This is a genomic window from Kitasatospora sp. NPDC058444, assembly GCF_042721415.1.
Taxonomy (GTDB): domain Bacteria; phylum Actinomycetota; class Actinomycetes; order Streptomycetales; family Streptomycetaceae; genus Kitasatospora.
This window is the reverse complement of record NZ_JBHXLL010000017.1, coordinates 110,782-157,109: the sequence shown is the minus strand read 5'-3', so window position 1 is coordinate 157,109 and position 46,328 is coordinate 110,782. Positions and strand designations below refer to the sequence as shown.

The following is a 46,328-nucleotide window of genomic DNA, read 5'->3' as shown; positions in this document are numbered from 1 at the left end:
GCCTTGGCGGCGGCGTCCTGGCCGAGCAGCTCGACCTTCGCCTTGCCCGCCGAGCCGGCGGAGGAGAGCGCGACCGGCAGCGCGCCGGCCTTGACGGCCTTGCCCTTCTCGCCGGGCACGTCGACGGTGGCGCTGCCCGCGCCGGGCAGGGCGCCGTGCTTGCCGTCCGTCCTGCTGACGGTGGTGTCGGCCTTGCGGCCCTTGGCCTTGGCGTCCGAGCCCTTGACCGGCTTCTCGGGCGAGACCGCCGAGGGCTTGCTGTACGGTTCCGCGGCCGCCGCGACGGCGGCCAGCGGCAGTGCCGGCAGCAGCGACCCGACCAGCGTTCCCGCGATGACCGCGGACACCCTGGTGCGGGCCGACAGCCGCGGCACCGACCTCTTCCTGCTCATGGGGTGGAACAACTCCTCGGAATTCAAGGGGATATGGCAAACCGTGGGCCGGGCGGCAGGAAGCCGCCGCTCGGCCCACGGTTTGGAGGGGGGATCGGACTCCGATGGAGGTGCCCGGATATCTCAGTCGACACCGCGCTCCCCCCGGGGCCATCGATCTTCGCGTAATCGACGCGGATCTTTCTCGTTCCCGCGCATAAGTGTCAAGTAAAGATGGCGAACTGATAAGGCAGAACCCAGGGTCTATGTGGACCAACCATCACGGACCGGTCATAGCGGATGCCTTCAGGAATGGTGTCGGCAAATCAACCTAGGCGCCGCGTACGCGGGCCGGGGGGAATTCGCGAAACCCGGAGAACATCGGCCGCGTTATCGAGGACTTCCGCCGAGGATCGGGGCGGCGGCGCAAGGTGGCCGCCCGGCCTGCCCGTCTCGCCCGACGGGACGACACGGGCCCCGCCGAACCGCTGTCGTGACGCCGTGGATCCGACCCGGCCCTGGCGGCTACCGTCGGGGCCATGGGAAAACTCGTCCGCCTGGCGTGGCCACTGCCACTGGCGGGAACGGCACTCGCGCTGCTGGTGCTCGGCCTGAGCCTGTCCGGCCTGCTCGCGCAGCATCGGGCGGCAGACCGCATCGACGCCTCGACGCTGCGCGTGGACGCCACCATCAGCGCCGAGAGGCAGCGGGCGAAGGGCGGAGTCGAATACACCGTCACGTACCGGGCCGGTGAGCGCGAGTACAGCACGACCTCGCTGAACTTCAGGCACCTCGTCAAAGACCCGGGCCCCGGCGTGACCGTCCCCCTGGAGGTGGCCGCGGACCACCCGGCGTCGGCCCGCGTGGCGGGCACCCACTATCCCGACGACGACCTGCCCGACACACAGCTGCTCATCGCGGTGTTCTCCACCATGGCCCTGCTGACCTGCCTCTGGTTCCTCGTCACCCGCGTGCGCCGCTCCCGTGCGCACCCGCCCGTTCCCGGGAGCGCGCCGCTCGTACGCTCCTGAAAGGCCGGCCTGCGCCGCCGCGGAAACGGGGTGCGAATACGGGCGCGGGCGCGGGTACGGGTACGGGTACGAATGCGGACGCGGGCGCGGAACCCTACCGGGACCCGCGCGGGCTGCCGATCCGCAGCAGGTTGCCGCTGCGGTCGACCATGGCGAACTCCCGTGTCCGGTAGGCGGTGTCGGCGGGCGGGGTCAGGCGGCTGCCGGTGGCCGGGTCGGCGGGCACGCCGGTCCGGCCCAGTCGCGGTGCAGTGCGTCCGCGTCCCGGACGTGCAGGTAGCAGCTGCCGGCCGTGGCCAGCGGGTCCACGCCGGGGTCGCGGCGGAAGTGCAGTTCGACGGTGCCCCGGGCGAGGATCAGGTAGCCGTCCTCGCCGTCCTCGCCGTCCCAGCGACCGCGCGGTTCGAAGCCCAGTCGGGCGTAGAACTCCAGGGTCTCGTCCAGGTCCCGGCTCGGCAGGATCGGCACCGCGTACTCGTCCATGACGCCACCGTAGGCCACGCCACCGACGATCGCCCCGTGTTTCCGCTTCGGCCCGGGGCCGTGGCGGAGGCGCTCGGCAACTGGTCGGACACGGAGGGGAGTTGAGTACGGGAGTGGATTGCGGGCCGGGGGGCGGACGGGACAGGGTGTGCTCGCAGACGCGCGTGCGACCCGAGAGGACCCCTGTTGGTGAAGACTTTCCTGGAGAAGCTGGCGACGAACCTGGTCCTTCTCATCGGCATGCTTCTGAATCCGCTCCTCAACGGTGTGCAGGAGCAGTGGGCGCTGCGCTGGCCCACCGAGCGGCGCAAGCTGAAGCTGATCGGCTCGCCGACGGCGCGGGCGGCCCGGGCGGCCGAGCGGGAGCGGATCCGGGCGGTGGTCGAGGCGCTGGGGGCGGTGGAGGGGGTCGAGCACGTGCTGACCCAGGTCCTGGACCAGTCCACCCGGCCGACCTTCCATGGCCGGGACCACCCCCGGGACACCCTGCTGGTCTGCCGGATCTACGCCCGCGCCTACTTCGTCGTCCGGGAGGACATCGTCGACGTCCTGCCCCGGATCGCGGCGGCGGGCGTGGCCGAGTGGCAGGCCAAGGGCCAGGGGCCGGACCCGCACGGGAGCCTCGACCACGCGCTGCGCTGGTACCGCGACGGCGGCGTCGACGCCGACGGCTGGCGGATGGATCTCCCGTGCCTGTCCAGTCCCGGTGCGAAGCTGACCTGGGACCGGGACGGCATCCCGCACCGGGACCCGATCCCGGCCGGCCCGTACATCAACCGGCTCTTCGTGTGGGAGCAGACCCCGGCGGACGCGGACGCGGCGCGGCTGCTGGGCGAGGCCCGCGCGGACGGGCGGGGCGTGGTCCTGGAGCTGGACTTCGGCGCGGACTGGGTCGGCTACTGCCAGTACCACAAGGTGGCGCGCGGCGGCTTCCTGGGGCGCGGGCGGCTCTGAGCCGGCCTCTGGGGAGGGGGACTGTTTTCGGGGCCCGGGGCTTCATCGGGTAGCGCCCGGAGCGGCCGGGAGGGCCGTCCGGGCGCCCTCACCCGTTCACCCGTTCACCCGCGGCTCAGCACTGGGGGCGGCGGCCGTGGTTGGCCCCGCGCCTGGCCCTGGCCTTCTTCTTGCGGCGGCGCTTCGACGACATGGCCACTCCTCTCGCAACCGGGACACCCCCGGGCTACCACCGTTCCACACCCGGGCGGACCCGGCCCGTCGAGCGGCCGGCGGGGCAGGTTCGGGCGGCCGGCGGGCCGGGTTCGGGCGCCCGGCGGGCTCAGGCGCCGTCGCCCGCCAGCGCCGCCCGCCAGGCCGGGCTGTCCACGTAGTGGTTGTCGAAGCGCTCCGCCGAGGCGGCGATCGCGCCCGGGTCGCTCTCGCCGCGCATGACGCTGCCCAGCAGGCGCAGGTAGTCGAAGCGGTCCATGCCGGGGGTGAACACGCACAGCACGTCGGCCTCGGCGCCGGGGGCGGCGGCGAAGGCGTGCGGGGTGTGCGGGGGCACGGCGAGGAAGTCGCCCGCGCCCAGCACGGTGACCTCCTCGCCGACGAGCACCCGCAGCGAGCCGCCGATCACGAAGAAGAGCTCCCAGGCCCGGGTGTGGAAGTGGGCGGGCGCTCCGGGGGCGCCGGCGGCGAAGGCGGAGCGGTAGACGGTGAAGCCGCCCTCCGTCGGGGCCGAGTCGGCCAGCAGCGTCATGGTGGAGCTCGGGTCGGTGCAGGTCTCGGCCTCGGCGCAGCGGGTCAGGACGGGGGCGGTGGTGTTCTTCGTCGTCGTCATGTGACCAACCTACGGCCGGAAAGACCGCTGTTCAGGTGGCAATCGGTGACCGTTTCCATGGGTCAATTCGCTCCCGCTCCTGCTCCGCGCCGGGGGGCGGTCAGTCGGGGAGGTTGCCGTTGCCGCCCAGGTTGGCCACCATGCGGCGCAGCACGTTGACGGTGGTCACGAAGTCGTCGGTGTCGATGCCCTGGTGGGCGCGTTCGTTGATCGTCAGGTTGCGTTCGCGGGCGCGCAGGCGGCCGGCCTCGCCCTCCTCGGTGAGGGTGAGGGCGCCGTCGGCGTCCTCGGTCAGCCAGCCGCGGGCGATCAGGTCGTCGTAGACGGTGTCGAAGGCGGTGTTCTGGTTGTCGTAGGGGGTGAGGCGCTCGGTCAGGGTGGTGCGGGTCCATCCGCCGGGTCGGCCGGCGGCGTGGTTGAGCGTCCACCAGTGGGGCTGGGTGAGGTTCTCGACCGCCAGTTGTCCGCGCAGGCCGTCGACCACCAGGCGGCGGTAGAGCTCGCCCGTCCACGCGCCGATGGGCTGGGCGGCGATGATCTGCGGCTCGTAGTTCTTGATCGTCATGTCGGGTGCTCGTTCCTCGTGCTGATCTTCTGGACGCGACCGACCGTAGGACCTCAAGTCGGCTTGAGGTCAAGGCGGTTCCGGGGCCCGGTCCCGGGGCGGTGGTCAACTCCCTTCTAGGCTGGCCGATATGAAGACCGCACCGGCGCTCGCCACCGCCCTCGCCCTGTCCGCGGCCACCGTGCTCACCGCAGCCACCCCCGCCTCCTCCGCGGCCACCGCGGCCTCTGGACCCTCCGCTGGACCCTCCGCGTCCTCCGCTTCCCCTGCTTCCTCGGCGGACTCGGCCGACGCCGACCGGCTGGAGCGCTTCCACCGTCAGCCGCTCGCCTGGTCTCCGTGCCAGGAGCCGCAGTTGGCGGCCGCCGGCGCCGAGTGCGCGGCCCTGACCGTCCCGCTGGACTACCGCGATCCGCGGGGCCGCACCCTCTCCCTGGCCGTCTCCCGGATCAGGGCCGCCGATCCGGCCAAGCGCCGGGGCGTCCTGCAGACCAACCCCGGCGGCCCCGGCGACCGCGGGCTGGACATGCCGCTCGCGCTGCGGGAGCAGCTGGCGCCCGGCACGGCGGCGGTCTACGACATCATCGGCATGGACCCGCGCGGGGTCGGCGCCAGCGAGGGCCTGAACTGCGGTCTGACACGCGGCACCTGGCTTCGCTCGGTCGGCAGCGGCAACAGCACCGGCACTGGCACCGGCACCGGTCGGGGCGGCTTCGAGCAGGCCTGGCGCCTGGCCAAGGCCGACGCGGACGCCTGCTGGAACAAGTACCCCGATCTGCTCCCCCACCTGACCACCCGCAACACCGCCCGGGACATCGACGTGCTGCGCGCGGCGCTGGGCGAGCAGCGGACGTCCTTCTTCGGGCAGTCCTACGGCGCGCTGCTGGGCGCGGTGTACGCGCAGTTGTTCCCGCAGCGCGTGGACCGGCTGGTGCTGGACAGCGCCCTCGACCCGGCGCGCTACGGCGTCGGGGCGTTCCAGGACATGGCCGGCGCCAACGAGCGTGCCCTGGACGACTTCGCGGCCTGGGCCGCGCCGCAGGACGCCGTCTACCGTCTGGGCGCCACGCCGGCGGCGGTGCGGGCCACCGTCGAGGGCCTGGTGCGCCGGGCCGAGGCCGCGCCGATCGCCGTCGACGGCTTCCGGCTCGACGGCGCCCTGCTGCCGGTCCTGCTCGCGGTCTGCCTGAGCGACGACCGCGACAGCGCCCTGTGCGCGGACGTGCTGCGGCAGTTGCTGGACGCCGCCGACGGCAAGCCGGTCCAGGCGGGCCCGGCCCTGCACCAGCTGCTGACCCTGCTCCTCTCCCCCGGCCCGGACGCCGGCGCCGGCCTCGCCTCCACGCTGGCCGTCCTGTGCGACGACGTGGCGATGCCGCGCTCGGCCGGGTGGTACCGCGACGCCGTCGAGCGCTCCCGCGCCACCGAGCCGGTCTTCGGCCCGGTCTACAACGGCCCCACCCCGTGCGCCTCCTGGCGCAGCGCCCCGCTGGAGCCGACCGTCGAGGTCCGCACCGCCGTCCCCGCCCTCCAGCTCCACGCCACCGGCGACACCCACGCCCTCTACCCGGGCGCCCTGGCCCTGCACTCCCGCCTGTCCGGATCCCGCCTGGTCACCGTCCCCGGCCGCGTCCACACCCTCTACCTCAACGCCTACAACGCGTGCGCCGACGGGGCCGTCGACACCTACCTGTCCACGGGCGCCCTGCCGGCCGCGGACACCGTCTGCTGAGGGAGCGGGCCGCCCGAGGGCCCGCGGCCGGGTGATCGCGGGCCCTCGGGTGAACGGGGCCCGGCGGTGGGAGTCGGCACCGCCGGCGACGCCGACGGTGGCGGCCCTCCGGTCGGCGCCGTGGCCGCCGTCCTCGCCCCACAGCGTCAGCGGGGCGCCTCCCGCTCGCGCAGGAGGGCTTCGAAGGCCTCGGCCGCCGGCGGCGTCCGCCGGCCGCGGCGGGTCACGGTGTGGACCTGGCGGACCGGGGTGTCGTCCGGGTGGAGGGGGACGAGGGCGATGCCGGGTCGGGTGACGCGAGCGGCGAGGGAGGGGATGAGGGTGGCGCCCAACCCGGCGGCGACCAGGCCGAGTTTGGCGGTCCAGGCGGCGACGGTGTACTCGATGCGGGGCTGGAAGCCGCTGCGGACGCAGGCGGCGAGGAGGGTGGATTCGGCGTGGCGGCGGGCGGCGATCCAGGGCTCGTCGGCGAGTTCGGCCAGCCGCAGGCGGCGGCGTCTGGCGAGGCGGTGTCCGCGCGGGAGGGCGACCAGCACCGGGTCCTCCATCAGCGGGCGGTAGTCGAACCGGTCGCTGTCGTCGGCGGGTTCGGTGTACGAGGCGACGAGGGCGAGGTCGATGGACCCCTGGTCGAGCAGGTCCAGCAGGCGCTCCGCCAGCCCCTCGGTGAGGCTGATCGCCACGTCCGGGTGGGCGGCGCGGAAGGCGGCGAGGGCGTCGGGGACGAGGGCGGCGTTGGCGCTGTCGAAGGCGCCCACCCGCAGTTGTCCGGCGGTGAGTTCGGTGAGGGCGGTCAGGTCGCGCCGGGTGGTGTCGAGCCGTTCCAGCATCGCCTCGGCGTGCGGCAGCAGGGCGCGGCCGTGCTCGGTCAGCCGCACTCCGCGCGCCAGCCGGTCGAACAGAGGGGTTCCCAACTCCCCTTCCAGGGTGGCGATCTGGCGGGAGATCGCGGACTGGGTGTAGCCCAGCCGATCGCCGGCGGCGGTGAAGGAGCCCAGGTGTGCGACGGTGCGGAAGACGTCCAGCCAAGCCATGTCCATGATGCATGGCTACCATGCGGGACATTCGTTTGTCGCCTGGCTGGCGGCTGCCTAACGTGAGGGCCATGGAGAAGATCGCATTTCTGGGGCTGGGCCGGATGGGCCTGCCGATGGCCCGCCGACTCGCCGCCGCCGGCCACCCGTTGACCGTCTGGAACCGCTCCCCCGGCCGTGCCGACGGCCTCACCGAGAACCGCACCGAGGACCGATCCGAGGACCGTCCCGGCGGCGTCACCGTGGCCGCCACCCCGGCCGAGGCCGTGCGCGGCGCGGACGTCGTCGTGACCATGCTGTCCGACCCGGCAGCCGTCGCGGAGGTCGCCGGGCGGTGCGCGGCACAGCTGGCGCCGAGCGCGCTGTGGATCGACATGTCCTCGATCGGCCCGCGGGCCACCGCCGAGCTGCGCGACCGGCTGCCGGACGGCGTCGCCCTGGTGGACGCGCCGGTGATCGGCAGTGTGGGCCCGGCGGCCACCGGGGACCTGGTGGTCTTCGCGGGCGGCGAGGACGCGGACGTGGACCGGGCGCAGCCGGTCCTGGAGCGGCTGGGCCGGGTGCGGCGCTGCGGCGGCCCGGGTTCGGGCGCGGCGCTGAAGGTGGTGGTGATCGGCGCGATCGTCGCCTCTGTCACCGCCCTGGGTGAAGTCGTGGCGGTGGCCGATGAGTTGGGTGTGCCGCGGGAGCAGGTGCGGGAGGTGCTGTCGGTCGGGCCGCTCGCGGGGGTGGTGGCCCGGGCGTTCAGCACGGAGTCGGACTTCCCGGTCCGTCTGGCCGCCAAGGACCTGGCCCTGGCGGGCGGCGGTCCGGTGCTGAGGGCGGCCCGCGAGGTGCTGCTGGCGGATCCGTCGATCGCCGAGCGGGACCTGTCGGCCGTGGTGCCGGCGCCGCGGGCCGCGGCCGTCTGAGACCCAGGGCCCTGCCGCGCACGCCACGCCACGCCCGGGCCGCTGACGCCGTACGCCCCTGCCCCCGGTGGACCGCCGGGGGCAGGGGCGTAGGCGTCGGGCCGGCCGTCAGCCGTGCGAGAAGGTGATCCGCGGCAGCACCCGGTCCAGCCGGCGGGGGGTGTGCCAGGCCGCGTGCCCGGTCAGGCGCAGCAGGACGGGGAGCAGGACGAGGCGCACCAGGGCCGCGTCGAGGAGGACGGCGGTGCCGAGCACGATGCCCATCTCCTTGGGCGGCAGCGGGCCGGACAGGGCGAAGGTGAAGAACACCGCGACCATGACGCCGGCGGCGGCGAAGACGACCCGGCCGGAGTGGGCCAGGGCGCCGGTCATGGCGGCGCGGGGGTCGCCGGTGCGTTCGTAGTGCTCCTTGGCGGAGGCGAGGAGGAAGACGGTGTAGTCCATCGCGATGGCGAAGATCATCGCGAAGAAGAACACCGGCGCCCAGCCGTCGAGGAAGCCCTGGGGGGTGAAGCCCAGCAGGCCGGCTCCGTGGCCGTCCTGGAAGACCAGGCGGGCGACGCCGAAGGCGGCTCCGGTGGACAGCAGGCTGGCGGCGGTGCCGAGGGCGGCGATGAGCGGGGCGCGCAGGGCGGCGAGCAGCAGCAGGAAGCCGAGGGCCATGACGACGCCGATGACCAGCGGGGTCTTCTCGGTGAGCAGGTGCTGCAGGTCGAGGTTCTCGACGGCGGCGCCGCCGACCATGGCGTCGGCGGGCAGTTCGGCGCGCAGGGTGTGGACGGTGTGGGCGAGGTCGGGGCTGGAGGGGTCGACGGTGGGCACGGCCTGGATCATCGACCAGCCGGAGCCGTCGGCGGCCGGCTGGGCGGGCATGGCGGCGGCGATGCCGGGGGTGGCGGCGACCCGGTCGGCGACGTCGGCGGCCCGGTCGGCGGGGGTGAGGATCTGCAGGGTGCCGGGGGCGCCGGGGCCGAAGGCCTGCTGGACGGCGGTGTAGCCGGCGCGGGCGCTGGCGTCCTCGGGCAGGACGGCGATGGACGGCATGGCGGTGCGCAGGCCGATGACGGGGGCGGCGAGGGCGATCAGTGCGGCGAGGGCGAGGGCGCCGTAGCGCAGCGGGTGCTTCCACAGGCGTTCGCCCCAGGCGGCGAAGCGCGGGGAGGCGGGGGCGGCGGACTTGGACCAGGGCAGGGCGAGGGCGTCGATGCGGTGGCCGAGCTTGCCGAGGACGGCGGGCAGCAGGGTGAGGGTGGCGGCGAGGACGAAGAGGACGGCGAGCATGATGCCGCCGGCCATCGAGCGGAACGCCGGGGAGGGGACGAGCATCACGGCGGAGAGGCTGACCAGGACGGTGGCGCCGGAGAGCAGGACGGCCTTGCCCGCGGTGTCCATGGTCTCGGCGACGGCGCGCACGGCACCCCGGTCGGCGCCCTTGTCGGCGCTGTCGCTCCGGTCGGCCCGCTCGGCGCCCTTGTCGCCCCGGTCGGCGCCCCGGTCGGCCCGGCGGGCGGCGCGGTAGCGCACGACGAGGAAGAGCGCGTAGTCGATGCCCAGGGCGAGGGCGAACATCATGGCGAAGTTCATCGCCCAGACGGAGACCGGGAAGAGGTGGCTGATCAGCACCAGGGAGCCGGCGGAGGCGGCGAGGCCGGCCATGGTGAGCAGCAGGGGCAGGCCGGCGGCGACGAGGGAGCCGAAGGCGAGCACCAGGATGGCGAGGGTGACCGGCCAGGACATGAACTCGGACTTCATCATGGCGTCGTGGTTGGCCTTGTTGAAGTCGCTCCACAGGACGGAGGCGCCGGTGGCGTGGACGCTGACGCCGTCGGTGGCGAGGGCGGCGAGCGGTTCCTTGAGGTCGTCGGCGGCGCGGACCATGTCGTCGGGTGAGGCCTTGGCGCCGGCGAGCAGGACGGCGGTGCGGCCGTCGGGGCTGATGGTGGCGCCGGGCTGGGGGGCGATGACGGTGGAGATCCGGGGGTCGGCGGCGGCGAGGTCGCCGGCCTCGGTGATCACCTGCCGGACGGCCGGGTCGGTGACGGGGCGGTCGGCGGCGACGACGATCTGGATGGCGGAGGAGGCGTTGCCGGCGAAGTGCTGTTCGGCGAGTTCGCGGACCTGGACGGACTGGGAGCCGTTGGCCTGCCAGCCGGCGCCGGACAGCGCGGTGGTGACCTTGGGGGCGAAGGCGCCGAGGCCGATGACGACGATCAGCCAGCCGACCAGGACGGCCTTGAAGTGCCGGGTGGACCAGACGCCGAGGCGGCCGAGCGGCCCGGGCCGGGCGGCTCCCGCGGGGGCGCCGCCGTTCGCGGGGGCGTCGGGGGGCGGTGCGGCGGGCGGCTCTGCGGGCCGTACGGCTTCGGCGGGGCGGTTCACGTGGGGCTCCGTTCTCGGGCGTCCGGGGGTTCCAGGTGCCCGAAAAAATACGGGTGGGGGTATCTCTACCTGCGACAACAGTACCCATCGCGCAGTTCATTCCCCCACCGGCCCGCCGCCGGCCCGCCCGGCGCCCCACTAGCCGATGACGGCGTCCACCTCGACCTCCACCAGCCACCGCTCGTCGATGAAGCGCGACACCTCCACGAAGGTGGTGACCGGGCGGATCTGCGCGAAGCGCTCGCCGTGGGCGCGCGCCGCCTCCCGCCACCGGCTCATGTCGGTGAGCATGATGCGGGTCCGCACGACGTCCGCGAGCGTGGCACCCGTCTCCCGCAGGGCGGCCTCGGCGATGTCCAGGCAACGGACGGTCTGGGCGTGGACGTCGCCCTGGCCGACCGTCGTGCCGTCCTCGCCGATCGGGGCGGTGCCCGCAACCGCGACGTGGTTGCCCTTGCGCACGGCCCGGGAGAAACCGATCCGCGGCTCGAGGGGCGAACCGGAACTGACTGTCTGTCGAGTGCTCTCCATCGCACCATCGTGCCGCACCGGTACACCCGTCGGGCCGTCTGCCTGCGCGAACGCGCCCGCGCGCCGCTGCGCCCGATCCCGGCCGCCCTGCCCGTCCTGGCCGTCCTGGCCGTGACCGTCCTGCTCCTGTGCCCGCTCGCCTGGGCCGGACTGCTGCCCGGACCCGGCGGCGGCTACCGCCGGCGCGGCTGGTTGAAGCGCAGCATGTTGCCCGAGGGGTCGCGGAAGGCGCAGTCGCGCACCCCGTAGGGCTGGTCCATCGGCTCCTGGAGGACCTCGGCGCCGGCCGCCCGGATCCGCTCGAAGGTGGCGTCGCAGTCGTCGGTGCGGAAGATGACGCCGCGCAGCAGGCCCTTGGCGAGGAGTTCGGCGGCGACCTGGCGGTCGGTCTCGGAAGCGTGCGGGTCGGCCAGCGGGGGCTCCAGGACGATCTCCACGCCCGGCTGGTCGGGCGAGCCGACGGTGACCCAGCGCATGCCCTCGAAGGCGACGTCGTTGCGCACCTCGAAGCCGAGGACGTCGCGGTAGAAGGCGAGCGCCCGGTCGTGGTCGTCGACGGCGATGAAGCACTGCGCGAGTTCGATGCTCATGTCCGTCACGCTACGGGAGCACCGGGGCCGCCGTCCTCCTCCCCCAGAGCCCCCTTCGTCTCCTTCGTCTCCGCGCGGCGCACCGGGCGGGTGCGGATCTTGGCGATGCAGGCCGGGATCGCCGCGCCCGGCTCGTGGTCGCCGGCCCGGTAGGCGCTGGGGCTCTGGCCGACCAGCTCGGTGAAGCGGGTACTGAAGGAGCCCAACGAGGTGCAGCCCACCGCCATGCACACCTCGGTCACGCTCAGGTCCCCGCGCCGCAGCAGCGCCTTGGCCCGCTCGATCCGGCGGGTCATGAGGTAGCTGTACGGGGTCTCGCCGTAGGCGGCGCGGAAGCTGCGCGAGAAGTGGCCGGAGGACATCAGCGCGGTACGGGCCAGCGCCGGCACGTCCAGTGGCTGCGCGTACTCGCGGTCCATCCGGTCCCGGGCCCGGCGCAGCCGCACCAGGTCGTCGAGCGGCACCCGGCCCGCGGGGGTCGCGCGGGAGGACGGGGAGGAGGGCGTGGTGGACGGGGAGGACGGGGAGGACACACCGGCCACCGTACCGAGCGCCGCCGACACACGCCGTCCCCCGCCCCGCGTCCCCCGCCCGGCGCAGCCCGCTCGCGTCCGTCCCGCCGCGCCGACCACCCTGGAGGGACGGCCGGACGGCGGAGAGGGCGGCGTGGGTGGACGGCAACGACCAGCAGTCCATCGCCCCGCGCGCGCCCGGCAACCGGGCGGTGGTGCTCGGCGTGCTGGCCGCCACCGCCGCGGTGCTGCTCGTCCAGGCGGCCAGCGGCACCGTCTCCCGCCTGGTGCTGCTGCTGGTGTTCCTGCCGGCGCTGCTGGCGGGTCTGGGCACCGTCGCCCAGACGGTGGCCGTCTCGGTGTGGGTGACCGCGGTGATCGTGGTCCACTCGGTGCTGGTCCCGCCCGGTGACCTGTCGGCCCGGCTGGGCACCCTGGTGGGTGTGATCGCCGCCGAGGGCGCCGTGATCGCCCTGTGCGCGCGGCGGGTGCGGCGCGAGCGGCAGCTGTCCCGGATGCGGCAGGTCGCCGTCGCCCTCCAGCGCCAGCTGCTGCGCCCGCTGCCCGTCACCACGTCGGACGTGCGCCTGGACGGGCTGTACCGGCCGCTGGAGGAGGACGCCATGGTCGGCGGCGACCTGTACGACGTCGCGGAGACCCCGCACGGCACCCGGGTGCTGGTCGGCGATGTCCAGGGCAAGGGCCTGCCCGCGATCGGGACGGGCTTCGCGGTGCTGAGCGCCTTCCGGGAGGCGGCCTTCCGCGAGCCGCGGCTGCCCGCCGTCGCCGATGCCCTGGAGGCGGCGGTGGAGCGGCACAACGCGTACGCGGTGCAGAGCGGCGAGCAGGAACGGTTCGTCACCGCCACCGTGCTGTGCGTCGGCGGCCCGGACGGGAACGGCGAGAGCCCCGACGGGAACAGGGAGAGCCCCGACGCGAACACGAACGGGAACGCGAACGGGAACGGGGCCCGGCCCCGGGACGGCTCCGCCACCGAGGTACGGGCCGTCAACTGCGGCCACCTCTCCCCCTACCTGCTGCACCCCGACGGCCGCGTGGAGCCCGTCCCCCTGGACGCCGGCATCCCGCTCGGCCTCGCCGCCCTGGCCGCGACCGGCGAGCCGCGCCCGGTACGGCGCTTCGCACTGCCCGGGGACGGGGTGCTGGTCCTGCTCACCGACGGCATCACCGAGGCCCAGGACGCCTCCGGCACGTTCTACCCGGTCGAACAGGGCCTGGCCGACCTCGCCGCCACCCCCGCCGACGCCCTGCCCGAGGCCCTCGACCGGCGGGCCCGCCGCTGGAGCGGGGGCCACAGCCGCGACGACGTCACCGTCCTCGCCCTGCGCCCCGCCCCGTAGCCCCGCAGCCCCGCAGCCCTTGAGCCCTTAGGCGCGCCCCGGGGGCGGTACGCACGGGGGCGCATGAGGCCGTACGGAGGTCGCGCGCGGATCGCACGGGGTCGTACGGGCCCGCCCATGGGGCCGTCCGACCCTTGACCCCCGGCTGCGCACTCCACCTGCGGCGATCTAGGGTGCAGGCATGATCCCCACACCGATAACCGCGCCCGAGCCCGGCCCGCTCGACGGCCCGACCGACGACTTCCTCACCGACCCCGCCCAGGCACTGCGGTTGATGATGCAGGGCAACGCCCGGTTCGTCGGGGGCAGCCCCGAGCACCCCAACCAGGACGCCGGGCGCCGCGCGGCGCTCGCCCCGGCGCAGCGGCCCTTCGCGGTGCTGTTCGGCTGTTCGGACTCCCGGCTGGCCGCCGAGATCATCTTCGACCAGGGTCTGGGCGACCTGTTCGTGGTGCGCACCGCCGGGCACGTCACCGGTGCGGAGGCGCTGGGCAGCATCGAGTACGGGGTGAGCGTGCTGGACTGCCCGCTGGTGGTGGTGCTGGGTCACGACTCCTGCGGCGCGGTGGCGGCGGCGCTGGACTCCCTGGAGCAGGGGCAGATGCCGGGCGGTTTCGTCCGGGACGTGGTGGAGCGGGTGACCCCGAGCGTGCTGTCCGCCAAGGCGGCGGGCATCGAGGACCGTGACGGGATCGTGGACGAGCACATCCGCCAGACCGTGGACCTGCTGGTGGAGCGCTCGCAGGCGCTGGCCGCGCGGGTCGCCGAGGGGAAGGTGGCCGTGGTGGGCCTGTCCTACCGGCTGCGCGACGGCCGGGCCCGGCTGGTGGCCGCCCAGGGGCCGGTGGGCTGACGCGGCGCCCGCCGCAGCGGGTCTTGCCGTCCTCGGAACCTGCGGAACCCGCGGGACCTGCCGGACCTGACGGGTCTGCGGGACCCGCCGGACCTGCGGGAACGCGATGTCCGATCACCGCCAGCGCCCCCGGGCGGGCCCGGGCAGAGTCGTTGACCAGCAACGATTCCCCATCCCGAGGACGGCAGTTCCCGTGCACAAGGTCATCGATCTCAAGGTCCTGTACTTCGGCACCCCCGTGGTGCTGATCGGCTCCCGCAACGAGGACGGCAGCGCCAACCTCATGCCGATGTCCTCGGCGTGGTGGCTGGGGCAGTCCTGCATGCTGGGCCTCGGCGACAGCTCCCAGACCGCCGCCAACCTGCGGCGCGAGGGCGAGTGCGTGCTCAACCTGCCCTCCTCCGCGCAGGTGGACGCCGTGGACGCCCTCGCGCTGCTGACCGCCACCCCGCAGATCGCCGAGTACCGGCTGAAGCAGGGCTACCGCCACGAGCGGCGGAAGTTCGCCGCGGCCGGGATGACCGAGCTGCCCGGCGACCTGGTGCGGGCGCCGCGCGCCGCCGAGTGCCCGGTGCAGCTGGAGTGCCGGGTGGAGTCGGCGACGGCGCTGACGGGCGGCGGGCGCACCGCCTTCGAGGTGACGGTGGTGCGCGCCCACGTCGAGGAGAGCCTGCTGGTGCCCGGCAGCGGCCACTACGTCGACCCGGTCGGCTGGGACCCGCTGATCATGAAGTTCTGCGAGTTCTTCGGTGACGGGCGGCGCCTGGCGCCCTCCCGCCTCGCCGAGGGCTGGCAGATGCCCGGGCGGCTGCCCGCCACCGTGTGACGCGACGTCCGCTCAGTCCTCGGCCGGCCGCCGCTGCCGCTACTGCCGCTACTGCCGCTGTTGATGCTGCTGCCGCTGTTGCCGCCACCCGCGGAGACGGCGCCCGGCCACGGTCGCCAGGCCGAGGACGAACAGCAGGAGCAGCAGCGCGGCCAGCAGCGCCTGCGCGGCCGCGGTCACGCCCCCGCTTCCCGGCTCACGGCTCACGGCTCACGGCTCACGGTGCGACGGTCGTCCCGCAGGAGTCGCACACCCGGGTCGCGGGCAGTTCCAGGAAGCAGTTCGGGCAGATCGCCGGCGGGCGCGGCGGGGCGGCGACGGCGGCCTTGCGCTCCACCGTGGCGCGCAGGCGCGGGGCCAGGGCGGGGATGCCGCCGTCGGCGGGAAGGTCGGCGCCGAAGTGCCGGTAGCAGGCCAGGCGGGCGGCGGCCGCGTGCTGTTCGCGGTCCATCTCCGCGGCCACCGGCGGCTGTCCGGCGACCGCCAGCACCTCCTGGTAGCCGGGGCCGACCCTGCCGTCCGTGGCGTGCACGACCAGGGCCGTCAGCGGCGGGTCGCCGCGCCGGTGCGCCTCGCGGATCACCAGGGACAGCACCTTGCCGATCCAGTGCCGCTGGTGGATCCGGGTGCGCACCCCGGAGGCCTCCTGCACCGCCTCGGCCAGGTCCGCGTAGCTGATCACCGCGTGGTAGCGGCGCGCCACCTCCACCAGCGCGGGGTAGGCCGCCCTGGTCCACACGATGTGCGCCTGGGCGGCGCTGACCGCCGCACCGTCCGACGCCCGCCAGTAGCTGTGCTGCTCGGTCATCCGCCCGCCCCTGCCCGTCTTGTCCGTGTCTGTCCTCCGCAGTCCCCCGCCGGAGCGAGGCTACCTGGCCCCGCGGCGCCACCCTCGGGCGGGGCCTCGCCTCGGGTGAGGGGGCCGGGAGGCTTGACTTCAAGTGCTGTTGAAGTCGTGGAATGGGTGCCGACCGCAACCGTACGGGCATCCGCGGTCGATGCCCCGCCCGTACGGAACCCGTACCGGGGCCGGGGCCGCCTTCTTTCCGATCGCGCCGGAGGCGGCCCCGGCTCCCGGGGTCCACCCGACCACCCGACCACCCGACGTTCCCCCGGCCACCTCACCGGTGCGCCACGGCGGGCAGCGAACGGCCCCCGACCGCCTTCCCCGGCCGGGGGCCTCCTTGTCGGGGTCTTCGCGTCGGGGCCTTCGCGTCGGGGCCTCCGCGTCGGGGTCTTCGCGTCGGGTGGGGCACCCCCGGCCCGCACGGGCGAGCGGCGGCTGTGACCTGGAACACGGTTGAGGTTGACCTCGGGGCAGGGTGGAGGCTCCTGCCACCGGGCCCGATGCCGAAGCGGGCCCAGCCGATGCGAGGGGGCAGCATGTCCACCACCCACCACTGCGGCCACGGTCCGGATCGCCCGGGGCTGCGGCGGGCGATCGAGGAGATCGTCGGATCCGGTTTCCTGGGGGTGCAGGTGCGGGTGAACGACGCGCACGGCGAGTGGGTCGCCGGCGCCGGGGCCGGCGAGCTGGGCCGCGACGGCGTGCCACCGGTCGACGGGCACTTCCGCATCGGCAGCGCCACCAAGAGCTTCGTGGCGACCTCGGTGCTCCTGCTGGCGGCCGAGGGCCGGCTGGCCCTGGACGAACCGGCCGGTGACCACCTGCCCGGATTCGGGCTGGACCGGCGGATCACGGTGCGGATGCTGCTCCAGCACACCAGCGGGATCTTCAACCACACCGGCGAGCTGGAGGAGGACGGGACGTTCGTGCCGGGCGTCCCGTGGCGCGGCAAGGAGTGGGTGGACGGCCGCTTCCGCACGTACCGGCCCGAGGAGTTGGCGCGGCTGTCGCTGTCCCGGCCGGCGCGGTTCGCGCCCGGGGCGGGCTGGAGCTACGCCAACACCAACTACGTGCTGGCCCGGCTGGTGGTCGAGCAGGTCGCCGGCCGGCCGTTCGCGGAGGAGCTGCGGCGGCTGGTCCTGGAGCCGCTCGGGCTGACCGGCACCGTGGCGCCGGGTGCCTCGCCGGAGGTCCCCGGGCCGCACGCCCACGGCTACTACCGCTACGAGGACGCCGGACGGCAGCGCACGGTCGACGTCACCCGCCACGACCCCTCCTGGGTCTCCGCCGGCGGCGACATGATCTCGACCACCCGGGACCTGCACACGTACTTCTCCGCGCTGATGGGCGGCAGGCTGCTGCCGCCCGGCCTCCTGGCCGAGATGCGCACGCCGGAGGCGACGGCCGGCTACGGACTGGGGCTGTTCGCCCAGAGCACGGACACCGGCACCGTCTTCCACCACAACGGCGCCACCATCGGCTCGGCGGCGCTGATGTACGGCTCCCCGGACGGCGGCACGACCCTGACCGCCGGGCTGAACTACGCGGACGACCCCGACGTGTCCATCGCGGCGGCGTTCCACAGCGCCCAGCGGCGACTCGTCGACGAGGTGTTCGGCGCCGGGCCCGGTCGCACGGCGGCCCGCCCGCACGGCAGGCTGGAGCGATGACGGACAGGGCGGACGGGGCGGACGGGGTCACGATCGGGCAGGCGGCCGCGTACGTCGGCGTCACGGTGAAGACGGTGCGGCACTACCACCGGCAGGGGCTGGTCGACGAGCCGCAGCGCGACTCCTCCGGCTACCGGCGGTACGGGTCGGGCGAGTTGCTGCGGCTGGTGCAGGTCCGGACGCTGGCCGCCGCCGGGGTGCCGCTGGCGGAGATCGGGCCGCTGCTCGACGCCGACGGCGAGCGCTTCGCCACCGCCCTCGCCGACGTGGAGCGGCGGCTGAACGAGCGGATCGCGGAGCTGACCGCGCGCCGCGACACCCTGCACCGGCTCGCCGACGGCGACCGGGCCCTGCTGCCCGACCGCGCCTGCGCGGTCCTGGAGCGGATGCCCGGGCTCGGCTTCGGCCCCGACTACGTGGCGGCGCAGCGCGAGGCCCTGGTGCTGGCGCGGGCGCTGGTGCCGGAGGGCTTCGACGGCTTCCTGGGCCTGCTCGAACGCCGCCTGGACGACCCGGGGTTCGTCGACCTGGCCAGAAGCGGCCAGGAGGCCGGGGCCTGGGGGCCGGACGATCCGAGGATCGAGGAGCTCGCCGCCGCCATGGCCGACCACTACCTCGCCAACCCCGCCCTGCTGGGCGACCCCGACAGCCTGCGCGCCTGGGCCAGGGCCGCCACCCGGTACCGGCTGATCGACCGCCACCGCGGCGACGAGGCCCCGGCCTCGGCCCGCCTGACCGCCCTCACCGAGGCCGGGCTGCGCTCCGCCGGCATCCCGGCCCCGCCCCGGTAGCGGCCCCGGGCCGCGCGCGGGAAGTCGGCCCCCCCCCCGCCCCACAACCCCCACCCCGACAACACCCCCCCCGGGGCCGCCCGGCCCCCCCCCGCCCGCCCCCCCCCCCCCGGGTCCCGCCCCCGGCCGCGCGGCCCGCCGCCCCCCCCCCCCCCCCCCCCCGCGGCCGGTCCCGGCCGGCGGGCGGCCACCCGCCCTCCGGCCTGCCCGTCCACCGCGCCCGGGCCCGGATCTGAGTACGCGTGCTCAGGTCTGCCGGGCCGCCCGTCCGTAGCCTCGTGATCAAGGCCGGCAGGACGATCGGCGCCGACTCGGGGGGATGTACGTGAAGACCAGCGACCGCACCACGGCCCGCAGGTGGCCGGCCGTTCTGGGCGTCGTGCTCCTCCTTCTGCTGATCGGCACGGCCGCGACCGGGTCGTGGCTCTTCGACCACGGCTACGGCCCGGTCGCCCGGCACGACGATCCCGGCACGGACGCCGCCAAGGCCCGGGACGGCATCCAGAGCGCCCTCGAAGGCGCCGCCGGTGCCATCAGCCCGCAGATCGCCCACTCCGACGGCTGGTACTACGTCATCCGCGACCCGGGCCACTGGGACGGCGAGCCGATGCCGACCTCCACCGTGTACCGGACGTGGTCGCTCCAGACCCGGGTCGACCGGTCGAAGTACGAGCTTCTCGCCGACCAGCTCGCCCGGTTCTGGAAGGCGCACGGCTACGAGGTGGGCCCCTTCCAGAACTTCGTCGGCGCCAACACCCACACCTTCGTGACCGACGAGCGCCAGATCTCCGCCACCTCGCCCGACGGCGTCTTCATCACCCTGGAGATGGACACCCCGGGCGTGAGCCTCCAGGCCTCCGTGAACGGCGTGCACTACGCGGGCACCGAGGTCTACGGCAAGGCCCCCACCCCTCCGGGCGGCCGGCCGACCACCTACGCGTACCCGCTGAGCGTGACGCCCCCGACCGTGGACGACCCGTACTGGTCCCACCAGTGACGGCCCGACCGGACCGGCCGACCGGCTGACCGAGCCCGGAAGCCGCACGGCAGCGGCCCGGCCCCGGGGGGCCGGCGGCGCCTGCGGGACTGGCGGGCGCGGCAGTGGCCGGGTGGCGGGGGCGGCGGGAGGCGGGGCCGGTTTCGGCCAGCTGCGGACAAAATGGTGTAGACCTGTGAACTGCCCTGCGGCACCCTGGAGTTCGTGAGGCCGCCCGCGGGTGGGCCGCTCCACACCCCGGAACGGCCCGCCTTCCGACCGCTACTTCAGCAGGAAGTCGTACACCGCCTGCCGGCCGGCCGGGTTCGCCGCCCGGTTCTGCACCGAGTGCGCCGCGCCCGGCACGATCACGATCTGCTGGTTGTGAGCCAACTTGGCCTGCTCGTAAAGCAGTTCGTACGGCGTGCCCAGATCCCGGTCGCCGCCGAGCAGCAGCACCGGCACGTCGGGCAGCTTGCTCTGCGCCGGCGGGGCCGGGGGCACGCGCTCGCGCGGCCAGTCCAGGCAGACCAGGAGGCTGCCGAGGCCGGTCGCGGTGGCGGGGTCGTAGGGCCAGGTCTGCTCGGCGGTCAGCCGCTGCCGGGTGAGCTCCAGCGCGGCCGCCCGGACCTCGACGGGGGTGTCCGTGGAGCCCCACGGGAAGCGCGCGTCGGCGCAGACGGTGGCGGCGTGCAGGCCCTGGCTGAGGTCCTCGGCCGGGGCGGCGTCGACCTCCCGGTGGACGAGCTCGAAGAACTCCTGGAGCTTGGCGGGCCGCCCGGCGGCGGACTCGTGCAGGATCTCCGGGACCACGCCGTAGTCCGGGTCGATGAACTCGTAGCCGGTGAGCGCGCTCAGGATCTGCGCCCCGTTGCCGTACCGCCGGACGGTGGCGGCGAGGTCGGCGGCCGGGTCGGTGGTGCAGCCGGTGGCCCGGCAGGCGGCCCGCAGGATCCGGGCGGTGGCGGGCAGCGCGGCCAGGTCGAGGGGGTCGAAACCCTGGGGCGGGGCCACCGAGTCGAGCACCAGCCGGGCCACGTGCGCCGGGTGGGCGAGCGCGTACCGCACGGCGACGATGGTGCCGTACGAGACGCCGTCCAGGGTGAGGCGCCGGTCGCCGAGGGCGCGGCGCAGGGCGTCGATGTCGGCGACGGTGTCCGCGGTGCTGTAGAAGCGGGCGTTCGGGCCGAGGGCGGCGGCGCAGTCGGCGATCGACTGCTTGCGCGGCTGCGCGAGGTCGGAGGAGCCCATGTCCTCCTGGAGGCCGGGGCACTGGAGCGCGTGGCCGCCGGTGCCGCGCTGGTCGAACATCACCAGGCGGTAGTCCTTGAGGACGGGCTCCAGCTTCCCGGCGATCTGCCGGATCGCCGGGACGCCGGGCTGGCCGGGACCGCCGGTGAGGAACAGCAGATCTCCCCTGGGCGCCGCGGTGTTGCCGGAGACGGCCACCGCGAGGTCCAGGGTGCCGGGGGTGGTGCCGCCGTGGTCGAGCGGGACGGTGAGGGTCCCGCAGGTGAACTCGGGCGCGTCCGGGCAGGGTGCGCGCCCGGTGATCCCGCTGCCGGGGCGGTCGCCGGCTCCGGATAAGGCTCCGGCTCCGGATGAGGCCAGGGCGCCGGCGGGGGTGGCCAGGGCGGTGCCGGCGACCACCGCGAGAGCGCCCAGCAGGGCGGCGACGCGGCCGCGCGTGCTCGTCATGTTCGTCCTTCCGCTCGCACCGCGTCCGTGCGACGCGGTCACGGAATCAGCCTGCGCCCCGGAACGGGGCCTGACGACCCCGACGACCCCGACGGCCCTGACGCTTCCTCGGGTTCTCAGGCGGCGCGTTCGGCGAGGGTGTGGGCGACGAGGGCGTTGGCGTGGCCGTGGCCGAGGCCGTGCTCGGTCTTGAGCCAGGCGACGAGTTCCATGTGCTTGGTGAGCGGGGAGGTGCGGATGAGGTCCTTCCACTCCTCGATCGGGCGGCCGTACTTCTTCTCGATGGACGGGAAGTAGGAGGCGGGGCCCTTCACGGCGGCGGCGGTCTTCACAGCGGGGGTGGCGGTCATGAGCGGTTCCTCTCGGAAAGGCAAAGCGAAGCGGTGCGGTCACGGGGGTAGACCGTGACCGCACCGCGAACTCATCGCCCCGCGAGGGTGATACGCGTCACACCGCCCGTCACACCCCGGCGGTGCTCCGGCGCCGGCGGCGCCGTCCGGCGGGCGGGGCGGGGTCGGCGTTCCAGGCGGCGACGGGGTTGCCGAGCCAGCGTCCGCCGCCGGGGACGTTCTCGCCGCGCATGACGAGGGAGGCGGGGCCGACGGTGGTGCCGGCGCCGAGGGAGGAGTTGAGCAGCACGATGGAGTGCGGGCCGGTGGTGGAGCCGGCGGCGAGGTGGACGGGGCCCAGGCGCATCACGCGGTCGTGGAAGAGGTGGGTCTGGAGCACGGTGCCGCGGTTGACGCTGGCGCCGGCTTCGACGGTGACCAGGTCGGTCTCGGGCAGCCAGTGGGTCTCGCACCACACGCCGCGGCCGATGCGGGCGCCGAGGCTGCGCAGCCACGCGTTGAGGTAGGGGGTGCCGGTGATGGTGTGGCCGCCGAAGGGCATGGCGAGTTCCTCGACGAAGGTGTCGTAGAGCTCGTTGCGCCATACGAAGGAGGACCACAGGGGGTGTTCGGCGACGCGGAAGCGTCCGACGAGCAGCCATTTGGCGGCGGTGGTGACGGCGCAGGCGGTGACGGCGGCGGCGATCAGGACGAGTCCGGCGGTGCCGAGGGCGATGCCGAGTCCGTAGTCGTCGCGCAGTTCCTGGAGGGCTGCGAGGACGAGGTCGCCGAGCAGGGCGGCGAGGACGATGGGCAGCAGCCGGCAGAGTTCGACGCCGGCGCGCGCCCACATCAGGCGTCGGGGCGGGTCGTAGGTGCGGCCTTCGGTGCCGGTGTCGGCGACGCGGGGCAGGGCGAAGGCGGGGCGGCCGAGCCAGGAGGAGCCTTCGGGGGCGTGGGCGGGGGTGTCGGACAGGACGCCGACGAGGGAGCCCGCGGGCAGGTGGCGGCCGGGGCCGACGATGCCGGAGTTGCCGACGAAGGAGCGCCGTCCGACGTGGGCGGGGCCGAGGTGGATCCAGCCGTCGCGCAGTTCGTAGGGGGCGACGAGGGTGTCGTCGGCGAGGAAGGCGCCGTCGTCGACGCGCATCAGGCCGGGCAGGGCGAGGACGGTGGAGGCTTCGACGCGGCGCCCGACGCGGGCGCCGAGCAGGCGCAGCCACACGGGGGTGAAGAGGCTGGCGTAGAAGGGGAAGAGGGTGCGCCGGGCGGTGTCGCTGAGGCGGCTGACGGCCCAGGCGCAGAAGGCGACGCGGCCGGTGGCGGGGTGGAAGCCGGGGCGCAGCGGGCGGGAGAGGAGGCGGACGAGGAGCGCTATGAGGGTGGCGTAGCAGAGGAGGGTGAGGGCGGCGAGGGGGATGGTGGCGGGCAGGAGTTGGAGGAGGGCGCCGGCCAGGGTGGCGTCGGTGTCGATCATCGGGTAGACGATGGCCAGGGCGGGCAGGGCGGCGATGATCGGGACGAGGCCGAGGACGGCGAAGCCGGCGCCGTAGGCGAGGTTCCAGGCGCGGGGGGCGCGGGGGGCGGGGGCGGTGGTGGTGGGCCAGTCGGCGGGGGCTTCGGTGGCGGGGCGGGCCGGGGAGCCGGTCCAGTGGGCGCCGGGTGGGACGGGGGTGGTGGCGGTGACGCAGGAGCCGGGGGCGATCTCGGCGCGGGCGCCGATGCGGGCGCCGGGCATGAGGGTGGCGCGGTGGCCGATGCGGGCGCCTTCGCCGATGTCGATGCGGCCGAGGTGGAGGGTGTCGCCGTCGAGCCACCAGCCGGCGAGGTCGGCTTCGGGTTCGACGCAGGCGTGGGCGCCGATGCGGGCGAGGCCGGTGACGGGGGGCAGGGTGTGGAGTTGGACGCCGGGGCCGACTCGGCAGCCGAGGGCCCTGGCGTAGCGGGGGGCCCAGGGGGTGCCGGCGAGGGCGGCGGTGCCGAACATGGCGGTGTGGCGTTCGGCGGCCCACAGGCGCAGGTGGACGTGGCCGCCGCGGGGGTGGCTGCCGGGGCGGATGCCGGCGGTGAGCAGGCGGGCGCCGGCGGCGGCGAGCAGGGTGCGGCCGGGGGCGCTGTAGAGGAGGAGCAGGCCGGCGGCGACGGGCCACCAGGAGCTGTGGGGGGCCCAGGCGAGGTGGCTGCCGGTGAGGTTGTCGAGGGCGATGAGCAGGAGGATCCAGCGCAGTCCGGCGAGGGAGAACATGCCGAGGAGCAGGAGGGTCTGCCACAGGCCGGCGCTGCGGGGGGTACGGCGCACGGTGCGGGGGCGTGCGGCGGCGGCGGTGGCGGCGGTGTCCCCGGGCGCGGCGCCGTCGGGGGCGGTGGCGCCCTCGGGGGTGAGGGCGTCGAGGGTGTCGAGGTGGGCGGCGAGGTCGGTGAGGACGGGGTGGGCGTACAGGTCGGCGACGGAGACGCCGTGGTGGCGGGTGCGCAGTTCGGAGACGAGGCGGGCGGCGGTGAGGCTGGAGCCGCCGAGGGCGAAGAAGTCGTCGTCCGGGCCGGGGGTGGTGCCGAGCAGGCGTTCCCAGTGGCGGGCGAGCCGGCCGGCGGTGCCGTCCAGGGCCTGCGCGGCGGGGGCGGTTGCGGTGGTGGGCAGCGGCCAGGGCAGGGCGTTGCGGTCGACCTTGCCGGAGGTGCGGGTGGGCAGGGAGTCGACGAGGGCGAGGACGGGCACCAGCGGGGCGGGCAGGCGTTCGAGCAGCAGGTGCCGGGCGGTGGTGAGGTCGGGGGTGGTGCCGGGGTGGGCGACGAGGTAGCCGACGAGCAGGTCGGTGCCGGCGGGGGTCCTGCGGACGGCCGCGGCGGCGGCGCGGATGTGGGGCAGGGCCTGGAGGGCGGCGTCGATCTCGCCGAGTTCGATGCGGCGGCCGCCGAGTTTGACCTGGTCGTCGGCGCGGCCGAGGAAGACGAGGCCTTCGGGGTCGTTGCGTACGAGGTCGCCGCTGCGGTAGACGCGGGGTGAGGCGAGGGCGGGGTGGGCGCTGAACTTCTCGGCGTCCTTGGCGGGGTCGAGGTAGCGGGCGGTGCCGACGCCGGTGATGAGCAGTTCGCCGCTCTCGTGCCAGGGGACGGGGTTTCCGGCCTGGTCGACGACGGCGATCTCCCAGCCGTCGAGGGGGGCGCCGATGCGGACGGGCCGGCCGGGGAGCATGCGGGCGGCGGTGGCGACGACGGTGGTCTCGGTGGGGCCGTAGGTGTTCCAGAACTCGCGGCCGCCGGTGGCGAGGCGCTCGACGAGTTCGGCGGGGCAGGCCTCGCCGCCGACGATGATCAGGCGTACGGCGTCCAGGCATTCCTGCGGCCACAGGGCGAGCAGGGTGGGGACGGTGGAGACGGCGGTGATGCGCCGGGTCACGAGCCAGGGGCCGAGGTCGGTGCCGGCCTTGACCAGGGCGCGGGGGGCGGGGACGAGGCAGGCGCCGTGGCGCCAGGCGAGCCACATCTCCTCGCAGGAGGCGTCGAAGGCCACGGAGAGGCCGGCCAGGACGCGGTCGCCGGGGCCGAGGGGCTGGTGCGTCAGGAAGAGGCGGGCCTCGGCGTCGACGAAGGCGGCGGCGGAGCGGTGGGTGACGGCGACGCCCTTGGGGCGGCCGGTGGTGCCGGAGGTGAAGATGATCCACGCGTCGTCGGGCGGGGTGGGCCAGGCGGGACGGCCGCCGGGGCGGGCGGCGGCGCCCGCGGTGTGCAGGGCGCGGCCGGGGCCGAGGACGGCGCAGACGGCGGCGTCCTGCCAGATCATCTCGGCGCGCTCGTCGGGGTCGTCGGCGTCGACGGGGACGTAGGCGGCGCCGCAGCGCATGACGGCGAGGACGGAGACGTAGAGGTCGGCGGTGCCGGAGGGGATGCGCACGCCGACCCGGTCGCCGCGGCCGATGCCGTGGGCGGCCAGCTGTCCGGCGAGGGTGTCGACCTCGTGGAGCAGGGCGCGGTAGTCGAGGACGGTGTCGCCGGTGTCGAGCGCGGGCGCGTGGGGGTGCGCGTCGGCGGTGGCGGCGATGATGTCGAGCAGGCTGCGGGGGTCGGCGGCCTGGGCCACCGGCCAGCCGGCCGCGGGGCCGGGGTGGGGGCGGTGCAGCGTGCCCGGGCCGGCCGGGTCGTGGCGTGCGTCCATCGATGGGTTTCCTTGGCTCCGGGTCCTGGGGGCGGGCGCGTACGGGTGTATCGCGGGGTGTCGCGGGCCGGCGTCGGCTGACGCCGGGTGAGGCGGGGTGGTGCTCGGCGACGCGGTGGTCACCTGCGGGAGGAGCGCCCACTCACCATGACTCCGCTGGGAGTCGGCTGGATGCAGCGGAGATTCGATCAAAGGAAATTCTCATCATCGATGCCGCGCGGGGACGGCAACGGTATGAATCGAATGTCATTTCGCGGGTTTTCGCTCGTTTCCGCTGGTGAAGAGTAATCGCCGAATACCGGAACGGCGCGACGGGAGAGGGAAGGGTGATGAACGCCATGGCGACCGGAACGCTACCGGCAGCGCGGGGGACGCTACCGAATCGGGGGGCTGCGGTCGGATCATCGGGGTGTTCACGGTTTTCCCATCTTCGTGTGGGAGCCTTTCGCGCCCCTCACCGCGGCTCCATTCTGTGAGCGGGCCGGGCAGGAGCCCCTCGGGCTGGAATTCCGCTGATGACGGCGGGCCCCGGAACGGCGGCGCCGGCCGGAACGGGAGCGCGCTCGTCTGGTACGTGGCGTACGGCTCCAACCTGCACGCCGCCCGGCTCGCCTGCTACCTGGGCGGCGGGCGCCCGGAGGGCGGAGCGCAGACCCAACCCGGCTGCCGCGATCCGCGCCCCCCGCGCCGAACGGTGGCCACCGCACTGCCGGGCACGCTCTACTTCGCCGGGCACTCGCTCACCTGGGGCGGCGGATCGGCCTTCTACGACCCCGACCTCCTCGGCGAAGTCCCGTGCCGCGCCTACCTGGTGACGGTCGGTCAGTTCAGCGACATCGCCGCCCAGGAGATGCGCCGCTCCCCCGGCACCGACCTCGACCTCGCCCCGGTGCTCGCCACCGGACGCGCCGAACTGGGCCCGGGCCGCTACGAAACCCTGCTGCACGTCGGCGAGTCGGACGGCCACCCGATGCTGACCTTCACCGCCCCCGGGGGCGTGGCCGGCGCCGAGCTCAACGCCCCCACCCCGCCCTACCTGCGCACCCTGGCCGCCGGGCTGGCCGAGTCCCACGGCTGGGGCCCCTGGCGCGCGGCCGGCTACCTCGCCACCCGCCCGGGCGCGGTGGGGCACTGGACGCCCCGGGCGGTGGCGGCGGTGCTGGGCTGAGCCGGGATGGCAGGCGCCTGTGCGGCGCCGACCTCGCCCCACTGGTGGAGCGGTACGGCGTCGACCTCGTCTCCGACGGCACCCTCCTGGACGCCCTGCGCACGGCCCTCGACACCGGGCGCGCCCCCGAGGACCTGATGCCCTTCACGGCCGAACCCGAGGAGGACTGGACGGAGGAACTCGCCGCCATCGAGCACCCCGAACTGCGCGCCCACCTCGGCCACTTCTGCACCGAAGGCGACCTCGGCCTGATGCCCGCCTCCGAGGACAGCACCGTCCACGGCCTGCGCCACGAGGGCTGCGAGACCGTCGCGGGCTGGGAGGACGGGCACGGCCAGATCGAGATCACCGTCATCCGCCTGAGCGACCACGTCGCCGGCCCGCCCCGCTGACCCCGCCCCCGGCCTGGCGGGCCCGCCCGGCGAACTACCGGGCGGGCCAATCGGATGTGCCCTCGCCATCGGTGTGGGCCGACAGGTCATCGGCGTAGATCGGGTACTCCTCGATACCCAGGGTGCGCATCAGTGGTGCGGTCGGCACTCGGTAGCGATACCCGGGGCGCAAGAGGTCACAGGGAAAGGCCCCGCGGGCGGCCAGCCGGTAGGCCGTGCTCATGCTCATGCCGAAGGCTGCGGCGGCGGTGCGAAGGTCGATGGTGACCGGAAGGGCGAAGACCTCGGGGAAGGTCAGCTGGGTGGCGTTCTGCTTGGTCATCGCGCTCCGCCTCGGGGTCGAAGCGCAAGCGTTCCGATGCGGGGTCCCCGTTGTGTCCTGGCCGCCGCGACGACCAGATGGCGCAGGCCGAAGTCGTCGGCCATCGCCTGGAGGAGGTCGCCCTCCAGACGACTCCTGGGCACGGTGACGCGCGGCGGCGCGTACGGGGCACCCTTGTGGGGCAGCGTAGGGACGTGGAGTTCCACTCCTCTGTGAGGTCGCCGCTGAAGCGCTGCGGTGAGTTCCGCGTCCGCCACCACGACCTCGGGCCGGCGGCGGGCCGCGCACCAGGCGCGGTTCCTGGCCGCCTTGACCAGGCTACGGCCGAGGTCAGACTGGTCCGGGTCGATCGCCCGCAGTTCGGCCAGCACGGCCGCCAGTATCTCGGCCTCCACCTCGGTACGCTCCGATCCGAGTCGCCTGGAGACCTGGTGGGCGGTTCGGCGAAGTGCGGGGATGGCCAGCCAGACCGTACGGAGCCGCCAGTCCGCCGCTGGAACGTCGGCCTGGGCTCGGGTGACGGCCGTCCGCCAGATCGATTTCTGCAGGAGTTCGTCGCCAGGGAGCGCATAGAGCGCGTTCCTGGCGGCTTCGAGCCCCAGCCGCAGGGGTTGGTGCTGCCCGGGGACCGGGATCTCCAGATCGTACGCGGGACCGGTCTCGGCGATGTGCGTCTCAATGCAGTCGAACGCACTGGACCACCGCAGTAGTGCCATCGTTCTCTCTCCTCGTCGGTTCTGCTCTGCCCCAAGCCTCGACCTGACCAGGACTCCGGTGTGCCGGCTGACGGCGTATGACGGGTGACGGCCGTCACGTTCCGGTATTCACTCTGACGATCAGCTGACAGAAGACTGGCCGTTCCGGGCAAGAACGGCGAAAAGCCGCCGTGTCCCGCGGCCTCGGTACCGGGCCAGCTCGCGGAACAGGATTTCCGCGGCCTCGTTCTGAGGAGCGGCCGAAGTGGGGTGACACCATCGGGCGAGGTGCCGGCAGGTCAGGTCAAAGACCCCGTCGTGTTCCAGGCTGCGGCGGATCAGCTCGATGACCGGCTGCATCCATTCACCCTCGGCGAGAATCTCGCGGTGGAACCATGACGCCTCTGCCAGGAGATGCGGGAAGAGGCGCAGGACCAGTTCGGCGTCCCCCTCGCTCCGCCGCAGCCGACTTGTCAGGTGCCGCACCACCGTTGACTGGTTTCCCGCGGCGAACAGGCCGACCAGGGAGGGGCGCACGGCGCGTTGGACCACCAGGCTCGTTTCACCGCCCGGTCCTTGGGCCACCCGGAGGAGCAACTCCACGGCAAGATCAGGTCGAACGAGCCCGAAGGATGTGCCGCAGACGTGGGCCAGAGTGACGCGGAGTCGCGGGTCACGACTCCAACTCCATTGTTCCAGAGAAGACTTGACCTTCTCCGTCAAAGCCGGATCAGTGGCCGCGGCGCTCAGGGCATGCGCCGCGATCGCTCGGTCGGCGTCGCGCTCCGACGCGGCGAGTACGCCGATCCGCCGGAGCGCCCGAGGGCCGAGGCTCCATCCTGCGGCCAGACCCAGGGTGCGGCCGGCTGCCGCGGTCAGTTCAGCGGTGTCGGCGACGTGTTCCAGCCATGTGGTCAACGCGGTGGCGAGGCCGCTGTACTCGCGCCAGATGTGCCGCAGAACCGCATTCCCTTGCCGCCGCCGGGTGAACCGCACCGGTTCCGGTGTCTGGGGACGAGGTGGCCCGGTGCGGGGCACCTGTGGCACCCGCTCCGCGCGAACGATGTGCAGCAGGTCTTCCAACGGCCGGCCGAGGGCCAGTCGAGGATCGGCGCGGAGTCGCCGCCTTCCGTCACCGCCGTCCTCGGGCCCGGTCCGCAGAGCTCCGTCGACTATGCCGAGGAGCCGCTCTGCCTGTTCTTGGACGACCCGATGGTCGAGGCCCTCGAAGACGCAGGCGGCCAGCAGGAGCGCCAGGGCATGCGGGTTCCCGCGCGATTCGGCGATGATTCGGGGAGCTTCGCCGTCAGCGAGGACGTCCAGTCGCTCCTGCAGACCGCCATGCGTCAGGGGCTCTCCCTCCGAGGTGGCCACCGCCGTTGCCAACTCGGCCGCTTCGGCGGGCAGTAAATCCGGCACAAGCAGTGAGTCCAGCAGACCGGGCTCCAAGCCGGCGAGCAGCCGACAGCGCTTGTCCGGGTCCGGCACCGCGGCCGAGAGGCGGGCCGCGAACACAGCTTTGGGGGCAGGGGGGCAGTGCCTAAACAGACTGACCCGCAGGTGGTTTGCCAGGCGTCGGATCAGTTCGGGGCTGTCGGACGCGAGGATCACCAGGTACGCGTCGGCGCCGTCCAGCGTTTGTTGAAGACGGTGCATGGTCCCGGGCCTCAAGGCACGCGGGGCCCTCCAGTCGTCCAGCAGGTAGCCGCCGGCCGCTACGCTTTCGGGCCGCCACGAGGACAGGTCCGTATCGCCGTCGACGGCCCACACCGTGCTGCTCGGTCGGCTGCGGCGGAGAAGTAGGTTGAGGGCCGCTGTGCGCCGTCCTGTCCCCGGTTGACCGGTGAGGAAGAGCAGCCGCGTTCCAGGTGACGCCTCGGCGTCGGCGAACCAGTCCGGTTCCGCGAAGCCTGATTGGGCCTCGGCGAGTTCCGCTGGTGGGATCGGGCTGCTGCGCGTGTGTACGCAATGGGCCTCACGGTGAGCCGCGTGTTCGTTGAGGATGTGTTGGTCGCCGTGCACCGAACCGGTGTTGATGTTTCCGTACGGCGCGTAGACGACTGGGCTGGTCCGATCTCCGGCCCTCAGGAGGTCTGTCAGGAACTCGACCGGGGTACCACTGCCGAGCTCCTCAGTGGATGTCTCGTCCGGCTGTCCGTTGCTACTCACCGTTGCTCCAGGTGTTCATCGGCTGCGGCTGCCCGGCCCGTGGAGTGCGCGAGCCGCGGGCCGGGCGAGCTGCCACACCAGGTACGGCGATCACGTCGGAAGCCGCTGCACGGCGAGACGCAGAGCCAGCAGATCCGCGATCGCAATCCGCGTCCGGCCACAGCTGATGCCGGCGTGCTCCATCCCTTTCAGGCGATCCGTCACCGTATCGCGGGATACGCCGAGATAGTCGGCCAACTCGGTCCGCTTCAGTGGAAGCTCGATAGGGCCTCGGGGGCGGCAGCCGGACTCGACGAGGATGTCGGCCACCTGTACCAGAACAGTGGTCAGCCGTTGATCGAGTCCCGCGTCGTCCGGTGCCGACTCACGGAGTCGATCCCGGGCTGACCGGATCAGCGCGGGGGTGAGGTCGTTGCCCTGGATGAACCGGGTGAAAGCGGTCTTGTCCATCACCGCTACGTGACAGGTCGACAACGCGACGACGCTTGCCATTCGGTCACCGCCGCCAAGGACGGCCAGCTCGCCGAGGAGTTCGTTGGGGCCACGGAACGCGAGCAGGCGGACGGACCCGTTCCGCGTCCTGTACTCCACCTTCGCGAGGCCGCTCAGCAGGGCGAGGACATGAGTACCGTCATCGCCCTGCCGAAGCAGGATGTCCCCCCGGGAGTGCCGACGTTCGAACGATTGCCGCCGGAAGCTCGCTCGAATCCCTTCACTCAGGACCGGCTGAGTGGTTGGACCCAAGGAGGCCGGACTGTGCCGGGACGGGCCCGGGCGGTTGGTCATGGCAAGGACGCTAGCGAACCCTGGACGGCAGTTGGCAAGTCGCCAGGATTCGGTATTTCTGATCAATCTGACTGCTATACAAGAAAGTTGACATCTTCAACTTCACTGATGAGGCCGCTCCGGCCCGTTGCAGTGAAGGGAAGAAAGATGAGGAAGGGTGCATGGATGAGCGAGCCTTCTGAAGTAGCGACCGTGCTGACGGCCTTGCCGGTGATGTACCAGGCACTGCTGGGCCAGCTGGACGAGGTGGAACGATGGCCAGGCGGGGCACGGGAGAACGTGGCGTGCGGTCGGCTGCCCGGGAGTTCGCGGCGGGTCGCGACCGTCCTCGTCAGCGGGCACGACCGGGCCGCTGACGTGATCGCTGAACATGTCGGTGAAACCGAGGCCGCGGTCTTGTTCTTCGTCGGTGTCGCGAACTGCCTGGAGGACGACATCGCGCTCGGCGACGTCGTGGTCGCCACCGAGGTCCATCACGAACTGGTGGGCCCGCACTCCGAGGGACTCGGAGGCCCTCCGCTGCCGTGGCAGCCGTCGGTGTCCCTGGTTCAGGATGCCTCGGCGGCTCTCACCGACGGGCGATGGCGCGGCCGGATCGCTCCGGGGGCGTTCTTGACCGGGCGGCCGGCCGTCCACTTCAAGCCGATCGTCTCCGGTGGCCTCCCGTTCGACGTGACGGCCGGAGGGGTGGCCGAACGGCTGGACACCGGCCCCCGGGACGCAGTGGCGGTCGACAGCGGGAGCGCGGGCGCCGCCGTGGTGGCGCACCTGGGCCGTGCTCGCCACGCGTTGGTGGTGTGCGGGATCGGCGGTCGTGCGCAGGATCTCGGCCCGGCCATCGACGTCGACGGGTCGCTTTCGCGAGCGGCTTTCTCCGCCGCAGCCGCGGTGTCGGCCGTCATCGCCGGCTTCCCCCCGGGGCGGTTGGCCGGTCCGGGGGGTGAATCGTCCGCCACGGCACGGAAGCGGCTTGCCGACAGGCCCGGCGGCGAACGCCATTACGGTGGTGACCATTATGAGTTCAGCGGAGTCTTCACGGGCTCGACGGTCACAGGCAAGCAGGTGGGTCACCGAGCTGAGCGTCCGCGTACTGGTGGTGATCGTTGAAGAGTCTGTTCCAGCTCCAGGCCGAGCGGCTGTGCCGGGTGCGGGCGGGCAGCGATCCGGTTGAGGACTTGTTCCCGCTCGGGTACGACGGCTTCCTGGACGAGGACGCGGGATATCGGCCCGCGGATGGACAGGTGCTCCCGGGGGCCTTGCTGAGGCCGGAGGAAGTGGCCGGAGCCGGGGTCATGGTGTTGCTGGGCGAGCCCGGCGGCGGGAAGACGACGGTACTGCGGAGTCTGGTCGAAGGCCTGACACCGCTGGACCCGGCGGATCCGGAGACGTCGGATAGCTACATCTGGGTCGATGGCTCCGAGCTGACGGACTACTCCTACCAGCAACTGGTCGGACGGTTTCTGGACGGCCTGCCCCGCAAGAGGCGCAGGAGTGGGGACAGCGCAGCCTCAGAGCCGCCCGCGTCGAAGGCAGCAGCTTCCCCTTATCTGACCATAGTGCTTGACCAGCTTGACGAGAGCCCCCGGCTGCTGCCCCTGCACGGCTCCCTGGCTCGGTCGTTGAACGGCAGGGACACCACCGGGCTTCGGATGCTGCTGGCGTGCCGAACCGCCGACTGGCCCCCACGGCTGACCGACGTGCTCACCGAACACTTCAGCGTCTGCCGGTTCGCCGACCTCGCACCGCTGTCCCGCGCCGAGGCCGTGCACTTGGTCGACAGCACCGGCATGAACGGCGAGGAACTCGTGACCGCAGCCGTGGCGGTAGGTGCGGGCGCTCTGGCCAGCGCGCCGCTGACCCTGGAACTGCTCGTTCGTTCCTGCCGGGAGAACGACGGCCTGAGCAGTGATCCCCACGAGCTCTTCGCGAGTGGCACCCGACTGCTGGCCACGGAGCACGATCCCGGACGCAGCAACCCTGGCCCGCCGCAGACAGTGCCCAAGCAACGCCTTGAGATCGCCGGCCGGATCGCCGCCCGGATGCTGCTGTCGGGACGACGGACGGTCTGGCACGAACCCATGCACCGCAATCGGCTGCACCGGCTCGACCTGGAGATCGACGACGTCGCCGGGGGTGAGGAGGAGACTGCGCCGGGAGACCGCTTCCAGGTCACCCCGGCGGCGGTGCAGGAGGTGCTCGACACCGCGCTGTTCACCGCGACCAACCGTGAACGCAGCGTGTTCCGGCATTCGTCGCTGTCGGCCTATCTCGCGGCCTCGTACCTGGTTCGTCGACGGCTGACACGCCGGCAGCTGAAAACACTCTTCCTGGTGGATATCCCAGGGACGAACGCGGCCCGAGTCCCTCCGCCCCTGCGCGAGACGGCGGCCTGGCTGGTCGCCCTCGATCCGGATCACGTCGGGTGGCTGGCCGATGCGGATCCCGAGAGCGTGACCGTCCACAGCTCGCTGGTGCGGTCCGACCCGATGCGCGAACTGATCGTCGCCCGGCTCCTGGAGAACGCCGCCGAGGTGGAGTTGAGCCCCAACAGTTGGCAGCTCGCTCGCTGGGATCTGTCGCACCCGCGGTCGGGGGAACAACTCAGTGCGGCCCTGGTGGGCGATCCAACGGCGCTGGACGACGACTGGCCGATGCGGGCGCGGGTGCGGGTGGCACTTCAGCTCGCTCGGAGCTGCGCCACGCCCACCCTCGTGGCCCCGCTTCTCGCCCTGTGCCGCGACGATCGCTGGCCGGTGACGGAACGCAGAATGGCGATGAGCGCTGCCGTCGTCTGTGATCCCGAGATCTCCGCAAGGGAACTGCGCCCCCTGCTCGGTCCCCTGGAGGATGAGGGGTATGCCGCGCTCGTTGATCCGGACGATGAGCTCCGCGGCGTCCTGCTGACCGGGCTCTGGCCCCGCCATCTCGACATCGAGACGATGTCGAGGGCGCTGCGAGCGCCGCGGAACACCCGTCTGTTCGGCAGCTATCAAGCGTTTCTCGGGACTCTGGTGGCCGGATCCGACGACGAGCAGGCTGTCGCTCTTCTGTGTCGACTGGTCGCCCGTGACTCCGGGTTCCTCGCATCCGAGGATCCGACAGTGGAGCGGTTCGTCGACGCGGTGATCGATCGCGTGCTGTCCTCCGAACATTCCATGGAACACCTTCCGCGGGTGGCGGAGATTGTCGCCGGCCGGCTCCGCCGGCATGGACGGGTGTCTCTCCCCGGCGTGATGGACGAAACCGGGCTCGGGGCCCAGGGGGCCGCAGCGGCCCTGGCCCGGCGGCTGGCGTTCGTGGATGCACTGGTCAGGGCGAGCGTTCGCGGCGGCGAATCGTCCCTGGTGGTGTTGTGGGACCTGGTTCGCCCGCGGTGGTCGTCCCCGGCTCTCGACTCCGTTCGGTGCCTGGCCACGGTGCGGGACTTCGCTTGGATCCTGGAGCAGGGGGAGCGAGCGGTCCGGGCCGGCGAGCCGGAGGTCGCGGAAGCCTACGGGACCCTTTCGCACTACGCCTTCCGTCACGACGACCAGGAGGCCTTCGAGCTCCTCTACGAACGGCGGGAGGATCCGACATGGGCACGGCTGAAATGGATCTTCGAGGGAGTCCCGCTGGATGGTGAGCTGGCAGCTGCGATGCGGATGAACTCCGAGGCCGGTCGGCATTCACCTGAGGAGGCCGAGGCGTCCGCTGAGTTGTCCGCTGTTCAGCACGCGGCGCTCGCCGGCGCCCGATCCGGTGATACCGACAGCTTCTGGCAGTTCCTGTGGAACCTCCAGGCATCTCCGGACGGCGGTGTGGTCAGGAGCCAGGATCACTGTGACATCAGGGACTGGCCCGGGGCCGCGCTGTTCTCCACCGAGCAGCTCGTCGAACTTCCGGACTGGGCGCTGCTCTATCTCCATACCGAGCACGACCACCGTGATTCCTGGCTCGGGACGGAAAGGCAGGACCTCAGGGCGTGGGCCGGCTATCAGTCTCTTGTCCTCCTGTACCGGGCCAGCCGAATCGGTGACGTGCCCGACCGGCTCTGGTCCCGCTGGACAGCAGCAGTCGCCTGTAGTGCGCCGACGAGACGTGGGGAGACACCTCGCGAGGTGCAGGCGGAGCTCCTGCGACTCGCGGCCGAGCGTGCCCCGGACGATTTCGCGGAAACTCTCGAACGTTGCGTTCGAGCCGACCTTGAGCATGGCCGGCATCCCTGCAACCTGCGGCTCCTGGAGCCTCAGTGGTCCGCGCCGTTGGCAATCGCGATGGAGGGCCTTGCCCGGTCGGTGGTCGAGAGGATCGGGCGGTCAACCGGCGACGATGCAGCGGCCTTGGACACCTGGTCGGTGCTGCTCGATGCTCTGCTGTCCGCCGGAAGCGAGTCGGCACATGTCCTCGTGACCGAGGTGCTGCAGGGAGCGGCGGACTTCCATGAGTCTGCCGGAGGAAAGCTGGTGGTGAAGGCGGCCAAGTCGCTGCTGGCCGCGGACTCCCCCGGGACCTGGCCGTACCTCCGGGCACTGACCAGCAGATCGGAGGCGTTCAGCCGCGGTTTGGCAGTGGCCTGTACCGCGCAGGCAGCACGGCAGCAGATCGAGGCACCGCTGGCCGAGGCCGAGCTGGCCGAACTGTACCGCTGGCTGCATTCCGTGTCGGCCACCGTCGAAACCGCCTACCCTCCGGAGCGCGATGTCGCCCGCGCCGAGGACCGGATCGTGGAATGGCGCGAGGCCATCCCGCAGACACTGGCCCGCAGATGCACCCCGGAAGCGCTCCGCGTCCTCAGGACCCTGGTGGCTGAGTTCCCTTGGCGATTGGGCCTGAAGTCCGCGCTCGTCGCCGCGCAAGACGGCTACGCCACAGCCGGATGGTCGGGAGTACCCCTCCATGAACTGGTCGGCATCCTGTCGTCCCCCGAACCGAGGGGAACGATCGTTCTGGGGGACCACTACGAGTTCAATGGTCATTACAGAGACACAAATGTCATCGGACAGCTGAGCAACAGGCCCGAACTCCCCACTCCCGAGCATGGGTTGGCTCATCTTGTCGGCCTCGATCGCAGGGCCGCGGCCACGGCGCGCGACATTCGGCGGACGCTCTCCGGCGACGGTACGTCGAGCTGGTCGGTCAGGCGGGAGGCACTCCGCACCGGCCTGACCTCCAGCCGGGGACGGCTGGTGACCCGCTGGATCGCTGTGGGGCTGTCCCCCGAACAGGCGGAGGAACTGGCCGACGACAGTGTGACCGGTGTGTACCGGGAGTTCGAGCAGTTCCATATCGGACGCAGAGTCGCCGTTCTGACGGGCGACTTCGGCTCGGGGAAAACCGTCGCCCTGGAACGCGAGTACCAGGCGTCGGTGCTGCGGGCCATCGACGACCCCGGCGCGCCGCTACCAGTCCACCTCTCCGTGAAGTCGGCTGGCTCCGACGTACTGCGGGCGCTCAACGACCAGGTTGCCGGGTTCTCCGGTGACCATGACCAAGTAACGGTCTTCCTCGACGGCCTGGACGAGTTCGGCGCCGGGCGCTCGGCGGAGATCCTCGACGACCTTCGAATCTGGGTCTACAGCGCGCCCGGCCGGAAGGTCCTGGCCACCAGCCGCCCGGACACCACCCTCCGCAGCACTGACTGTCTCACCCTACCCGCGCTCTCGGACACCGAACTCCGCGACCTCCTCAACAGGGTGGGGGCGCCGGAGAATCTGGCGTGGCACTCCAGCCCCGAGATCCGCGACGCACTGCATCGGCCACTCTTCGCACTGATCGCCGCCGACTGCCGGAAGGCCGGCTCCGAGGTGCCCGACTCGCGAGGGTCCTTCCTCGCCGCCCTGGTCGAACGAGCTCTTGCCAGGGCCCCGGGGCTCGGTGACGACACATACGCCCTGCTCGGTCGGCTCGGCCGACTCACCCTGGACTCCGGCGGCGCCGTCCCGGCCAGCGAGGCCGGCACCAGGGAGGAACAGCTCCGACTCGTCCGGACCCGGCTGGTCGTCCACGGTCACCGCACGCTCACGTTCGCCCTCCCGGTGCTGGGACAGTATTTCGGCGGCCAGTACGTCCTGGACAACGGACTGCCGGAGCTCGCGGAGTTCTCGCCGCAGCGCCGGGACCGGTGGCGGGACGCCCTGACCTTCGTCGTCTCAAGCGGCCCCTGGGACCGCGTGACAGCTCTGCTCAGCGACCTGACGGCGGTCGACCCCGGCTTGGCCGCATGGATCACCCACAAGGCCGTCCCCAGCCATCAGCGCGGATCGACGGTCGCCCATCCTGAGGCCCTCGAATGCGCCCGGCGCCTGTCCGGCACCCTGGACGCCTGGCTCCGCGGACTCGGTCGCGCAAGTACTCTGCTCAGCTGTTCGGACGGAACCGGCCGAGGGATCCCCATCGGGGTCGGATCAGGCTCCGAGAGCTCCAGCAGCATCAATGTCGTCTTCGCTGACCCCGCAGCCCTTGGCGACCGTGAACGCTTCTTCAAGGTCACTGCCCCACCGGATGTGAAGCGAGGGGAGGCGGAGGGCCTGAGAATCACCTCGATTCGTTCAGCTACCGTCGCATCCGACATCCCCGCCTGGCCGTGGCAACTCTCCTTGTCGTGGGTGAAGAGCAGCATGGCACAGGCACTGGAGCACAGGTCCTTTCCACTGCCCGACAACCCAACCGCGTGCCTGGAACAGGCATGGCGTCTCGCCTGGCTGCTGACCAACCAGCGCGGAACAGTGACACACCGCCCCATTCCCCTTCCTGACGTCGTCTCCGTGATCGACGAGATCTTCCACCAGATGCCGGACGCCGTGCTGCTGCGGTTCCGGCGCGGCGAGGTCGTGCTGCGGTCTCAACTGGGGAAACTCCGCGACCAGTGCGTTGAACAGAGCCTCTCGATCACGCATGACGGGATGATCCACCGTCCCTATCCGGTGCCGGATGTCCCGCTGGACCGGATGTCGGGCGACATCTCGAATGCGTACAGCAAGGAGGTGCTGATCGACCTGGTCAGGCAGGTCTACTCCGGCGCTCTGTCCATCTACGAGGACATCGTCGCGGAGTACCTGTCTCCGGTCCGACGGACCTTGTTCCTCGGCGGTGCACTGCCGGTGCGGTTCGACTGCGAGATCAGCTGGCCGTCTGCCGAGACTGATCGGGGCATGGATTTCGGGCCCGTGTTCTCGCGTGCCGTTATGCCGTTGCCGCGTGGTTCCTCGTCGCAAGTCGATGTCACACAGGTGGAATATGTCCATGCCGAACCTGACCACTGGCCGTGGTCCCGGCCCGCCGACGGCCAGGCCGACCTCCGCCACCTCCGCCCCGAATCGGCCGCCTGGTCCAGCCGAAGCATCGTCGGTGAGGCCCTCTGGGTGTTCGGGGACAGTCCGGCTACGACTCTCGCCTACAACTGGCTCTCGCGGGACCTCGGGACCGTCGGCCTTTCCGACTCGATCAGCCCATCCTTCGATTAGGGCCTGCGAGCTGGAGGCCGGTCGTCGGCGCGTCCTCCCGGCCCCGCTCGACGAGGAGCCGCTCGGCGGTTCGGCGCCGCGCCTTCGCGGTGGCGGCCGTACCGCCGGGCGGACCCGGGATCCTCACCAGCTCTTCCCGGCAGGTCAGTTGAGGAAGGGCTCCGGCCCGAAGCGCCCCCAGGCGACGAAGACGGCCAGCAGGATGTAGGCCGCGTCCACCGCCACCAGCCGGTACTCCCGGCGGCGCAGCCGTACCGCCGCCGCCCCGGCCATCAGCAGCACCAGCCCGACGGCCGCCAGCGGCACGAACACCGGCGCGATGCCGAGCGCCGCGGGCAGCAGCAGCCCCACCGCCGCCAGCACCTCGACGGCGCCGATGGCCTTCACCCCGCCCGCGCTGAAGTCCTCCACCCAGCGGCCGGCGGCCCCGGTGGCGGCGATCCTCTCCTTCGGCGCGACCACCTTGAACACGCCGCCCAGCAGGTAGACGGCGGCCAGCAGCCCGGCGACGGTCCACAGTGCGATGTTCACGGCCTCTCCTTGTCCTTCTCGAACGCGCCGCTCAGTGCTCGTACATGCCGACCTCGTAGCCGCCGCCGGGCTGGCGGGTCATCACGTTGGCCCGGTTGAAGGCGTTGATGATCGCTATCACGCAGACCAGCGCCGCGAGCTGCTCCTCGTCGTAGTGCTTGGCGGCGTTCGCCCACACCTCGTCGCTCACCCCGCCGGCCGCGTCGGCGATCCGGGTGGCCTCCTCGGCGAGTTCCAGCGCGGCGCGCTCGGCGTCGGTGAACACGGTGGCCTCGCGCCAGGTGGCGACCAGGTTGAGGCGCGCCGGGTCCTCGCCGGCGTGGACGGCCTCCTTGAAGTGCATGTCGATGCAGGCGGCGCAGCCGTTGATCTGGCTGACGCGCATCCGCACCAGCTCCTGGACGGCGTACGGCAGGCTCGACTCGGCGATCGGCTTGTTGGCCGCGATGAAGTGCTTGAAGACCTTGCCCAGGACGGGGCTGGTGAAGGGGTTCAGGCGGGCTTCCATGGTGTGCTCCTCGGTCGGTGTCCCGTTGCTGCCCTTGAAGACCGGCCGGCCCGCCGCTTTGTGACATCCCCTGGCCGTCCGCGCGCCGTGACCTGCGTCATGCCCGCCCGCGCGCGGGCCCGGGGCGGGCGGTCGGGCGTGAGCCCGCCGTCTTCCCCCCGGCGGACACGGAGCGGCCCGGGCCCGAGGACCGGGCCCGGGCCGCTCGCCCGGAGGTCAGGGGGTGGTGCAGACGGCGGTCGCCAGGATGGACTCCGTCGCGGTGCCGGTGTTGGTGCCGCGCACGACCCAGGAGCTGCCGCTCGGGTAGGAGTCGGTGAAGAAGATCTTGAAGGCGCTGGTCTGGCCGCCACCGCCGGTGGGCACCTGGCCGGAGGGACAGGTCACGGTGGCGAACCCGTTCCCGCCCGGGGCCACGTCGACGAAGTCGCCGAAGACCTGGTTGTGCGCGGCCAGCATCGACGGGTCGGCGGCGGCCTGGTCGTGGGGCACGACGACGCTCGGCTTGCCGGCGGGCTTGGCGTCGGCGAAGGCGACGGCGGCGCTCGCGGCCAGGACGGTGACGGCGGTGAGGGCGGTCAGGACGAGGGGTTTCGTGCGGGCCATGGCGGCCTCCTGAGGCGTGGGGGTCGGGCGCGTGGGTCGACGGCGGGCTGCTCCCGCGTCGACCCCGATCCGTACCCGAACCACCCGGCCCGCCGCCGGGCGGGAACCCCCGGATACCCGGGCGGAGGAACCCTGGTGCCCGCCCGGGCTAACGAGGCTAGGCTCCCCCGTTCGATCAACGAACAGCCAACGGGGAAAACATGAGCGACCATCACCTCGGCCGGTTCCGCGGGTTCAGCGCCGCGGCGCGCGTCATCGGGCGGCGCAACGCCCTGCGCTACCTCGCGCTCGGCGCCGGGTCCGCGCTGGTCGCCGCCTGCGGGAGCGGCGGCGGCAGCGGCAGGGCCGCGGCGGCCGGCGACACCGGCGCCCCCTCCCCCGCCGCACCTCCCTCCTCCGCCCCGGCGACCACCGCCACTGCCTCCGCCTCCGCGAAGCCCACCGTCGCCGAGCGTGCCTTCGACGCCTTCGTGCGCGGCAGCTGGACGGTGCGCAGCACCACCTCCCGGGGCAAGAGCACCCAGGGCACGGTCACCGTCCGGACCGACGGCGGCGGCAACGGCGGCTGGACCATCGCCTGGGAGGGCGCGAGCGGCAAGGACGCCACCTGGCGCGGCAGCTTCCTGCTGCGCGGCGGCCACCTCTCGCTGACCCTGATGGAGGGCCCGAACAAGCTGGTCAACGAGCGCCCGCCCGAGGCTCTCCAGGTCCCGGGCACCGTGGGCGAGAGCGTGCGGCTCGCCCTCCCCTGGACGCCGCCCGGCGCCGGCGCCGGCAGCAGCGGCGAGACGCTGGACGTCAGCTACTCGGGCGACGTCCTGCGCATCGTCCACACCGCGGGCCACAGCCCCACCACCCACGTCTGCACCCGCGCCTGAGCCCCGCTCACGCCGCCGCCCCGGCGCCGGGGCGGCGGCTGCGGGTGAACCAGCAGGCCAGCAGCAGGTTGGGTACCCAGCACAGCCAGGCGATGGCGGTGTAGGAGGTGCGGAAGTCCAGGTGCGCGGCGGCCACGGCGATCAGCATGAGCCGCAGGGTGACGGCAGCGAAGGTGAGCGCGAAGCTGCGGATCATCCAGCGGCGGTGGTCGGTCACCCGTCCGTCGAGGATCGCCCGCAGCCCGGCGCCGCCGGTCACCAGCCAGGCCACGGCCAGGCAGGCGAAGCCGAACCCGGACACCGCGCCGCCGTACGCGACGGGCGCCATCAGCAGCGCCCCCACGCCGCCGACCAGGCAGCCGAGCAGGTAGGTGACGCCGATGCGCCGGTGCAGTCGCGGGCGGCGCTCCCGCAGTCGCGCGGCGAACTGCCACGGCCCCACGAGCAGGGCGGTGAGCGCGCCGAAGATGTGGACGTAGAGCGGCAGTTGGTGGCTCAGGTAGGTGGCGCGCTGCTGCGTGAAGAACCCCGCCGGATCGAAGTCGAGGTACTTGGCGGAGACGGCGACGATGAGCGTGGAGAGCGCGGTCATGACGGCCCAGCCGGCCCGGGTTATGCGCATGGACCGAGTCTCGGGCCCGGGGGCCGGGCCCGGCATCGGGGTTTTCCCCGAGATAGCACCCTCAGAGAACCCTCATCCCCCTTACCGGGCGGCGCAGTTGAAACGGGATACCGATATCGTTCACCCGAAGGAGTTGTTGCGGGGCCGGAGTTCCTGGGAATCGATCCCGGCGCGGCTAGCGTGATCGGCGATCACCACGAGAACTCCCTCCCGAACGAAGGAATCCCATGTCCGACGCCTATGTCTTCGTCAAGGACAACACCGCCGAGATCAGCCTGCCCGCCGGCGCCCAGGTCACCGTCAAGGCCAAGACCAACTCGTCCACCACCCAGCAGGTGCGGATCACCGGCCAGGACAGCGGCGTGGACCTGCTGTTCAGCGGGACGGGCGAGCGCAACACCGTCATCGGCCAGCAGACCATCACCGGGCAGGCCGGCCTCAAGGCCGTCTTCGAGTTCGACGGGGCGGACGGCGCCTTCAAGCCGAGCAAGCTCAACTCCGGTGGCCCGTACGAGATCGGCGCCTACAACCTCATGGTGATCGTCGCCGAGAACGGCGACGACGCCGACTACAACGACACCATCCTCGAGTTCAGCTGGTACACGTCGAAGTAGCCCTGTGGGGGCGGCGGGAGCGCCTCGGCCCGGTGCGGGATTCCGCGCCGGGCCGAGGCGTGTCGTCAGGGAGGCGGCGGCGGTCAGGCGGGCTGCCAGAGCTCGATCCGGTTGCCCTCGGGGTCGGTGACCCAGCCGAACCGGCCGACGCCCGCCATCTCCTGGGTCTCCTCGGCCACGTCCGCTCCCCGGGCGCGCAGCTGGGCGAGCATCGCCTCCAGGTCGCGGACGCGGAAGTTGAGCATGGTCCGCTGGGTGCGGGAGCCGAAGTAGTCGGTCCCGGAGTCGAAGGCGGCGAAGACCGTCGGCCCGGCCTCCTGCTGCCAGAGGCCGTGCTCGTCGGTGTCCAGCCCCAGGCAGTCGCGGTACCACGCGCTCAGCGCCGCGGGGTCGGCGGCCCGCAGGAAGTACCCGCCGATTCCAAGCACTCGTTCCATGGCGTCATCCTGCCAGGACGGCGGCCGCCGGGCCCACCGTGACGCTCCCCTCGTCTTCGGGCTCGTCTTGGGGTGATCTCGGTCGGGCGTCGGCGCGGCGCCGGGAGGGGCGCGGCAGGTGGTCCGGTATGCATGTCCCGGGTCGGCGCCTGCGGGCGGATCATGCTCCTTCGGCCGGCCAACCCCCCTGTCATCCGAGAGGATTTGATCACTATGAAGCTGGTCCGACGAATCGCCGCCACCGGCTGCGCCCTCCCCCTCGCCCTCGGCGGCCTCATCGCCGCCGCCCCGACCGCGAGCGCCAGCGCGCAGGGGTGCTCCCGCCACGTGCTGGAGAAGGCCCCGAGCTCGGACAAGGAACTCGTGGAGGACGCCTGTCAGGCCGGCCAGGCCGGCGGCGACGACGCGTTCCGGACCTGCTACCACCTCCTGCGGGTCGACTACGTCCCCGCCGTCGTCGCCGCGGACTCCTGCCGCCTCGCCCCGAGGAACTGACGGAAGCGGCCCCGGCCCGGCGCGGGGAGTCCGGGCCGGGCCGCCGACCGTCCCGACCCCGTCCGCGCTTTGGCCGGGATACGCCCATGATCTTCAGCCTCAGGAGTGAAGATCATATTTGGTTTCGGCCACATCGCACCGGACCGCGTACCCCGGACGCCGTCGGCCCGGAAGGCTGATCGCATCCGACCAGCGAGGAATGGGATCATGACGAGCGACAGCAGCGCACAGCCGGAGCCCCGGTTCACCCTTCTCCAGGCCACGTTCGAGATCGAGGGCCGCGACTCCGTGGTCCTGGACCTGTCCACCGAGCAGGCCCGGAAGTCGGCGGCCGACACCCCCCTCGTCCTCAAGGAGGGCGCCCAGTACCGGGTGAAGCTGGCGTTCCGCGTCGCGAACGACATCGTGTCGGGCGTCCAGTACACGGCGCAGACCTACCGGAAGGGGCTCAGGGTTCAGAAGGACCGCCACATGCTGGGCTCCTTCGGCCCGCAGACCCAACCGCACGAGGTCTCCGTCCCGCGACACGACTGGGAGGAAGTGCCGTCCGGTGTCATCGCCCGGGGGGCGTACACCGCCAAGGGCGGCTTCGTCGACGACGACGGAAACGAACTCGGCAGCTGGGATTGGGCGTTCGAGGTCAAGTCCGACTGGTAGGCGACGGCTCGACAGCAGCGGGGCCGCCCGGCAGCGACATGCCGGGCGGCCCCGCTGCTGCTGTTGTCAGGCGGCCCGCTGGCCGTGGAGGAGGGCGGGCAGGGAGCGGCCGGTGAGGGCCTCGGCGGCGCGGGCGGCCTGGGAGGGGGCCATGAAGTCCGGGAGGCTGCGGGCGGGGACGAAGCGGGCGCCGAGCAGACCGCTCTGGCGCTGCGCGGGGACGGTGATCCGGGTCGTGTCGGGGACGGTGCCGCCGTCGAACACCAGGGTGAGGCGTTCCAGGTGCCGGTCGGCGGGGGTGAAGTCGACGGCGAGGACGTCGGTGAGACGCACGATCAGGCCGGTCTCGGCGTGCAGGTGGCGGGCGGCGGCCAGGTGCGGGGGCTCGTTCGGCTTGGCGGCGCCGCCAGGAAGGATCATGCCGTCCATGTAGTCGGGGTCGACGAGCAGGACGTCGCCGCGCTGGTTGCGGATGAGGACGAGGCAGCCGAGCCGGCACACGGGGGGCTTGGCGAGCAGGCGGGGGTCGTGCACGGGGGAGGTTCGCTTTCAGTCGTCGAAGGTGAGGCGCTCGTAGCGCAGGCCCTTGCGCAGCAGGTCGACCACGCGCAGGAGGTCGAGGGGGCGGGCGGTGAGGCGCAGCAGGTAGCTGCACGTCAGGCGGCCGTCGGCCCAGTCGACTTCGAGGGTGGGGAGCGTGACTCCGCCGAGTGCGAGGACGGTGGTGAGGTCGTCCAGGACGTCGGCGGCCTGCCGGCGCTGCTCGGCGGTGGCGCGGGAGAGGGTGGAGGACATCGCGCTCACTTCTCCCCGGGCCGCTTGTGGACCTCGAAGGCGCGCCAGGCGCTGTAGGCGTCGCCGAAGAAGACGAAGGCGGCGAGTTCGCCGCCGGGTCGGCACAGCCACTCGCCGGTCATCTCGTTGCGGACCCGGTAGCGGTCGGCGGCGGTGTCCCAGCGGACGCCGTAGCCGTGGAGGCGGGGGGCTTGGTCAAGGGGCATGGGGAACCCTCTGCGATCGGAGTTTCACGTTCTGTGCTCATGGTGGCCCATGGCGCCCTAGGATCAGTAGCGGCCTGCTACCTGCAACAGGGCCGCACGGAAGTTGAGAGCTGCCATGAACAAGAAGAAGATTGACCCGGAGTCGAGCCCCTGGGCGCCGTTCGGAATCCAGCTCCGCGCATTCCGAGAGGCCAAGGACCTCCTCCAGGAGGAGCTGGCCCCGCTCATCGGGTGCTCCCCCTCGCACCTCTCCTACATCGAACTTGCGCACCGGCCCCCGAGCCGCAAGCTCGCCGAGCTCTCCGACATCGCGCTCGACACGGGCGGCACCATGCTGCTGATGTGGTACCAGTTGAGGAACGCCGCGATCCTGGAGGGCTTTCCGGAGTACGCGCGCTACGAGTCCCTCGCGGAGCAGATGAGGATCTTCGAGATCGATCTCGTCGCTGGGATTCTGCAGACCCGGGCATATGCAACCGCAGTCCAGATGGGCTACGTCAGGCAAGGCCTTTCAACCCAGAAGCTGGCCGAGGAGCGAGTCGAATTCAGGCTTGCCCGGCAGCAACTCCTGGAACGGACCCCTCCCCCACTCGTACATGTGGTGTTGGACGAGACGTGCCTCAGGAGGGTCATCGGCGGACGCGATGTCATGGTCGAACAACTGCTTCACCTTGAGCAGTTGTCGACTCGGCCCAACGTGGTCATCCAGGTGGCGCCATTCTCCCTGGGCGAGAACCGACCATTCACACACATGACGTATCTCCTTACCATGCCGAACCGCAAAGTTCTCGCTTACGGCGAGATTGAATCGCGCGGCTACATCGACCGCGATACCAAGTCAGTCGCCACACTCGTCAAGAGCTACGATCGGCTTGCGGTCGAGGCCCTCGGCCAGGCCGAATCGTTGGCTTTCATCCGTGCGGCAAGGAGAGACCTGGAGTGGATGTCGATCTGACCGAGGCGTCCTGGCGGAAGAGTTCGTACAGCGGCGGCACTGGCGGCGCGTGCATCGAGGTCGCCGACGACATCCCCGGCGTCACCCCCGTACGCGACTCCAAGGACCCATCCGGTCCGGCCCTCCTCTTCCCCGCCCCCGCCTGGCAGGCCTTCGTCACCGCCGTCCGCACCGGCGAGTTCGACGCCCGCTGACCACACCCACCGGCCCCGCCACCCCACTCCAGGGACGGCGGGGCCGAGGCGTACCCGGCTGCGCAGCGATCAACTGTTTTCTGCCAAATTGGTCTCTACCATTGCCCTGAATCCCGGATTCCGGAAGGCTCACCGCCGAACGCCGGGCAGCAGACTCGGCGTTCTCCCCCTGAGCGAGGAAGACACCGACATGGCACTTCGCAAAGCGGTTTCCACCATGGCCCTGGCCGGGATGCTCACGGTCGCGGGCGGCCTGATGGCCGCCCCCGCCGCCCAGGCGTCCACCACCCGGACCACCGGCTACACGTACGTCGGCATGTACCCGAGCGGCGCCGCGTGCGACGCCGCCGGCCGGGCCTACGTGGCCCGCGGAGAGGCGGTCAGCTACTTCTGCGACGTCGCCCCGACCACGGCCCGCCTCTCCGTCTGGTTC

At 72.7% G+C, this 46,328-nt stretch carries 47 protein-coding genes and 1 pseudogene (1 of these 48 running past the window's edge); 21 read left to right on the top strand and 27 right to left on the bottom strand.

The annotated features are described in order from the left end of the window. Nucleotides 1–392, bottom strand: a pseudogene (locus tag ACFWP2_RS19895) (hypothetical protein); the annotation flags it as partial. Nucleotides 393–910: 518 nt separating this feature from the next. On the opposite strand from ACFWP2_RS19895, the gene ACFWP2_RS19890 reads away from it, so the two are divergent. Beyond that, on the top strand, nucleotides 911–1,402 hold the full coding sequence (locus tag ACFWP2_RS19890; protein WP_380453036.1) for a hypothetical protein: 492 nt from the start codon (nucleotides 911–913) through the stop codon (nucleotides 1,400–1,402). A 94-nt stretch (nucleotides 1,403–1,496) separates the two neighbouring features. On the opposite strand, the gene ACFWP2_RS19885 is transcribed toward ACFWP2_RS19890, so the two are convergent. Together ACFWP2_RS19885 and ACFWP2_RS19880 are read right to left on the bottom strand one after the other, a co-directional pair. Then, complete coding sequence (locus ACFWP2_RS19885) at nucleotides 1,497–1,628, bottom strand: hypothetical protein (RefSeq protein WP_380453034.1); 132 nt, start codon at nucleotides 1,626–1,628, stop codon at nucleotides 1,497–1,499. Continuing rightward, entirely contained in the window at nucleotides 1,595–1,885 is a 291-nt protein-coding gene (locus ACFWP2_RS19880; RefSeq protein ID WP_380453032.1) for a bleomycin resistance protein, read from the bottom strand. Before ACFWP2_RS19880 ends, ACFWP2_RS19885 begins: the two co-directional genes overlap by 34 nt. Nucleotides 1,886–2,071: 186 nt before the next feature. On the opposite strand from ACFWP2_RS19880, the gene ACFWP2_RS19875 reads away from it, so the two are divergent. Continuing rightward, a complete protein-coding gene (locus ACFWP2_RS19875) occupies nucleotides 2,072–2,839 on the top strand; it encodes a hypothetical protein (RefSeq protein WP_380453030.1) in 768 nt (255 codons plus the stop codon). Nucleotides 2,840–3,161: 322 nt separating this feature from the next. On the opposite strand, the gene ACFWP2_RS19870 is transcribed toward ACFWP2_RS19875, so the two are convergent. Next, nucleotides 3,162–3,665, bottom strand: a complete 504-nt coding sequence (locus tag ACFWP2_RS19870) for a cupin domain-containing protein (protein ID WP_380453028.1) — start codon at nucleotides 3,663–3,665, stop codon at nucleotides 3,162–3,164. A gap of 100 nt (nucleotides 3,666–3,765) precedes the next feature. Beyond that, the gene (locus tag ACFWP2_RS19865; protein WP_380453026.1) at nucleotides 3,766–4,230 is read right to left on the bottom strand and encodes a MarR family transcriptional regulator; all 465 of its coding nucleotides are present in this window, start codon (nucleotides 4,228–4,230) and stop codon (nucleotides 3,766–3,768) included. Between the two features lie 130 nt (nucleotides 4,231–4,360). Between ACFWP2_RS19865 and ACFWP2_RS19860 the strand changes: the two genes are divergently transcribed. Continuing rightward, on the top strand, nucleotides 4,361–5,962 hold the full coding sequence (locus ACFWP2_RS19860; RefSeq protein WP_380453024.1) for an alpha/beta hydrolase: 1,602 nt from the start codon (nucleotides 4,361–4,363) through the stop codon (nucleotides 5,960–5,962). A 146-nt stretch (nucleotides 5,963–6,108) separates the two neighbouring features. Here the strand turns inward: ACFWP2_RS19860 and ACFWP2_RS19855 are convergent, their stop codons facing one another. Further along, on the bottom strand, nucleotides 6,109–7,002 hold the full coding sequence (locus ACFWP2_RS19855) for a LysR family transcriptional regulator (protein WP_380453022.1): 894 nt from the start codon (nucleotides 7,000–7,002) through the stop codon (nucleotides 6,109–6,111). Between the two features lie 65 nt (nucleotides 7,003–7,067). Here ACFWP2_RS19855 and ACFWP2_RS19850 point away from each other — a divergent pair, with 65 nt between their 5' ends. Then, entirely contained in the window at nucleotides 7,068–7,907 is an 840-nt protein-coding gene (locus tag ACFWP2_RS19850; RefSeq protein ID WP_380453020.1) for an NAD(P)-dependent oxidoreductase, read from the top strand. A 108-nt stretch (nucleotides 7,908–8,015) separates the two neighbouring features. On the opposite strand, the gene ACFWP2_RS19845 is transcribed toward ACFWP2_RS19850, so the two are convergent. The 4 genes from ACFWP2_RS19845 to ACFWP2_RS19830 form a co-directional block, all read right to left on the bottom strand. Beyond that, the gene (locus tag ACFWP2_RS19845) at nucleotides 8,016–10,286 is read right to left on the bottom strand and encodes an MMPL family transporter (protein WP_380453018.1); all 2,271 of its coding nucleotides are present in this window, start codon (nucleotides 10,284–10,286) and stop codon (nucleotides 8,016–8,018) included. Nucleotides 10,287–10,424: 138 nt separating this feature from the next. Beyond that, on the bottom strand, nucleotides 10,425–10,817 hold the full coding sequence (locus ACFWP2_RS19840; protein WP_380453016.1) for a RidA family protein: 393 nt from the start codon (nucleotides 10,815–10,817) through the stop codon (nucleotides 10,425–10,427). A gap of 173 nt (nucleotides 10,818–10,990) precedes the next feature. Next, nucleotides 10,991–11,407, bottom strand: coding sequence for a VOC family protein (locus ACFWP2_RS19835; RefSeq protein WP_380453014.1), 417 nt, complete (start codon nucleotides 11,405–11,407; stop codon nucleotides 10,991–10,993). Between the two features lie 5 nt (nucleotides 11,408–11,412). After that, on the bottom strand, nucleotides 11,413–11,871 hold the full coding sequence (locus ACFWP2_RS19830) for a helix-turn-helix transcriptional regulator (protein WP_380453048.1): 459 nt from the start codon (nucleotides 11,869–11,871) through the stop codon (nucleotides 11,413–11,415). A 206-nt stretch (nucleotides 11,872–12,077) separates the two neighbouring features. Here ACFWP2_RS19830 and ACFWP2_RS19825 point away from each other — a divergent pair, with 206 nt between their 5' ends. From ACFWP2_RS19825 to ACFWP2_RS19815, 3 genes are all read left to right on the top strand, one after another. After that, a complete protein-coding gene (locus tag ACFWP2_RS19825; protein ID WP_380453012.1) occupies nucleotides 12,078–13,280 on the top strand; it encodes a PP2C family protein-serine/threonine phosphatase in 1,203 nt (400 codons plus the stop codon). Between the two features lie 274 nt (nucleotides 13,281–13,554). Beyond that, a complete protein-coding gene (locus ACFWP2_RS19820; RefSeq protein ID WP_380453046.1) occupies nucleotides 13,555–14,133 on the top strand; it encodes a carbonic anhydrase in 579 nt (192 codons plus the stop codon). Nucleotides 14,134–14,326: 193 nt separating this feature from the next. Beyond that, nucleotides 14,327–14,959: a flavin reductase family protein gene (locus ACFWP2_RS19815; RefSeq protein WP_380453010.1), complete on the top strand. Its 633-nt coding sequence runs from the start codon at nucleotides 14,327–14,329 to the stop codon at nucleotides 14,957–14,959. A 48-nt stretch (nucleotides 14,960–15,007) separates the two neighbouring features. On the opposite strand, the gene ACFWP2_RS19810 is transcribed toward ACFWP2_RS19815, so the two are convergent. Then, the gene (locus tag ACFWP2_RS19810) at nucleotides 15,008–15,166 is read right to left on the bottom strand and encodes a hypothetical protein (RefSeq protein ID WP_380453008.1); all 159 of its coding nucleotides are present in this window, start codon (nucleotides 15,164–15,166) and stop codon (nucleotides 15,008–15,010) included. A gap of 10 nt (nucleotides 15,167–15,176) precedes the next feature. Continuing rightward, a complete protein-coding gene (locus ACFWP2_RS19805) occupies nucleotides 15,177–15,767 on the bottom strand; it encodes a hypothetical protein (protein WP_380453006.1) in 591 nt (196 codons plus the stop codon). Between the two features lie 575 nt (nucleotides 15,768–16,342). On the opposite strand from ACFWP2_RS19805, the gene ACFWP2_RS19800 reads away from it, so the two are divergent. The 3 genes from ACFWP2_RS19800 (at nucleotide 16,343) to ACFWP2_RS19790 (ending at nucleotide 19,264) form a co-directional block, all read left to right on the top strand. Further along, nucleotides 16,343–17,476 (top strand): serine hydrolase domain-containing protein, encoded by a 1,134-nt coding sequence (locus ACFWP2_RS19800; protein WP_380453004.1) that lies wholly within the window; start codon nucleotides 16,343–16,345, stop codon nucleotides 17,474–17,476. Next, nucleotides 17,473–18,267 (top strand): MerR family transcriptional regulator, encoded by a 795-nt coding sequence (locus ACFWP2_RS19795; protein ID WP_380453002.1) that lies wholly within the window; start codon nucleotides 17,473–17,475, stop codon nucleotides 18,265–18,267. Before ACFWP2_RS19800 ends, ACFWP2_RS19795 begins: the two co-directional genes overlap by 4 nt. 319 nt (nucleotides 18,268–18,586) lie before the next feature. Beyond that, on the top strand, nucleotides 18,587–19,264 hold the full coding sequence (locus ACFWP2_RS19790; protein ID WP_380452999.1) for a hypothetical protein: 678 nt from the start codon (nucleotides 18,587–18,589) through the stop codon (nucleotides 19,262–19,264). Nucleotides 19,265–19,525: 261 nt separating this feature from the next. On the opposite strand, the gene ACFWP2_RS19785 is transcribed toward ACFWP2_RS19790, so the two are convergent. The 3 genes from ACFWP2_RS19785 to ACFWP2_RS19775 form a co-directional block, all read right to left on the bottom strand. Beyond that, entirely contained in the window at nucleotides 19,526–20,941 is a 1,416-nt protein-coding gene (locus tag ACFWP2_RS19785; RefSeq protein ID WP_380452997.1) for an alpha/beta fold hydrolase, read from the bottom strand. 116 nt (nucleotides 20,942–21,057) lie between these two features. Beyond that, complete coding sequence (locus ACFWP2_RS19780) at nucleotides 21,058–21,291, bottom strand: DUF4287 domain-containing protein (RefSeq protein ID WP_380452995.1); 234 nt, start codon at nucleotides 21,289–21,291, stop codon at nucleotides 21,058–21,060. A 109-nt stretch (nucleotides 21,292–21,400) separates the two neighbouring features. Then, nucleotides 21,401–25,423 carry a Pls/PosA family non-ribosomal peptide synthetase gene (locus tag ACFWP2_RS19775; RefSeq protein WP_380452993.1) on the bottom strand — a complete coding sequence of 1,341 codons (4,023 nt, stop codon included), beginning with the start codon at nucleotides 25,421–25,423 and terminating at the stop codon, nucleotides 21,401–21,403. Nucleotides 25,424–25,997: 574 nt separating this feature from the next. Here ACFWP2_RS19775 and ACFWP2_RS19770 point away from each other — a divergent pair. Next, complete coding sequence (locus ACFWP2_RS19770; protein ID WP_380452992.1) at nucleotides 25,998–26,591, top strand: histone deacetylase; 594 nt, start codon at nucleotides 25,998–26,000, stop codon at nucleotides 26,589–26,591. A 44-nt stretch (nucleotides 26,592–26,635) separates the two neighbouring features. Further along, nucleotides 26,636–26,983: a hypothetical protein gene (locus ACFWP2_RS19765; protein ID WP_380452990.1), complete on the top strand. Its 348-nt coding sequence runs from the start codon at nucleotides 26,636–26,638 to the stop codon at nucleotides 26,981–26,983. A 34-nt stretch (nucleotides 26,984–27,017) separates the two neighbouring features. On the opposite strand, the gene ACFWP2_RS19760 is transcribed toward ACFWP2_RS19765, so the two are convergent. The 4 genes from ACFWP2_RS19760 to ACFWP2_RS19745 all read right to left on the bottom strand — a co-directional run bounded on the left by ACFWP2_RS19760 (nucleotide 27,018) and on the right by ACFWP2_RS19745 (nucleotide 30,955). After that, on the bottom strand, nucleotides 27,018–27,305 hold the full coding sequence (locus ACFWP2_RS19760; protein ID WP_380452988.1) for a DNA-binding protein: 288 nt from the start codon (nucleotides 27,303–27,305) through the stop codon (nucleotides 27,018–27,020). Continuing rightward, nucleotides 27,302–28,021 (bottom strand): hypothetical protein, encoded by a 720-nt coding sequence (locus ACFWP2_RS19755; RefSeq protein ID WP_380452986.1) that lies wholly within the window; start codon nucleotides 28,019–28,021, stop codon nucleotides 27,302–27,304. The genes ACFWP2_RS19760 and ACFWP2_RS19755 overlap by 4 nt, the downstream gene beginning before the upstream one ends. 120 nt (nucleotides 28,022–28,141) lie before the next feature. Beyond that, the gene (locus ACFWP2_RS19750) at nucleotides 28,142–30,169 is read right to left on the bottom strand and encodes a hypothetical protein (protein ID WP_380452984.1); all 2,028 of its coding nucleotides are present in this window, start codon (nucleotides 30,167–30,169) and stop codon (nucleotides 28,142–28,144) included. A gap of 90 nt (nucleotides 30,170–30,259) precedes the next feature. Continuing rightward, nucleotides 30,260–30,955, bottom strand: coding sequence for a Crp/Fnr family transcriptional regulator (locus ACFWP2_RS19745; protein WP_380452982.1), 696 nt, complete (start codon nucleotides 30,953–30,955; stop codon nucleotides 30,260–30,262). 165 nt (nucleotides 30,956–31,120) lie between these two features. Here ACFWP2_RS19745 and ACFWP2_RS19740 point away from each other — a divergent pair, with 165 nt between their 5' ends. Both ACFWP2_RS19740 and ACFWP2_RS19735 read left to right on the top strand, forming a co-directional pair. Next, a complete protein-coding gene (locus tag ACFWP2_RS19740; protein WP_380452980.1) occupies nucleotides 31,121–32,062 on the top strand; it encodes a hypothetical protein in 942 nt (313 codons plus the stop codon). Further along, nucleotides 32,059–38,397 carry a hypothetical protein gene (locus ACFWP2_RS19735; RefSeq protein ID WP_380452978.1) on the top strand — a complete coding sequence of 2,113 codons (6,339 nt, stop codon included), beginning with the start codon at nucleotides 32,059–32,061 and terminating at the stop codon, nucleotides 38,395–38,397. Before ACFWP2_RS19740 ends, ACFWP2_RS19735 begins: the two co-directional genes overlap by 4 nt. A gap of 144 nt (nucleotides 38,398–38,541) precedes the next feature. On the opposite strand, the gene ACFWP2_RS19730 is transcribed toward ACFWP2_RS19735, so the two are convergent. From ACFWP2_RS19730 to ACFWP2_RS19720, 3 genes are all read right to left on the bottom strand, one after another. Continuing rightward, the gene (locus ACFWP2_RS19730; RefSeq protein ID WP_380452976.1) at nucleotides 38,542–38,928 is read right to left on the bottom strand and encodes a DoxX family protein; all 387 of its coding nucleotides are present in this window, start codon (nucleotides 38,926–38,928) and stop codon (nucleotides 38,542–38,544) included. 31 nt (nucleotides 38,929–38,959) lie between these two features. Continuing rightward, complete coding sequence (locus ACFWP2_RS19725) at nucleotides 38,960–39,436, bottom strand: carboxymuconolactone decarboxylase family protein (protein ID WP_380452974.1); 477 nt, start codon at nucleotides 39,434–39,436, stop codon at nucleotides 38,960–38,962. A gap of 216 nt (nucleotides 39,437–39,652) precedes the next feature. Further along, nucleotides 39,653–40,042 (bottom strand): hypothetical protein, encoded by a 390-nt coding sequence (locus ACFWP2_RS19720; protein ID WP_380452972.1) that lies wholly within the window; start codon nucleotides 40,040–40,042, stop codon nucleotides 39,653–39,655. Nucleotides 40,043–40,242: 200 nt separating this feature from the next. On the opposite strand from ACFWP2_RS19720, the gene ACFWP2_RS19715 reads away from it, so the two are divergent. Next, nucleotides 40,243–40,920: a hypothetical protein gene (locus ACFWP2_RS19715; RefSeq protein ID WP_380452970.1), complete on the top strand. Its 678-nt coding sequence runs from the start codon at nucleotides 40,243–40,245 to the stop codon at nucleotides 40,918–40,920. Between the two features lie 7 nt (nucleotides 40,921–40,927). Here ACFWP2_RS19715 and ACFWP2_RS19710 read toward each other — a convergent pair whose 3' ends face one another. Next, on the bottom strand, nucleotides 40,928–41,542 hold the full coding sequence (locus tag ACFWP2_RS19710; protein WP_380452968.1) for a DUF2306 domain-containing protein: 615 nt from the start codon (nucleotides 41,540–41,542) through the stop codon (nucleotides 40,928–40,930). Nucleotides 41,543–41,769: 227 nt separating this feature from the next. Here ACFWP2_RS19710 and ACFWP2_RS19705 point away from each other — a divergent pair, with 227 nt between their 5' ends. Then, complete coding sequence (locus tag ACFWP2_RS19705; protein WP_380452966.1) at nucleotides 41,770–42,156, top strand: fucose-binding lectin II; 387 nt, start codon at nucleotides 41,770–41,772, stop codon at nucleotides 42,154–42,156. Nucleotides 42,157–42,239: 83 nt separating this feature from the next. On the opposite strand, the gene ACFWP2_RS19700 is transcribed toward ACFWP2_RS19705, so the two are convergent. Next, nucleotides 42,240–42,593, bottom strand: coding sequence for a VOC family protein (locus ACFWP2_RS19700; protein ID WP_380452964.1), 354 nt, complete (start codon nucleotides 42,591–42,593; stop codon nucleotides 42,240–42,242). Between the two features lie 213 nt (nucleotides 42,594–42,806). Between ACFWP2_RS19700 and ACFWP2_RS19695 the strand changes: the two genes are divergently transcribed. Together ACFWP2_RS19695 and ACFWP2_RS19690 are read left to right on the top strand one after the other, a co-directional pair. Further along, nucleotides 42,807–43,088, top strand: a complete 282-nt coding sequence (locus tag ACFWP2_RS19695; RefSeq protein WP_380452962.1) for a hypothetical protein — start codon at nucleotides 42,807–42,809, stop codon at nucleotides 43,086–43,088. A 207-nt stretch (nucleotides 43,089–43,295) separates the two neighbouring features. Then, the gene (locus ACFWP2_RS19690; RefSeq protein ID WP_380452960.1) at nucleotides 43,296–43,745 is read left to right on the top strand and encodes a hypothetical protein; all 450 of its coding nucleotides are present in this window, start codon (nucleotides 43,296–43,298) and stop codon (nucleotides 43,743–43,745) included. A gap of 66 nt (nucleotides 43,746–43,811) precedes the next feature. Here the strand turns inward: ACFWP2_RS19690 and ACFWP2_RS19685 are convergent, their stop codons facing one another. Genes ACFWP2_RS19685 through ACFWP2_RS19675 form a run of 3 tightly spaced genes read right to left on the bottom strand, consistent with a single transcriptional unit; the run spans nucleotide 43,812 to nucleotide 44,746 of the window. Then, nucleotides 43,812–44,279 (bottom strand): NUDIX domain-containing protein, encoded by a 468-nt coding sequence (locus ACFWP2_RS19685; protein WP_380452958.1) that lies wholly within the window; start codon nucleotides 44,277–44,279, stop codon nucleotides 43,812–43,814. Nucleotides 44,280–44,294: 15 nt separating this feature from the next. Continuing rightward, nucleotides 44,295–44,540, bottom strand: a complete 246-nt coding sequence (locus ACFWP2_RS19680; RefSeq protein WP_380452956.1) for a hypothetical protein — start codon at nucleotides 44,538–44,540, stop codon at nucleotides 44,295–44,297. Nucleotides 44,541–44,545: 5 nt separating this feature from the next. After that, nucleotides 44,546–44,746, bottom strand: coding sequence for a hypothetical protein (locus tag ACFWP2_RS19675; RefSeq protein WP_380452954.1), 201 nt, complete (start codon nucleotides 44,744–44,746; stop codon nucleotides 44,546–44,548). Nucleotides 44,747–44,861: 115 nt separating this feature from the next. On the opposite strand from ACFWP2_RS19675, the gene ACFWP2_RS19670 reads away from it, so the two are divergent. The 3 genes from ACFWP2_RS19670 to ACFWP2_RS19660 all read left to right on the top strand — a co-directional run. Next, the gene (locus tag ACFWP2_RS19670) at nucleotides 44,862–45,701 is read left to right on the top strand and encodes a Scr1 family TA system antitoxin-like transcriptional regulator (protein ID WP_380452952.1); all 840 of its coding nucleotides are present in this window, start codon (nucleotides 44,862–44,864) and stop codon (nucleotides 45,699–45,701) included. Further along, nucleotides 45,686–45,895, top strand: a complete 210-nt coding sequence (locus tag ACFWP2_RS19665; RefSeq protein WP_380452950.1) for a DUF397 domain-containing protein — start codon at nucleotides 45,686–45,688, stop codon at nucleotides 45,893–45,895. The genes ACFWP2_RS19670 and ACFWP2_RS19665 overlap by 16 nt, the downstream gene beginning before the upstream one ends. Before the next feature lie 190 nt (nucleotides 45,896–46,085). After that, on the top strand, nucleotides 46,086–46,328 hold the 5' portion of the coding sequence (locus ACFWP2_RS19660) for a hypothetical protein (protein ID WP_380452948.1). Its footprint extends 6 nt past the window's final position; 243 of the gene's 249 nt are visible here — the first part of the coding sequence; its start codon is at nucleotides 46,086–46,088; its stop codon lies off the right edge, out of view.

Excerpts from the sequence above, each read along its gene's own strand:
- ACFWP2_RS19890 (WP_380453036.1), top strand. The coding sequence starts at position 911 with ATGGGAAAACTCGTCCGCCTGGCGTGGCCACTGCCACTGGCGGGAACG.
- ACFWP2_RS19880 (WP_380453032.1), bottom strand. The coding sequence starts at position 1,885 with ATGGACGAGTACGCGGTGCCGATCCTGCCGAGCCGGGACCTGGACGAG.
- ACFWP2_RS19870 (WP_380453028.1), bottom strand. The coding sequence starts at position 3,665 with ATGACGACGACGAAGAACACCACCGCCCCCGTCCTGACCCGCTGCGCC.
- ACFWP2_RS19865 (WP_380453026.1), bottom strand. The coding sequence starts at position 4,230 with ATGACGATCAAGAACTACGAGCCGCAGATCATCGCCGCCCAGCCCATC.
- ACFWP2_RS19860 (WP_380453024.1), top strand. The coding sequence starts at position 4,361 with ATGAAGACCGCACCGGCGCTCGCCACCGCCCTCGCCCTGTCCGCGGCC.
- ACFWP2_RS19855 (WP_380453022.1), bottom strand. The coding sequence starts at position 7,002 with ATGGACATGGCTTGGCTGGACGTCTTCCGCACCGTCGCACACCTGGGC.
- ACFWP2_RS19850 (WP_380453020.1), top strand. The coding sequence starts at position 7,068 with ATGGAGAAGATCGCATTTCTGGGGCTGGGCCGGATGGGCCTGCCGATG.
- ACFWP2_RS19840 (WP_380453016.1), bottom strand. The coding sequence starts at position 10,817 with ATGGAGAGCACTCGACAGACAGTCAGTTCCGGTTCGCCCCTCGAGCCG.
- ACFWP2_RS19835 (WP_380453014.1), bottom strand. The coding sequence starts at position 11,407 with ATGAGCATCGAACTCGCGCAGTGCTTCATCGCCGTCGACGACCACGAC.
- ACFWP2_RS19820 (WP_380453046.1), top strand. The coding sequence starts at position 13,555 with ATGATGCAGGGCAACGCCCGGTTCGTCGGGGGCAGCCCCGAGCACCCC.
- ACFWP2_RS19805 (WP_380453006.1), bottom strand. The coding sequence starts at position 15,767 with ATGACCGAGCAGCACAGCTACTGGCGGGCGTCGGACGGTGCGGCGGTC.
- ACFWP2_RS19800 (WP_380453004.1), top strand. The coding sequence starts at position 16,343 with ATGTCCACCACCCACCACTGCGGCCACGGTCCGGATCGCCCGGGGCTG.
- ACFWP2_RS19795 (WP_380453002.1), top strand. The coding sequence starts at position 17,473 with ATGACGGACAGGGCGGACGGGGCGGACGGGGTCACGATCGGGCAGGCG.
- ACFWP2_RS19790 (WP_380452999.1), top strand. The coding sequence starts at position 18,587 with ATGTACGTGAAGACCAGCGACCGCACCACGGCCCGCAGGTGGCCGGCC.
- ACFWP2_RS19785 (WP_380452997.1), bottom strand. The coding sequence starts at position 20,941 with ATGACGAGCACGCGCGGCCGCGTCGCCGCCCTGCTGGGCGCTCTCGCG.
- ACFWP2_RS19780 (WP_380452995.1), bottom strand. The coding sequence starts at position 21,291 with ATGACCGCCACCCCCGCTGTGAAGACCGCCGCCGCCGTGAAGGGCCCC.
- ACFWP2_RS19775 (WP_380452993.1), bottom strand. The coding sequence starts at position 25,423 with ATGGACGCACGCCACGACCCGGCCGGCCCGGGCACGCTGCACCGCCCC.
- ACFWP2_RS19760 (WP_380452988.1), bottom strand. The coding sequence starts at position 27,305 with ATGACCAAGCAGAACGCCACCCAGCTGACCTTCCCCGAGGTCTTCGCC.
- ACFWP2_RS19755 (WP_380452986.1), bottom strand. The coding sequence starts at position 28,021 with ATGGCACTACTGCGGTGGTCCAGTGCGTTCGACTGCATTGAGACGCAC.
- ACFWP2_RS19745 (WP_380452982.1), bottom strand. The coding sequence starts at position 30,955 with ATGACCAACCGCCCGGGCCCGTCCCGGCACAGTCCGGCCTCCTTGGGT.
- ACFWP2_RS19740 (WP_380452980.1), top strand. The coding sequence starts at position 31,121 with ATGAGCGAGCCTTCTGAAGTAGCGACCGTGCTGACGGCCTTGCCGGTG.
- ACFWP2_RS19725 (WP_380452974.1), bottom strand. The coding sequence starts at position 39,436 with ATGGAAGCCCGCCTGAACCCCTTCACCAGCCCCGTCCTGGGCAAGGTC.
- ACFWP2_RS19720 (WP_380452972.1), bottom strand. The coding sequence starts at position 40,042 with ATGGCCCGCACGAAACCCCTCGTCCTGACCGCCCTCACCGCCGTCACC.
- ACFWP2_RS19715 (WP_380452970.1), top strand. The coding sequence starts at position 40,243 with ATGAGCGACCATCACCTCGGCCGGTTCCGCGGGTTCAGCGCCGCGGCG.
- ACFWP2_RS19710 (WP_380452968.1), bottom strand. The coding sequence starts at position 41,542 with ATGCGCATAACCCGGGCCGGCTGGGCCGTCATGACCGCGCTCTCCACG.
- ACFWP2_RS19705 (WP_380452966.1), top strand. The coding sequence starts at position 41,770 with ATGTCCGACGCCTATGTCTTCGTCAAGGACAACACCGCCGAGATCAGC.
- ACFWP2_RS19700 (WP_380452964.1), bottom strand. The coding sequence starts at position 42,593 with ATGGAACGAGTGCTTGGAATCGGCGGGTACTTCCTGCGGGCCGCCGAC.
- ACFWP2_RS19695 (WP_380452962.1), top strand. The coding sequence starts at position 42,807 with ATGAAGCTGGTCCGACGAATCGCCGCCACCGGCTGCGCCCTCCCCCTC.
- ACFWP2_RS19690 (WP_380452960.1), top strand. The coding sequence starts at position 43,296 with ATGACGAGCGACAGCAGCGCACAGCCGGAGCCCCGGTTCACCCTTCTC.
- ACFWP2_RS19680 (WP_380452956.1), bottom strand. The coding sequence starts at position 44,540 with ATGTCCTCCACCCTCTCCCGCGCCACCGCCGAGCAGCGCCGGCAGGCC.
- ACFWP2_RS19675 (WP_380452954.1), bottom strand. The coding sequence starts at position 44,746 with ATGCCCCTTGACCAAGCCCCCCGCCTCCACGGCTACGGCGTCCGCTGG.
- ACFWP2_RS19670 (WP_380452952.1), top strand. The coding sequence starts at position 44,862 with ATGAACAAGAAGAAGATTGACCCGGAGTCGAGCCCCTGGGCGCCGTTC.